The organism is Sphaerisporangium sp. NPDC049457 (assembly GCF_055586705.1).
The window spans coordinates 147,181-203,835 of record NZ_JBVJHR010000009.1; the positions used below are offsets into that span (position 1 = coordinate 147,181).

General features: G+C 71.6%; 51 protein-coding genes (1 of these 51 only partly in view). 20 read left to right on the plus strand and 31 right to left on the minus strand.

The features are described 5' to 3' along the window. Positions 1–318: 318 nt before the first annotated feature. From ACZ6QO_RS16115 to ACZ6QO_RS16130, 4 genes are all read left to right on the plus strand, one after another. Positions 319–1,500, plus strand: coding sequence for a sensor histidine kinase (locus ACZ6QO_RS16115; protein ID WP_465851350.1), 1,182 nt, complete (start codon positions 319–321; stop codon positions 1,498–1,500). Continuing rightward, the gene (locus ACZ6QO_RS16120) at positions 1,497–2,189 is read left to right on the plus strand and encodes a response regulator (protein WP_465851351.1); all 693 of its coding nucleotides are present in this window, start codon (positions 1,497–1,499) and stop codon (positions 2,187–2,189) included. The genes ACZ6QO_RS16115 and ACZ6QO_RS16120 overlap by 4 nt, the downstream gene beginning before the upstream one ends. 215 nt (positions 2,190–2,404) lie before the next feature. Further along, positions 2,405–3,166 (plus strand): ABC transporter ATP-binding protein, encoded by a 762-nt coding sequence (locus tag ACZ6QO_RS16125; RefSeq protein WP_465851353.1) that lies wholly within the window; start codon positions 2,405–2,407, stop codon positions 3,164–3,166. A 1-nt stretch (position 3,167) separates the two neighbouring features. Then, positions 3,168–5,714: an ABC transporter permease gene (locus tag ACZ6QO_RS16130; protein WP_465851355.1), complete on the plus strand. Its 2,547-nt coding sequence runs from the start codon at positions 3,168–3,170 to the stop codon at positions 5,712–5,714. A gap of 107 nt (positions 5,715–5,821) precedes the next feature. Here ACZ6QO_RS16130 and ACZ6QO_RS16135 read toward each other — a convergent pair whose 3' ends face one another. From ACZ6QO_RS16135 to ACZ6QO_RS16170, 8 genes are all read right to left on the minus strand, one after another. Further along, positions 5,822–6,106: a hypothetical protein gene (locus ACZ6QO_RS16135; RefSeq protein WP_465851356.1), complete on the minus strand. Its 285-nt coding sequence runs from the start codon at positions 6,104–6,106 to the stop codon at positions 5,822–5,824. Continuing rightward, positions 6,103–7,584, minus strand: coding sequence for a toxin glutamine deamidase domain-containing protein (locus ACZ6QO_RS16140; protein ID WP_465851358.1), 1,482 nt, complete (start codon positions 7,582–7,584; stop codon positions 6,103–6,105). The genes ACZ6QO_RS16135 and ACZ6QO_RS16140 overlap by 4 nt, the downstream gene beginning before the upstream one ends. A 211-nt stretch (positions 7,585–7,795) precedes the next feature. After that, positions 7,796–9,580 (minus strand): molybdopterin-dependent oxidoreductase, encoded by a 1,785-nt coding sequence (locus tag ACZ6QO_RS16145; protein ID WP_465851360.1) that lies wholly within the window; start codon positions 9,578–9,580, stop codon positions 7,796–7,798. Between the two features lie 47 nt (positions 9,581–9,627). Beyond that, positions 9,628–10,251 (minus strand): RdgB/HAM1 family non-canonical purine NTP pyrophosphatase, encoded by a 624-nt coding sequence (gene rdgB, locus ACZ6QO_RS16150; RefSeq protein WP_465851361.1) that lies wholly within the window; start codon positions 10,249–10,251, stop codon positions 9,628–9,630. An 85-nt stretch (positions 10,252–10,336) separates the two neighbouring features. Beyond that, complete coding sequence (gene rph / locus ACZ6QO_RS16155; RefSeq protein ID WP_465851363.1) at positions 10,337–11,053, minus strand: ribonuclease PH; 717 nt, start codon at positions 11,051–11,053, stop codon at positions 10,337–10,339. 4 nt (positions 11,054–11,057) lie between these two features. Continuing rightward, positions 11,058–11,810 carry an MBL fold metallo-hydrolase gene (locus ACZ6QO_RS16160; protein WP_465851365.1) on the minus strand — a complete coding sequence of 251 codons (753 nt, stop codon included), beginning with the start codon at positions 11,808–11,810 and terminating at the stop codon, positions 11,058–11,060. A 154-nt stretch (positions 11,811–11,964) separates the two neighbouring features. After that, complete coding sequence (gene murI / locus ACZ6QO_RS16165; protein WP_465851612.1) at positions 11,965–12,816, minus strand: glutamate racemase; 852 nt, start codon at positions 12,814–12,816, stop codon at positions 11,965–11,967. A 149-nt stretch (positions 12,817–12,965) separates the two neighbouring features. Beyond that, the gene (locus tag ACZ6QO_RS16170) at positions 12,966–13,757 is read right to left on the minus strand and encodes a thioesterase family protein (protein WP_465851367.1); all 792 of its coding nucleotides are present in this window, start codon (positions 13,755–13,757) and stop codon (positions 12,966–12,968) included. Between the two features lie 223 nt (positions 13,758–13,980). On the opposite strand from ACZ6QO_RS16170, the gene ACZ6QO_RS16175 reads away from it, so the two are divergent. After that, a complete protein-coding gene (locus tag ACZ6QO_RS16175) occupies positions 13,981–15,738 on the plus strand; it encodes a DUF3352 domain-containing protein (protein WP_465851368.1) in 1,758 nt (585 codons plus the stop codon). A 136-nt stretch (positions 15,739–15,874) separates the two neighbouring features. Here ACZ6QO_RS16175 and ACZ6QO_RS16180 read toward each other — a convergent pair whose 3' ends face one another. The 5 genes from ACZ6QO_RS16180 to clpS form a co-directional block, all read right to left on the minus strand. Then, a complete protein-coding gene (locus ACZ6QO_RS16180) occupies positions 15,875–16,822 on the minus strand; it encodes a PLP-dependent cysteine synthase family protein (RefSeq protein ID WP_465851369.1) in 948 nt (315 codons plus the stop codon). Between the two features lie 2 nt (positions 16,823–16,824). Further along, positions 16,825–17,103 (minus strand): MoaD/ThiS family protein, encoded by a 279-nt coding sequence (locus tag ACZ6QO_RS16185; RefSeq protein ID WP_465851371.1) that lies wholly within the window; start codon positions 17,101–17,103, stop codon positions 16,825–16,827. 228 nt (positions 17,104–17,331) lie between these two features. Beyond that, positions 17,332–17,742, minus strand: a complete 411-nt coding sequence (locus ACZ6QO_RS16190) for a M67 family metallopeptidase (RefSeq protein WP_465851372.1) — start codon at positions 17,740–17,742, stop codon at positions 17,332–17,334. A 9-nt stretch (positions 17,743–17,751) separates the two neighbouring features. Next, positions 17,752–18,279, minus strand: a complete 528-nt coding sequence (locus tag ACZ6QO_RS16195; protein WP_465851373.1) for a DUF2017 domain-containing protein — start codon at positions 18,277–18,279, stop codon at positions 17,752–17,754. Further along, on the minus strand, positions 18,276–18,566 hold the full coding sequence (gene clpS / locus ACZ6QO_RS16200; RefSeq protein WP_344949572.1) for an ATP-dependent Clp protease adapter ClpS: 291 nt from the start codon (positions 18,564–18,566) through the stop codon (positions 18,276–18,278). Before clpS ends, ACZ6QO_RS16195 begins: the two co-directional genes overlap by 4 nt. A 45-nt stretch (positions 18,567–18,611) precedes the next feature. Here clpS and ACZ6QO_RS16205 point away from each other — a divergent pair, with 45 nt between their 5' ends. Together ACZ6QO_RS16205 and ACZ6QO_RS16210 are read left to right on the plus strand one after the other, a co-directional pair. Further along, positions 18,612–19,901 carry a nicotinate phosphoribosyltransferase gene (locus tag ACZ6QO_RS16205; protein ID WP_465851614.1) on the plus strand — a complete coding sequence of 430 codons (1,290 nt, stop codon included), beginning with the start codon at positions 18,612–18,614 and terminating at the stop codon, positions 19,899–19,901. A gap of 82 nt (positions 19,902–19,983) precedes the next feature. Continuing rightward, on the plus strand, positions 19,984–20,559 hold the full coding sequence (locus ACZ6QO_RS16210; RefSeq protein ID WP_465851376.1) for an isochorismatase family protein: 576 nt from the start codon (positions 19,984–19,986) through the stop codon (positions 20,557–20,559). 320 nt (positions 20,560–20,879) lie between these two features. Here the strand turns inward: ACZ6QO_RS16210 and ACZ6QO_RS16215 are convergent, their stop codons facing one another. The 5 genes from ACZ6QO_RS16215 to ACZ6QO_RS16235 all read right to left on the minus strand — a co-directional run bounded on the left by ACZ6QO_RS16215 (position 20,880) and on the right by ACZ6QO_RS16235 (position 26,670). Beyond that, entirely contained in the window at positions 20,880–22,637 is a 1,758-nt protein-coding gene (locus ACZ6QO_RS16215) for a DEAD/DEAH box helicase (RefSeq protein WP_465851378.1), read from the minus strand. 226 nt (positions 22,638–22,863) lie between these two features. Beyond that, complete coding sequence (locus tag ACZ6QO_RS16220) at positions 22,864–23,544, minus strand: DcrB/PsbP domain-containing protein (RefSeq protein ID WP_465851380.1); 681 nt, start codon at positions 23,542–23,544, stop codon at positions 22,864–22,866. A 112-nt stretch (positions 23,545–23,656) separates the two neighbouring features. After that, complete coding sequence (locus ACZ6QO_RS16225; protein WP_465851381.1) at positions 23,657–24,538, minus strand: zinc metalloprotease; 882 nt, start codon at positions 24,536–24,538, stop codon at positions 23,657–23,659. A 161-nt stretch (positions 24,539–24,699) separates the two neighbouring features. Beyond that, the gene (locus ACZ6QO_RS16230) at positions 24,700–24,948 is read right to left on the minus strand and encodes a DUF3039 domain-containing protein (RefSeq protein WP_465851382.1); all 249 of its coding nucleotides are present in this window, start codon (positions 24,946–24,948) and stop codon (positions 24,700–24,702) included. A gap of 150 nt (positions 24,949–25,098) precedes the next feature. Further along, positions 25,099–26,670, minus strand: a complete 1,572-nt coding sequence (locus tag ACZ6QO_RS16235; protein ID WP_465851384.1) for an MFS transporter — start codon at positions 26,668–26,670, stop codon at positions 25,099–25,101. A gap of 136 nt (positions 26,671–26,806) precedes the next feature. Here ACZ6QO_RS16235 and ACZ6QO_RS16240 point away from each other — a divergent pair, with 136 nt between their 5' ends. After that, positions 26,807–27,499 carry a TetR/AcrR family transcriptional regulator gene (locus tag ACZ6QO_RS16240; protein ID WP_465851385.1) on the plus strand — a complete coding sequence of 231 codons (693 nt, stop codon included), beginning with the start codon at positions 26,807–26,809 and terminating at the stop codon, positions 27,497–27,499. On the opposite strand, the gene ACZ6QO_RS16245 is transcribed toward ACZ6QO_RS16240, so the two are convergent. Beyond that, on the minus strand, positions 27,442–28,020 hold the full coding sequence (locus tag ACZ6QO_RS16245) for a YqgE/AlgH family protein (RefSeq protein WP_354841945.1): 579 nt from the start codon (positions 28,018–28,020) through the stop codon (positions 27,442–27,444). The two genes, ACZ6QO_RS16240 and ACZ6QO_RS16245, sit on opposite strands and share 58 nt — an antisense overlap. Before the next feature lie 179 nt (positions 28,021–28,199). Here ACZ6QO_RS16245 and ACZ6QO_RS16250 point away from each other — a divergent pair, with 179 nt between their 5' ends. The 4 genes from ACZ6QO_RS16250 (at position 28,200) to ACZ6QO_RS16265 (ending at position 35,200) form a co-directional block, all read left to right on the plus strand. Then, a complete protein-coding gene (locus tag ACZ6QO_RS16250) occupies positions 28,200–28,937 on the plus strand; it encodes a hypothetical protein (RefSeq protein ID WP_465851388.1) in 738 nt (245 codons plus the stop codon). A gap of 155 nt (positions 28,938–29,092) precedes the next feature. Next, complete coding sequence (locus ACZ6QO_RS16255; protein WP_465851389.1) at positions 29,093–29,503, plus strand: toll/interleukin-1 receptor domain-containing protein; 411 nt, start codon at positions 29,093–29,095, stop codon at positions 29,501–29,503. 48 nt (positions 29,504–29,551) lie between these two features. Beyond that, the gene (locus tag ACZ6QO_RS16260) at positions 29,552–29,935 is read left to right on the plus strand and encodes a toll/interleukin-1 receptor domain-containing protein (protein WP_465851391.1); all 384 of its coding nucleotides are present in this window, start codon (positions 29,552–29,554) and stop codon (positions 29,933–29,935) included. Positions 29,936–29,938: 3 nt separating this feature from the next. After that, entirely contained in the window at positions 29,939–35,200 is a 5,262-nt protein-coding gene (locus tag ACZ6QO_RS16265; protein ID WP_465851393.1) for a tetratricopeptide repeat protein, read from the plus strand. A 30-nt stretch (positions 35,201–35,230) separates the two neighbouring features. Here the strand turns inward: ACZ6QO_RS16265 and ACZ6QO_RS16270 are convergent, their stop codons facing one another. Beyond that, positions 35,231–36,640 (minus strand): NAD-dependent malic enzyme, encoded by a 1,410-nt coding sequence (locus ACZ6QO_RS16270; RefSeq protein ID WP_465851395.1) that lies wholly within the window; start codon positions 36,638–36,640, stop codon positions 35,231–35,233. Positions 36,641–36,957: 317 nt separating this feature from the next. After that, positions 36,958–37,917: a tetratricopeptide repeat protein gene (locus tag ACZ6QO_RS16275; protein ID WP_465851396.1), complete on the minus strand. Its 960-nt coding sequence runs from the start codon at positions 37,915–37,917 to the stop codon at positions 36,958–36,960. Positions 37,918–38,087: 170 nt separating this feature from the next. Between ACZ6QO_RS16275 and ACZ6QO_RS16280 the strand changes: the two genes are divergently transcribed. Continuing rightward, on the plus strand, positions 38,088–39,806 hold the full coding sequence (locus ACZ6QO_RS16280) for a S8 family serine peptidase (protein ID WP_465851398.1): 1,719 nt from the start codon (positions 38,088–38,090) through the stop codon (positions 39,804–39,806). A 26-nt stretch (positions 39,807–39,832) separates the two neighbouring features. Here the strand turns inward: ACZ6QO_RS16280 and ACZ6QO_RS16285 are convergent, their stop codons facing one another. Further along, positions 39,833–40,465, minus strand: coding sequence for a MarR family winged helix-turn-helix transcriptional regulator (locus ACZ6QO_RS16285; protein ID WP_465851615.1), 633 nt, complete (start codon positions 40,463–40,465; stop codon positions 39,833–39,835). A gap of 355 nt (positions 40,466–40,820) precedes the next feature. Here ACZ6QO_RS16285 and ACZ6QO_RS16290 point away from each other — a divergent pair, with 355 nt between their 5' ends. Both ACZ6QO_RS16290 and ACZ6QO_RS16295 read left to right on the plus strand, forming a co-directional pair. Further along, the gene (locus ACZ6QO_RS16290; protein ID WP_465851400.1) at positions 40,821–42,317 is read left to right on the plus strand and encodes a hypothetical protein; all 1,497 of its coding nucleotides are present in this window, start codon (positions 40,821–40,823) and stop codon (positions 42,315–42,317) included. 31 nt (positions 42,318–42,348) lie between these two features. After that, positions 42,349–43,035: a DUF4230 domain-containing protein gene (locus ACZ6QO_RS16295; RefSeq protein WP_465851402.1), complete on the plus strand. Its 687-nt coding sequence runs from the start codon at positions 42,349–42,351 to the stop codon at positions 43,033–43,035. A gap of 7 nt (positions 43,036–43,042) precedes the next feature. Here ACZ6QO_RS16295 and ACZ6QO_RS16300 read toward each other — a convergent pair whose 3' ends face one another. Both ACZ6QO_RS16300 and ACZ6QO_RS16305 read right to left on the minus strand, forming a co-directional pair. Continuing rightward, positions 43,043–43,729: a response regulator gene (locus tag ACZ6QO_RS16300; protein ID WP_465851404.1), complete on the minus strand. Its 687-nt coding sequence runs from the start codon at positions 43,727–43,729 to the stop codon at positions 43,043–43,045. Further along, positions 43,726–44,907 carry a sensor histidine kinase gene (locus ACZ6QO_RS16305; RefSeq protein ID WP_465851406.1) on the minus strand — a complete coding sequence of 394 codons (1,182 nt, stop codon included), beginning with the start codon at positions 44,905–44,907 and terminating at the stop codon, positions 43,726–43,728. The genes ACZ6QO_RS16300 and ACZ6QO_RS16305 overlap by 4 nt, the downstream gene beginning before the upstream one ends. Before the next feature lie 179 nt (positions 44,908–45,086). Between ACZ6QO_RS16305 and ACZ6QO_RS16310 the strand changes: the two genes are divergently transcribed. Next, positions 45,087–45,314: a hypothetical protein gene (locus ACZ6QO_RS16310; protein ID WP_465851408.1), complete on the plus strand. Its 228-nt coding sequence runs from the start codon at positions 45,087–45,089 to the stop codon at positions 45,312–45,314. Positions 45,315–45,360: 46 nt separating this feature from the next. Here the strand turns inward: ACZ6QO_RS16310 and ACZ6QO_RS16315 are convergent, their stop codons facing one another. After that, positions 45,361–46,473: a CapA family protein gene (locus tag ACZ6QO_RS16315; RefSeq protein ID WP_465851410.1), complete on the minus strand. Its 1,113-nt coding sequence runs from the start codon at positions 46,471–46,473 to the stop codon at positions 45,361–45,363. Between the two features lie 114 nt (positions 46,474–46,587). Next, positions 46,588–47,421: an alpha/beta fold hydrolase gene (locus ACZ6QO_RS16320; protein ID WP_465851411.1), complete on the minus strand. Its 834-nt coding sequence runs from the start codon at positions 47,419–47,421 to the stop codon at positions 46,588–46,590. 108 nt (positions 47,422–47,529) lie between these two features. Between ACZ6QO_RS16320 and ACZ6QO_RS16325 the strand changes: the two genes are divergently transcribed. Continuing rightward, a complete protein-coding gene (locus ACZ6QO_RS16325) occupies positions 47,530–48,018 on the plus strand; it encodes a MarR family winged helix-turn-helix transcriptional regulator (protein WP_465851413.1) in 489 nt (162 codons plus the stop codon). A 271-nt stretch (positions 48,019–48,289) separates the two neighbouring features. Here the strand turns inward: ACZ6QO_RS16325 and ACZ6QO_RS16330 are convergent, their stop codons facing one another. Beyond that, entirely contained in the window at positions 48,290–49,477 is a 1,188-nt protein-coding gene (locus ACZ6QO_RS16330; protein WP_465851617.1) for an acetyl-CoA C-acetyltransferase, read from the minus strand. Positions 49,478–49,666: 189 nt separating this feature from the next. Between ACZ6QO_RS16330 and mce the strand changes: the two genes are divergently transcribed. The 3 genes from mce to ACZ6QO_RS16345 all read left to right on the plus strand — a co-directional run bounded on the left by mce (position 49,667) and on the right by ACZ6QO_RS16345 (position 53,178). Then, the gene (mce, locus tag ACZ6QO_RS16335) at positions 49,667–50,095 is read left to right on the plus strand and encodes a methylmalonyl-CoA epimerase (RefSeq protein ID WP_465851415.1); all 429 of its coding nucleotides are present in this window, start codon (positions 49,667–49,669) and stop codon (positions 50,093–50,095) included. Between the two features lie 279 nt (positions 50,096–50,374). Continuing rightward, positions 50,375–51,661 (plus strand): DivIVA domain-containing protein, encoded by a 1,287-nt coding sequence (locus tag ACZ6QO_RS16340; RefSeq protein WP_465851417.1) that lies wholly within the window; start codon positions 50,375–50,377, stop codon positions 51,659–51,661. 224 nt (positions 51,662–51,885) lie between these two features. Next, complete coding sequence (locus tag ACZ6QO_RS16345; RefSeq protein WP_465851419.1) at positions 51,886–53,178, plus strand: AI-2E family transporter; 1,293 nt, start codon at positions 51,886–51,888, stop codon at positions 53,176–53,178. Positions 53,179–53,196: 18 nt separating this feature from the next. Here the strand turns inward: ACZ6QO_RS16345 and ACZ6QO_RS16350 are convergent, their stop codons facing one another. From ACZ6QO_RS16350 to ACZ6QO_RS16365, 4 genes are all read right to left on the minus strand, one after another. Further along, positions 53,197–53,955 (minus strand): SDR family NAD(P)-dependent oxidoreductase, encoded by a 759-nt coding sequence (locus ACZ6QO_RS16350; protein WP_465851421.1) that lies wholly within the window; start codon positions 53,953–53,955, stop codon positions 53,197–53,199. Positions 53,956–54,008: 53 nt separating this feature from the next. Continuing rightward, on the minus strand, positions 54,009–54,713 hold the full coding sequence (locus ACZ6QO_RS16355) for an alpha/beta hydrolase (protein ID WP_465851423.1): 705 nt from the start codon (positions 54,711–54,713) through the stop codon (positions 54,009–54,011). Between the two features lie 208 nt (positions 54,714–54,921). After that, positions 54,922–55,152: an ATP/GTP-binding protein gene (locus ACZ6QO_RS16360; RefSeq protein WP_465851425.1), complete on the minus strand. Its 231-nt coding sequence runs from the start codon at positions 55,150–55,152 to the stop codon at positions 54,922–54,924. Between the two features lie 126 nt (positions 55,153–55,278). Then, positions 55,279–56,655 carry the 3' portion of a 3-hydroxyacyl-CoA dehydrogenase family protein gene (locus tag ACZ6QO_RS16365; protein ID WP_465851426.1) on the minus strand. It continues 120 nt past the right edge of the window, so the window shows 1,377 of its 1,497 coding nt (coding positions 121–1,497); its start codon lies off the right edge, out of view; the stop codon is at positions 55,279–55,281.

Genomic DNA, 56,655 nt, shown 5'->3' on the forward strand with positions numbered 1-56,655 from the left:
AAAGGAGGCCCCCCCCAAGTGGGGGGGGGGGCCTCTTCCGGCGGAAACCCGCGGGACAGAGGTGGGCAACTGGGGGAAGGAGAGAAGGTTGAGGGTCCTCGGGGTCGCGTGGCCGTCCCCCCGGCCACGCGACCCGTCGTCTTGGTACCCGACATCACTTCTCCCTTTACTCACCCTCAAGGGGTGCTCCCAATAAGAACTATTCCGTATGCCCCGTAAGACCGGTGTAAGCCATCCGGCCTGTACGACCTGGGTCGTAGGTTCAGATCCCTCTCCAGGCGGAAGGGCGGTGAACTGCGCGAACGTAGGGTTGGACACGTGTTCGGCAGAGTGCGCGCGTGGGGTTCCGGCAACGGCAGGCTGGTCGACGCCCTGTTCCTGGCCCCGCTCCTGTTGCTGTGCCTGACCGCGACCGGCAACATCGCCGAAGGACCCCACCCGCCGGGCTCGCTCGCGATCGGCCCGCCTGGGTACCTCGCGATGTCGGCGGCGCTGATCACGCCGCTGTTCTGGCGCCGCACCCACCCCGTGCACGCGTTCGCGGTCATCGCGCTCATCTGCTTCTTCCAGTGGCTGGCCTCCATCCAGCCGCTGCCGGCCGACGTCGCCGTCCTGGTGGCCCTGTACGGCGTCGCGTCCAGCCGCGCGCTGCCCTGGTCGGTCGCGGCGGGCGCGATCGTCGAACTGGGCATCGTCCTGCTGCTGCTGCGCTACGGCACGGTGACCCCGTTCGTCCTGGCGTCCGGCTCTGTGTTCATGGTCGCCACCTGGATCGCCGGCGTCTATTCCAGCACCCGGCGGCGGTACCTGGAGGGTCTGGAGGAACGGGCCGAGCGCGCCGAGCGCGAACGCGACCAGCAGGCCCGCATCGCCACCGCCGCCGAACGGGCGCGCATCGCCCGCGAGCTGCACGACGTGGTGGCGCACAACGTGAGCGTCATGATCGTTCAGGCGGACGGGGCCGGGTACGCCATCGACGGCGACCTCGAACAGGCCCGGCGGGCCATGCGCACGATCTCCAGCACCGGACGGCAGGCCCTGGCCGAGATGCGCCGCCTGGTCGGCGTGCTCCGGCAGGACGACGCCGGCGAGGAGGAGTACGCGCCGCAGCCCGGCGTCGCCGACCTGGACGGGCTCCTCTCCCACATCCGGCAGTCCGGCCTGCCGGTGGACTACACGGTCGCCGGCCCGGCCCGCGACCTGCCCGAGGGCGTCCAGCTCGCGATCTACCGCATCGTCCAGGAAGCCCTGACCAACACCCTCAAACACGGCGGGCCGGCCGTGCGCGCCCGCGTCGAGATGGAGTACGGCCCGCGAGAGATCCGGTTGCGGGTGACCGATGACGGGCGGGGCGCGGCCGCGCCGTGGAGCATCGACGGGCACGGGCTCATCGGCATGCGCGAGCGGGTCGCGATGTACGACGGCAGCGTGCACGCGTCCCCCTGTCCCGGAGGAGGGTTCCAGGTGACCGTACGACTCCCCGTGGCCCGGGCCGCGTGAACACCCCCGGCGAGCAGATCAGGGTGGTGCTGGTGGACGACCAGCAGCTCGTCCGCGCCGGCTTCCGCATGGTCCTCGGCGCCCAGCCGGACATCGAGATCGTCGGAGAGGCCGCCGACGGCGCCGCCGCGGTCGAGCTGCTGCGCCAGGTGAGCGCCGACGTCGTGCTGATGGACGTGCGCATGCCCCGCGTGGACGGCGTGGAGGCGACCCGGCTCGTCCGCGCCCTGCCCGACGCGCCCAAGGTGCTCATCCTCACCACGTTCGACCTGGACGAATACGCCTTCGCCGCGCTCAAGGCCGGCGCTTCGGGGTTCCTGCTGAAGGACGTGCCGCCGTCCGACCTGCTCAGCGCCATCCACTCGGTGCACGCGGGGGACGCGGTGGTGGCGCCCAGCACGACCAGGAGGCTGCTGGAGCGCTTCACCGCCCACCTGCCCGGCGCGGCGGCGCCCGAGCCCGAGGCGCTGGGGCAGCTCACCGCCCGCGAGCGCGAGGTGCTCGTGCTGGTCGGGCGGGGGCTGTCCAACGCCGAGATCGCGCGGCGGCTCACCCTGGCCGAGGCCACGGTCAAGACCCACCTCGGCCGGGTGCTGGCCAAGCTGGGTGTGCGCGACCGCACGCAGGCGGCGGTGTACGCCTACGAGACCGGCCTGATCACCCCCCTCACCAAGCCCACCGACCGCTGATCCCCCGCGAAGCCGGCGTCCCACCACCCGCGGAGTCGGGTCGGCCGAAAGGGGGAGGGGCGGGTACCTCAGCGGTCGCATCCGCCCGTGGCGCCGCCCCTGCAGACCTACTTGAAGTCCCTTCCCACGGGTCATGAATGGCGACATCGGCGGCCATAGCGTTGATCTCGCGGATCCTTCCGCAGCTCAGACGCCTACCGCTTGAGGAGCCAGATGTGACCGTCACCGGAGAGGAAGCCGCCCTGCGGACCGCGCCCGCCGCGGTCGTCGCCAGCGGCGTGACGAAGGTCTACGGCCACGGGGACGCGGCCGTCCACGCGCTGCGCGGCGTGGACGTCCGCTTCGAGACCGGAGCCTTCACCGCGATCATGGGCCCGTCCGGCTCCGGCAAGTCCACCCTGATGCACTGCCTGGCCGGTCTGGACACCGTGACCGACGGCCGGGTGACCATCGGCGAGGACGACATCACCCGGCTGAGCGACAAGCGGCTCACGCTGTTGCGGCGCGAGAGCGTGGGGTTCATCTTCCAGGCGTTCAACCTGCTGCCGACGCTCACCGCCGAGCAGAACATCCGCCTGCCGCTGGACATCGCCGGCCGCCAGGCCGACCCCGCGCTGTTCGACGCGGTGATCCGCACGGTCGGGCTCGCCGACCGGCTGGGGCACCGGCCGAGCCAACTGTCGGGCGGGCAGCAGCAGCGCGTCGCGGTCGCCCGGGCGCTGATCAGCAGGCCCCACGTCATCTTCGCCGACGAGCCGACCGGCAACCTCGACTCGCGCAGCGGAGCCGAGGTGCTGTCCTTCCTGCGCACCTCCGTACGCGAGCTGGGCCAGACCATCGTCATGGTCACCCACGATCCCGTCGCCGCCTCCTACGCCGACCGGGTGGTCTTCCTGCGCGACGGCGCGCTGGTGACCGAACTGGCGCACCCCTCGCCGCAGAACGTGCTCGACACGCTGATGAAGCTGGAGGGCTGAGGTGTTCCGCACCACCATGGCCGGGTTGCTGTCGCACAAGCTCCGGCTTCTGCTCACCTCGCTCGCGATCACGCTCGGGGTGGGCTTCATCGCCGGGACGTTCGTGCTGACCGACAGCATCCAGTCGGGTCTGTCGCAGCGCATCGCCGCCTCGGCGGACAAGGTGGACGTGGCGGTGCTCCCGCCGGCGAGCCGCACGGAGCCCCCCACGGAGACCCCCACCGAGACACGGCCGCGGCTGACGGCCGGCGACCTGGCCGCCGTCAAGGGCGTGACCGGCGTGGCCGAGACCCAGGGGCTGGTCCAGGGCGACGCCGCGCTGCTCGGCAAGGACGGCAAGGCCGTCGGTGACTTCGCCACCATCGGCGTCTCGGTCGCCACCGGCAGGCTCAACCGCACCGAGATCACCTCCGGCAGCGCGCCGGCCGCCCCCGACCAGGCCGTTCTCGACGAGAACACCGCCAAGACCCGTGAGTTCGCCGTGGGCGACACCGTCAGGGTGCTCGGCGCCGACGGCCGGCCGCACGCCTTCCGCCTGGTCGGGCTGTTCGACGTCGGAGTCGACCAGCGGCTCGCCGTCACGGGCGCGGTGGGCTTCACTCCGGCGACCGCGCACACGATGACCGGCGAGAAGGGCTTCGTCGAGATCGACGCCGTCGCGGCGCCCGGCGTCACCCCCGAACGGCTCAAGGACGAGGTCGCGGCCGCGCTCGCCGGCCGCGGCCTGCGCGTCCACACCGGCCACGAACTGGCCCAGGAGCTCTCCAAGAGCAGCGGCGCCAACCTCGACACGATCGGCGCGGCGCTGCTGATGTTCGGCCTGGTCGCGATGTTCGTGGCCGCCCTGGTCATCTACAACACCTTCAACATCCTGGTCGCTCAGCGCACCAGGGAGATGGCGCTGCTGCGCTGCATCGGGGCGACGCGCCGGCAGGTCTTCGCGTCCATCCTGCTGGAGTCGGCGGTGGTGGGGCTGCTGTCGTCGGCCCTCGGCCTGCTCACCGGGCTCGGGCTCGGCGCGGGCGCGCTCGCCCTGCTCAGGACGCTCGGCCGGGACACGCCCGGAAGCGGGGTCGCGCTCGCCCCCCGCACCATCGTCCTCGCGCTCGCCGTCGGCCTGGTCGTGACGGTCGCGGCGGCGCTGCTGCCCGCGCGGACGGCCACCAAGGTCGCCCCGGTCGCGGCGCTGCGCGCCCAGGCCGAGGAGCACGCCTTCCGGGCCGGCGTCCTGCGCGTGGTGCTCGCCGCGCTCCTCCTGCTGGGCGGCGCCGGGGTCACCGCCATCGGCGTCATCTCCGCCGCCGGGCCGCAGGGCCTGTACATCGTCATGGGCGGCGGCGTGCTGACCTTCCTCGGCGTGCTGGTGCTCGGCCCGGTGATGGTCGGGCCGCTCAGCGCGCTCACGGGCTGGGTGCCCGCCAAGCTGTTCGGCGTCCCCGGCCGGCTCGCCCTGGACAACTCCCACCGCAACCCGAAGCGCTCGGCCACCACGACGGTCGCGCTGACCATCGGCGTGACGCTGATGACGCTCATCTCGGTCATCACCGCGACCACGCGGGCGACGTACACGGCCAAGCTCGACGAGCAGTTCCCCGTCGACTACATGATCACCCCGCAGTTCGCCTCCACCTCGGAGGGGGACGCGGCGCTGCCGCGCGCCATCGCCGCCGCCCTGCGCGAGCGGCCGGAACTGGCCTCCACCGTGGCGTTCCGGCAGGCGCAGGCCCGCGTCGGCGACGACCGCCACGGCGACGTCGGCACGTTCAGCGGCCCGTACCGGGTGGCACTCAGCAAGGGCTCCATGCGGGACTTCGCGCCGGGATCGGCGGTGATCGCCGACGACGTCGCCGAGCGCCTGGGCACGGGTCCGGGCGGCTCGATCAGCGTCACGACGCCCAAGGCCGGCACCGTGCGGCTGAAGGTGCTCGGGGTGTTCGACGGGGAGTCGACGCCGCTGCCGTCCATCACCGTGCCCGACGGCGAGTTCGACCGCTACTTCGGCGCGCTCGGCGACAGCCGGGTGATCGTCAACGCCAAGGACGGCGTGGCCGCCGACGTCTCCCGGCGCGCCGTCGAGGCCGCGACCGCCCCGTACCCGACGGCGAAGGTGCTCAGCGCCACCGAGGCCAGGAGCCAGTTCGACGAGACGCTCGACATGGTCCTCATGGTCATCACAGGGCTGCTTGGCCTGGCGATCATCATCTCGCTGCTGGGCATCGCCAACACCCTCAGCCTGTCGGTGCACGAGCGGACCCGGGAGTCGGCGCTGCTGCGGGCCCTCGGGCTGACCCGGCCGCAACTGCGGCGCATGCTGTCGGTCGAGGCGCTGATCCTCGGCCTCATCGGGGCCGTCGTCGGCGCGGCGCTCGGCGTCGCGTACGGCTGGGCCGCCTCCCGCTCCCTGCTGGGGAGCGTCCTGTTCCGCGTCCCGGTCACCCAGGTGCTGCTGTTCGTCGTCGCCTCGGGCGCGGCGGGAGTGCTCGCGGCGGTCCTGCCGGCCCGCAAAGCCGCCCGCGCCTCCATCGTCGGCTCCCTGGCCACCGACTGACCGAGCAGTCCGGCACGCCGGCCCCCGCCCCGCCGGTCCGTCCGCTGGAAGGACCCCATCGGACGGACGGGAGAAGGCACACCCCGCGGAGGCACACGGTCACGTCACTAGCGGGGACGGCGTGCCGACCATTGTTCGGCGACGGCCTCGGGGGTGAGCAGGGGACGGATGGAGAGCTCGCCGGTGACGCGGTCGACCACCACGCAACCGCCGCCCAGGGTCGCGGGCAGCGCGCTCGGGTCCTCCGGCTCCGGCGGCCTGGCCCAGGCGACGTACCCCTCGTCGAAGGCGAAGAGCCCGACCTCCGTCGCCCGCTCGGCGGGCAGCGGGCCGTTGAAGTACTCCTCAACCAGGACCCGCGCCTGCTCGGCCGTCACCGGCCGCCCGCTCACAGCCGCCGCCCCTGCCGGTCGAGCGCGACGCAGAAGACGCCGGTCACCGGGCCCGGAGGCGGATCCACGGACGTGTGGCCGCGCTGGGCGTCGACCCAGACCACCTCGCCGGCGGCGTTGACGGCGTTCCACGCGTGGTTTCCGCCGGACGGCCAGCGGGTGATGAGCACGGCCGCCGAGCCGTGGCCGCCGGCCTGGAGCCGCTGCCCGACGGTGGTGTAGGCGCGCCGGCCCTGCCCGACGTACTCGAAGCGGTGCCCGAGCCAGCGTTCGGCGCGGGCCACGCCGCCGGGCTCGCCGCTGAGCGAGGGCCGGCCCAGGCGGTCGTACTCGGGCTGCCGCGGCGCGGCCACCACCGGCTCGCCGTGCCAGGTGGAGATCACCGCGAGCGCGCAGTCGAGGGAGTTGGTCGCGCGGAAAGGGTCCTCGGCGGGGCCCTCGCCGTTGATCAGGCGGATCCAGGTGCCGCGCGGGTCAGGGAAACGCGCGCCGTCCGGCAGGGCCTGGCACAGGTCGCGCTGGAGCTGCGGGTCGGGCCACGCCAGCCCGCCCTGCGTGCCGTACGGGCGGGAGACGTCGAGCCGGGGCGGCCGTCCGGGACCGTCGAACCAGTCTCCCGTGATCATCGGCCACGCGGCGGCCGCGTCGTCGCCCGGCTCGCCGGGACCCTCGTACCGCCGCCCCGCCGGGCACCCGTCCGTCTGGCCGGCCGCCACCGGCCACCCTGTTCCGAGCCCGTGCCGGGCGGGCGCCACGGGGTCCGGCTCGACGGACACCGGGACACGCGGGCCCGCCGAGGACTCCTGCCGGCCCGGCACAGACGCGTGCCGGCCGCGTGCCGGACCGTGTGGCGTGGGAGGGACGCCGTCTCGCGGCGAGAGGCCGAAGCCGTCCTGCCAGTGGGTGTCGCCGTTGTCCCGGCCTCGCCCGGTATCGCACGGACGCCATCGGAAGCCGTTCGTGTCCAGAGGGGCGCGGGTGTCCCCCGTCCGGCCGCGGGTCACGCCCGCGATCTGGATCTGCCCCGGCGAGGGAGCCCTGCCGTGCCGCTGGAGCGCCGGCGCCCCGGCCTCCTCACGCGGCCCGGCGGCCTCGAGCCCCAGCGCGGCGCCCCCCAGGCCCAGCAGGCCTCTCTCCAGCCCGAGCGTGGAATCACGGCCGGGCGCGCCGCTCTCCACAGTGAACGTGGAGCCGTCAGGGGTGAGCACGATGCCTTCCGGCCCAAGCGTGGAGGCGTCCGGCTCGGGTGCGCCGTTTCCCGTCCTGCGCGTGGCGCCTCCACGGATGAACGTGGCGCCGTCGCGCCCGAACGTGTCGTCCTGCTGCCTGTCCCGCTGCCTGAGCGACGCGTGCTCCGGCCCCGGCGTGCGGCTTTCCCGCCGGGTGGCGGCCTTCTCTCGCGTCCTGCCGTTGTCCTCCTCGGCGGGGATCTCGGCCGCGAGCTCGTAGTCACGCCACCGCACCCCGTCAGAGGTCACCACAGGGTTGTACCCCACCTCGGGGACGCCCCGCGCGCGGGGCGACCCCTGCCGCGACGCCCCCGCGCGCGACGGATCACCGTAACCGACTCCGGACATTGTGCTCCCCCAGATTTCGCACCGACCCGGTCAGAGGCCGATCGTAGGGGCGCGGCGGCGGCCCGGCGGGCCGATTCCGGCATTCACCTGGAACCACACGCGGCGCGCGGATTCACTTGACGACGACGAGGATGGAGTGCCAGCCGGTCGCGCCGTCGGGGGCGGGCGGGGCGTAGTCGGAGGTCTGGGTCTGCCCGGCGGCGTCCGTGGCGCGCACCGCGATGGTGTGCTCGCCCGGGGTCGCGTCCCAGTCGTCGACGACCCACTGGCGCCAGGTGTCCGGGCCGGGGACCTGCGCCAGCCGCGCCTGCCGCCAGGGGCCCTTGTCGACGCGGACCTCGACCGCGTCCACGCCCCGGTGCTGCGCCCAGGCGACCCCGGCGATGGGCGTGCGGCCGGCGGGGATCGAGGTGCCGCCGCGCGGCAGGTCGATGCGGGACCCGGTCTTGATCGGGCCCTTGGGCGCCCAGCCGCGCGGCGTCCAGTACGCCTCGTCCTGGTCGTAACGGGTCACCTTGATGTCGGTGATCCACTTGGTGGCCGACACGTAGCCGTACAGCCCGGGGACGACCTGGCGGACCGGGAAGCCGTGCGAGACGGGAAGCGCCTCGCCGTTCATCGCGATGGCGAGCAGCGCGTCGCGGCCGTCCATCACGATGTCCACCGGCGTGCCGCTGGTCCAGCCGTCGGAGGAGGTGGACAGCAGCATGTCGGCGCCGGAGCGGATGCCCGCCTCGCGCAGCACGTCGGCCAGGCGGGCGCCGAGCCAGCGCGCGTTGCCCACGTAGTGGTCGCCGATGTCGTTGGAGACGCAGGTCAGCGTGACGTCGGCCTCCATGAGCGGACGTTTGAGCAGGTCGGCGAAGGTGATCTCGACCGGCCGGTCCACCATGCCGTGGATCTTCAGCGTCCAGGTCTTCGGGTCCACCTGCGGGACGACCAGCGCGGTGTCGACGCGGTAGAAGTCGCGGTTGGGGGTCGTGAAGGGGGACAGGTCCGAAAGGCGGAGGTCCACTCCCGCGGGGAGCGGCTTGGCCGGCACCGTCGCCCTGGGCAGCGTGACCTGGGCGCGTTCGGCGGAGACGTCCAGCCGCCCGCCGAGAGCGCGGCCGATCAGCCCGCCGGCCCCGGCGACCACGACGCCGGCGGCGACCCCGCCGAGCAGTGCCCGCCGGTCGAACTCGGACGCCTCCCCGGTCGCCCGCATGACGGCGGGGACGTCACGGACGTCGGCGGAGGCGGGACGCGGGACCTGGCCCCGGTGCAGGTCTTGCGGGTCTCCGGCCGGGTGCGGATCCTGCGGGTCCTCGCCCCGGTGCAGGTCCCGCCGGTCCTCCTCTCGCGACTGAGCGGCGTCCGAGCGAGAGAGCCGGCCGTCCACGCGAGCGGGCACGGCGTCCGAGCGAGCCGGCCGGTCGTCGTAGAAGGCGTAACCCGGTTCGCGGGCCGGCCAGGCGCGGCGGGCCAGAATGCGCAGCGCCCAGACCCCGGCGGCCGCTCCCACCGCGGACGGCAGTACGTCGAGCACGCCACCGTCGGGCCGCGTCACCGCGGCGGCCGCGCCGACGACCCCGAGGGCGAACAGACCGGCCGAAGCGAGGCTCATGCGGCCGCGGGCCAGCAGGCCGATGCCCACGGCGATGAGGGCGAGCACCACGACGATGCCGGAGATGAGCACCAGCTTGTCGTTGGCGCCGAAGGTGCGGATGGCCCACTCTTTCAGCGCGGCCGGCGTGCGGTCGACCGCGGCGTCGCCGACCGCGATCACCGGGGACGCCTTCGGGTCGACCAGCCCGGCGACGAGCTGGCCGATGCCCAGGGCGACCGCGCCCGCGACCAGGCCGATGAGCGCCGCCGCCCACGCGTGCCCGCGCGGGCGCGTCTGGTGTTCGTTCACAGGACGAACGCTACGCCCCTACCGCTCGCCTGGATCTTACGCACCGGTTACGGAGCCTTATCGGCGAGCACCTCGCGCATGACGGGCACCAGGGCGCGGAAGGCGCGGCCCCGGTGGCTGACGGCGTCCTTCTCGGCCGGGGACATCTCGGCGGTCGTGCGGCTCTCGCCCTCGGGCACGAAGATCGGGTCGTACCCGAACCCGTTGGACCCCCGCGGAGCGCGGATCAGCGCCCCGGTGAGCGCGCCCTCGACGATGCGCTCGTCGCCGTCGGGCAGCGCCAGCGCCGCCACACAGGCGAAGTGCGCGCCCCTGCGGCCGTCGGGCACGTCCGACACCTGGGCGAGCAGCAGCCGCAGGTTGGCGGCGTCGTCACCGTGGGAGCCCGACCAGCGGGCGGAGAAGATGCCGGGCATGCCGTTGAGCGCGTCCACGCACAGCCCGGAGTCGTCGGCGATGGCGGGCAGCCCGCTCGCCGAGGCGACGGCGTGCGCCTTGAGCAAGGCGTTCTCGGCGAAGGTGAGGCCGGTCTCCGCGACGTCGCCGATGTGGGGGAAGGCCTCGAGCCCGACCAGCTCGATCTTCTGGTCGGCCTCGGCCAGGATGCGCCGCAGCTCGACGATCTTGCCTTCGTTGCGGGTGGCGAGGACCACTCTGCGCGCCTGGCTCATGCGGCGCCTCCCGTGGCCGGCAGGCCATGCGCCACCGCGCGAACCGGGACGGCGCAGCGGCCGCGCCGGCGCCGGAGCGGGGCGGTCACGACAGGGCCTCGCGCTGGCGGACGGTCAGCTCGGCGCAGCCGGCGGCGGCCAGGTCGAGCAGGGAGTCGAGGGTCGACCGGTCGAACGGGATGCCCTCGGCGGTGCCCTGCACCTCGACGAACTCCCCCGAACCGGTCATGACGACGTTCATGTCGGTCTCGGCGGCGACGTCCTCGGTGTAGCACAGGTCGAGCAGCGGGGTGGCCCCGACGATGCCGACCGAGACGGCGGCGACGGAGTCGACCAGCGGGTCGCCCGGGCACATCTTGCGCTTGCGCATCCAGGCGATGGCGTCGGCCAGGGCGACGTACGCGCCGGTGATGGCGGCCGTGCGCGTGCCGCCGTCGGCCTGCAGCACGTCGCAGTCGAGGACGACGGAGTTCTCGCCCAGGGCCTTGTAGTCGACGCAGGCGCGCAGCGACCGGCCGATCAGCCGGGAGATCTCGTGCGTGCGGCCGCCGATCTTGCCGCGGACCGACTCGCGGTCGCTGCGGGTGTTGGTGGAACGGGGCAGCATGGCGTACTCGGCGGTGATCCAGCCAAGGCCGCTCCCCCTGCGCCACCTGGGGACGCTGTCTTGCACCGAGGCGGCGCAGAGCACTCGGGTGCCGCCGAACTCCACCAGGACCGAACCCTCGGCGTGGGAGAGCCAGTCGCGGGTGATCGTGACCGGCCTGAGCTGGTCGGGACTGCGTCCATCATCACGTGCCATGGGCTCACCTTAGGTCATACACGGCCCCGCTCCGCGCCAGTTCCACCCGGCCCTCGAAGCCTCCGTGGGCGGCGTCCTCCAGCACCCGCTCCTGGTCGTTCCAGGGGACGAGATGAGTGAGCACGAGCGTCCCGGCGCCGGCGCGGGCGGCGTGCTCGGCGGCCTGGCGGCCGCTCATGTGGAGGTCGGCGGGGTTGCCCGGCCGGTCGAGGAAGGACGCCTCGCACAGCAGCACGTCGGCCCCCGCGGCGAGCTTCACCAGTTCGCCGGACTCGCCGGTGTCCGCGGAGTAGGCCACCGAGTGGCCGCCGTGGGAGACGCGGAAGCCGTAGGTCTCGACGGGGTGGTTCATCCGCGCGGCGGTGACCTCGAACGGCCCCACCGAGAACGTCCCTGGGGTGAGCGCCGAGAAGTCGAACGCGGTCTCCAGCCCCGGCTCGTCGTCCATCCCGTAGGCGGCGCCGAGGCGGCGCGGGGCGTCCTTCGGGGCGTGGACGGGGACGCGCGGCAGCCGGCCGCGCGGCGAGTAGGTGCGCACCACGTGGTAGGAGCACAGGTCCAGGCAGTGGTCGGCGTGCAGGTGCGACAGGCAGATGGCGTCGACGTCGTACAGGCCGATGTGCCGTTGCAGGGCTCCCAGAGAGCCGTTGCCGAAGTCCAGGAGAAGGCGGAAACCCTCGGCCTCCAGCAGGTAACAGGACGCGGGACTGTCGGGCCCGGGAAAACTCCCCGAACAGCCCACGATCGTCAGTTTCACGGCGGCCTCCTTTCTCGGCGCGGTCGCGCCCTCTCACTGACTCGACCCGGGGTCAGCGTATTTTCGTCGCGCTCGCGGCAGGCGAGCACGGGGTGAGGGCTTCTCGCCCTCACCCGTTCATACGCGCATCCGCCCCGCGAAGGCGCGCGTTCTTCTAGTTCGGCGCGGTGAGCGCCTCGTCACCTGAGATGCCGCCCATCGGCGCGAGCTCGACGGCGCCGATCTCGGGTCCGAGGAACCGCCGCCCCAGGTGCGCGAACAGGGTGCCGTCGCCCGTCGCGCGGAACCTGTGACGGGGCGTCACGCCCTGCGCGGCGAGACCGCGGTCGTGCAGGACGCGGAAGACGTCCTTGGCCGTCTCGTCGGCGCTGGACACCAGCGTGACGCCGTTGCCGACCACGTAGGAGATCGCCCCGGTCAGCAGCGGGTAGTGGGTGCAGCCGAGGATCAGCGTGTCACAACCCTCGTCGATCACCGGCTGGAGGTACTCGCGGGCGACCTCGATGAGCTCGTCGCTCATCGTCTCCCCCCGCTCGACGAACTCCACGAACCGCGGGGCCGCCACGCCGGTCAGCCGGACGTCGGGCGCCGCCGCGAACGCGTCGTGGTAGGCCATGGACTCGATCGTCGCGCGAGTGGCGATCACGCCGACCCGGCCGTTCTTGGTGGCGCGGACGGCCCGCCGCGCCGCGGGCAGGATGACCTCCACCACCGGGACGTCGTACCGCTCGCGGGCGTCGCGCAGCACGGCGGCGCTGGCGCTGTTGCAGGCGATCACCAGCATCTTGACGTCGTGCTCGACGAGGTGGTCCATGACCTCAAGGGCGTAGGCGCGCACTTCGGCGATGCGCTTGGGCCCGTACGGCTGGCGCGCGGTGTCGGCGACGTACAGGATCGACTCGTTCGGGAGCTGGTCGATGATCGCCCGCGCGACCGTGAGACCGCCCACGCCGCTGTCGAAGATGCCGATCGCCGGGCCGTGCCGCTCTTCCACGGCGTCGATCATGCTGACCCATGGCGCGTGGGCGACGCTCCCGATATCCACCATGATCTCAACATTAAGGGACCATGCACAATCGCTCTTGGTAAGAATGCTCACATCGGAGTAATCCCTGACCGGGCAGTCCGCGGAAGGCCGCGCGGCGCCCGGGCCGCTCAGCCACGGCCCAGCCGGGCGAGCTGACGCGACTGGGCGACCAGGTTGCCCTCGGAGTCCCAGACCTCCACGTCCTCGTCGAACCATCCGTCCCTGATCAGCCGGCCGTGGCCGAAGATCTTCAGCCAGCCGGGGGCGGGCAGCGCCCTGAGGTGCCAGGTCAGCTCGACCGTCGGCGCCCAGCCTCTCGCGCCCGCCGAGAAGACGACGGGCGGCAGCGCGTCCACCGCCATCGCCAGGACGAACGGGTCGGGATCCTGCGGCTCGGCCATGCGGAAGTACGCCCGGGACTCCGGCCGCCCGCTCGGCGAACCGGTGAGCCAGCCGACGGTCGGCGGGTCGAAACGGGTCTCTATCTGGGCGTTGAACGTCATGTTCGACTCGGCCTTGGGGAGCGGCAGCTCGACGCACTCTTCGACGGGCGGCATGGCGACCGCCGGCTCGCCGATCCACTCGCTCGGTCCGTCGCCGAGCGTGGCCGTCGTCACCAGCGTCTCGATGTAGGAGGTGTCGTCCTGGATCAGGGTCGCCCTGGTCATCGCGGCGGTCCTGCCGGTCTTGAGCCGCTCCAGCCGGACGCGGGCCGGCCCGGGGCTCGGCGCGCGCAGGAACTGCGCGGCGGTGGAGACCGGGTGGTCGTAGGGCGAGGCGTCGACGACGGCCCTCAGCACCACGGCCATGAGGTACCCGCCGTTGAGCGGCCCGCTGATCGCGTAGCCGGAGTCGAGGCAGACGTCGTAGGTGTTCTCGTCGACCCTGATCGCCTGCGTCGCCTCGTCGAACTTGGTCATCTGCGCCTTGCCTCGCTCCGCGAAACGAACCGAATTTCGTTCTAGCCCCAACACCATACCTACGCCGGCGCGCCACCGCCCGCCGGAGCGGCATTGCGAACGGGACGGCCTTGCAAGCGGGACGGAAAGCGGCCTGCAAGTGCTTCGCTACCGAGGTGATCTAGCCTCACGGCGGATCCCTTCCCAGCCGGGTCAATCCCCTCTAGCCATCGAAAGCGGAGCCATGGCAGGCCAACCCCTCCCCCCGTATCCGTTCAGCCAGGACCCCGACCGGACCGTGTCCTACCGGCACCCTTCATCCGGCCAGGCCTCCGGGCAGGGCACCCAGCCCTACACGCACGCCGCGCCGCCCTCCGCCGGACAGCCTTACGCCGGACAGCCAGCAGGCGCACAGCCGTACTCCGGCCAGCCCTACGCCGGCCAGCCCTACGCCGGGCAGCCGTACGCCGGACAGCAGTACGCCGAGCAGCAGTACGCCGGACAGCCCTCCTGGCAGCAGCAGGTGCAGATCGGCACGCCCGGTCCGCCGGCCCGCAAGCGGGGGCGGGGCTGGCTGGTGGCGATCGTGGCGGCCGTGGTCGTGGCCCTGGTCGGCGGCGGCGGCGTGTACGCCATGACCCTGCTCAGCGGCGGAGGCGCCCAGCCGGAGGACGTCCTGCCCTCCGGCACCATGGCCTACGTGCGGCTCGACCTCGACCCCGCCGCCAACCAGAAGGTGGCGCTGTTCCAGCTCGCCCGCAAGTTCTCCGCCACGCGCGGCGCGTTCACCGGCGACGACCCCCGCAAGGCGCTGTTCGAACTGCTGCGCCAGGGCGACTCCGGCCTGGCCAAGGTCGACTACGCCCGCGATGTCGCGCCGTGGCTCGGCGACCGCGTCGGGCTCGGCGTCCTGGCGCCCAAGGCCGGGTCGAGCACGCCGCGCGTGGTCGCGGCCGTCCAGGTGACCGACCAGGATCAGGCGCGCGCGGGGGTGCGCAAGCTGGACGCGGACGGCGAGCTGAAGGGCCTGGCGTTCCGTGACGACTACGCGATCCTCGCCGAGACGCAGGCGGAGGCCGACGCCTACGCCAAGGCCGAGCCGCTGTCGTCCGACGCCGGCTTCGCCGCCGACCTCAAGGCTCTGGGGGAACCAGGAGTGCTGTCGTTCTGGGGCGACGCCGGGAAGATCGCCAAGGCGGCGCAGGCCGCCGGCGCGGCCTCGTCCGCCGACGCCGGCACGCTGGACATGGTCAAGGACGCGCGGTTCGCGGGGGCACTGCGCTTCGACGGCGCGTACGCCGAGCTGACCGGCATCTCGCGCGGCGGGGCCGTGCGGGCCGCCTCCGGCGCCGGCGGTGCGGGGCTGTCGCGGCTGCCCGCCACGACCGTGGGCGCGCTGTCGGTGTCGGGCCTGGGCGACCTGCTGGCCGAGCAGTGGCCGCGGATCACCGCGGCGGCCGACGGCACGTCGGGCGGCCGGTCGTTCTCCGACTTCGTCGAGCAGGCGCGGGCGTCCTACGGCGTCTCCCTGCCCGAGGACCTGGTGACCCTGCTGGGGCGGAACATCACCGTGGCGCTCGACGAGCGCGGCCTCGGCGGCGAACTGCCGAACGCCGGCGCGATCCTGTCCACCGACCCCGCCAAGGCGCAGGAGATCGTCGCCAAGATCGAGAAGTTCGTCGCGGACTCCGGGACGGCGGCGCCGCAACTGGACAAAGTGGCGTCCGACGGGCGGCTGACCGTCGCCAGCTCCCAGCAGTACGCGGACGAGCTGGCCAAGGACGGCACGCTCGGCGACAGCGAGACCTTCACCACCGCGATCCCGGACGCGGACTCCGCGACGGCCGCGTTCTACGTCGACCTCGACAAGATCGAGAAGTACTACCTGAGCGGCCTTCAGGGCGAGGAGCGGGCCAACGCCAAGGCGCTGCGCGCGATCGGCCTGAGCGCGAGGCCGTCCGGCGACGTCACCTCCTACAGCCTGCGAGTGCTGTTCAACTGATCGTGCCACCGACGAGGGCCGGGACGGCATAAGGCGAGAACAGCCGACGGGACGGGATACAGGTGCGGGCCTCCTCTCCACGGAGAGGAGGCCCGCATCCGTAACGCATCCGTACGCCGGTGCCGAGCGAGGCGGCTCAGGCCCAGAGCTGGCCTTCCAGGCGGTCCTCCGCCTCGTCGATCGTGCCCTCGTAGGCGCCGGTGGACAGGTATTTCCAGCCGCCGTCGGCCACGACGAAGGCGATGTCGGCGCGCTGCCCGGCCTTGACCGCCTTGGCGGCCATGCCGAGCGCCGCGTGCAGGGCGCAACCGGTGGAGATGCCGGCGAAGATGCCCTCGGCGCCGAGCAGCTCGCGCGTGCGGCGCAGCGCGTCCGCCGACGTCACCGAGAAGCGCGTGGTCAGCACCTCGGCGTCGTAGATCTCGGGGATGAACCCCTCGTCTACGTTGCGCAGGCCGTACACGAGCTCGCCGTACCGCGGCTCGGCGGCCACGATCTGCACGCCGGGCACGTGCTCGCGCAGGTAGCGGCCGACGCCCATCAGCGTGCCCGTGGTGCCGAGGCCCGCGACGAAGTGGGTGATCGAGGGAAGGTCCCGCAGGATCTCGGGGCCCGTCGACTCATAGTGGGACCGCCAGTTGGCCGGGTTGCCGTACTGGTAGAGCATGACCCAGAACGGGTTCTCGGCGGCGAGCCCCTTGGCCACCCGCACCGCCTCGTTGGAGCCGCCCGCCGCCGGCGAGGAGATGATCTCGGCGCCCCACATGCGCAGCAGCTGGCGGCGCTCCTCGGAGGTGTTCTCGGGCATCACGCAGATCAGCTTGTAGCCCTTGAGCCTGGCCGACATCGCCAGCGAGATGCCGGTGTTGCCGGAGGTGGGCTCAAGGATGGTGCAGCCGGGGGTGAGCAGGCCCTCCTTCTCGGCCTGCTCGATCATCCACAGCGCGGGACGGTCCTTGATCGACCCGGTCGGGTTGCGGTCCTCCAGCTTGGCCCAGACGCGCACGTCCGCGGACGGGGACAGGCTCGGCAGCCCCACCAGAGGGGTGTTCCCCACCGAGTCGATCAGCGAGTCGAAGCGCATGACTAGCGCATGCCCCCGGCCACCGCGGGCAGCACGGTCACGGTGTCGCCGTCGGCGACCGGGGTGTCCAGGCCGCCGAGGAAGCGCACGTCCTCGTCGTTGAGGTAGACGTTGACGAACCGGCGCAGGCCGGAGTCGTCGACGATGCGCTCCCTGAGCCCCGGGTGCCGCGACTCGAGGTCGCCGATCAGGTCGGAGAGAGTCGCACCCGCGGCGCTCACCGACTTGGCCCCGTCGGTGTAGGTGCGGAGAATGGTCGGAATGCGAACCTCGATGGCCATCGCGTTTGTCTCCTTGGTCAGTGGTCGTCACGGTCACCCGACGTGTGCGAACACGCGGGGAGGGGCTGGGATTCCTACGTTCAGGAACAGTCGTAGACGACGGTGAAGGGAGTGTGCGCGAAAAGATGGTTCTGCACAGGGGACGAGTGCCCAGGGCGCACACCGGCGCGCGGTGATACCGGGTCAATCGTCAGCATGTTCTCAACTCTACAGCTTTCCCAGCGGCGCTCACGAGGGGACGATTTCTACCTGTTCCTCGGTGACGACTCCGTCGAGCACGCGGAACGAGCGGAACTGCACGTTGTCCGGATCGGCCGTGGAGACCAGCACATAGTGGGCGTTCGGCTCGGAGGCGTAGCTGATGTCCGTGCGCGACGGATACGCCTCGGTTGAGGTGTGCGAGTGGTAGACGACCACCGGCTCCTCGTCCCTGTCGTCCATCTCGCGCCACACCCGGAACTGCTCCATCGAGTCGAAGCGGTAGAACGTCGGCGAGCGCTCGGCGTTCTCCATGGGGATGAAGCGCTCAGGCCGGTCGGAGCCCGCGGGACCGGCGATCACCCCGCAGGCCTCGTCCGGGTGATCGGCCCAGGCGTGGGCGATGATCTTGTCGACCAGTTCCCGTGAGATCGTGAGCATGCCTGGAAGTTACCAAAGGGCGCGGACCAGCGTGTCCTGGAGGTAGGTGAGCCAGTCGTAGGTCACGTACGCCGGGTAGCGCGGATCGTCCTCGGTCATCTCGGCCAGCTCGTCGTGGACCTCCTCGGTGACCTCCAGGCGCACCCCGAGCGCGAGCCGCACGTCGTTGAGCGCGCGCAGCCACGCCTGCGCCTGCTCGGCGGTCAGCTGGACCCTGCCCTGCTCGGCGGTCTCGAGCAGCACCTCGGCGTCGGCCCGCTTGCCCTCGCGCAAGGTGGCCTCGGTGTAACGGCGGAACTCGGCCGCCGCCTCGTCGTCGTCGGCGTAGGCCGAGGGGAACAGCCGGGCCAGCACCGGGTCGGAGGGGGCCTTGGCCGAGCCGATGCCGAGCGCGCGTTCGAGCGGGTCGTCCCCGGTCGCCCCAGGCTCCACCAGGCCGAGCACCTGCGACACCAGCGAGCGCAGGATCGAGGCCTCCCCCGCGTCCAGCAGGATCGTCACCCCGCCGTCGCGCGTGGCGCTGAAACCGGTGCTCACGCCGAGTCTCTCTGGACGGTGGCCCACAAGCCGTAGGAGTGCAGAATCTGCACGTCGCGTTCCATCTCCTCACGGGTGCCGCTGGCCACGACGGCCTTGCCCTTGTGGTGCACGTCGAGCATGAGCTTCTCGGCCTTGGCCTTTGGGTAACCAAAGACCGTTTGCAGGACATATGTCACGTAAGACATGAGGTTGACCGGGTCGTTCCACACGATCGTCAGCCACGGAAGATCGGGGCGGACGTCCGTCGACGGACGCTCGACCTCGGCTGGAGCGGTGCTACCCACGTTCCCATCCTGCCCTACCCCGGTCGTAGTCTTCGACTTGTGAAGATGGCCATGAGCAGCGCGTTGCTCACCGATCACTATGAGCTGACAATGCTCCAGGCGGCGTTGGACGGCGGGGCGGCGCACCACCGGGCCGTGTTCGAGGTCTTCGCCCGTCACCTGCCGCACGGCCGCAGGTACGGGGTGGTCGCGGGCACCGGGCGGGTGCTGGACGCCCTCGCGGAGTTCCGGTTCGGCGACGCCGAGCTGGCGTTCCTGCGCGAGCACCGCGTGGTCAACGACCGCACGCTGGACTTCCTCGCCTCCTACCGCTTCTCCGGCGACGTGTACGGCTACCGGGAGGGCGAGTGCTACTTCCCCGGCTCGCCGATCATGGTGGTGGACGGCACGTTCGCCGAGGCGGTCCTGCTGGAGACCCTGGTCCTGTCGATACTGAACCACGACTCCGCCGTCGCGTCCGCGGCGTCCCGCATGGTGCACGCGGCCGGGACGCGCCCGATCATCGAGATGGGCTCGCGCCGCACGCACGAGCTGGCGGCGGTCGCCGCGGCGCGAGCCGCCTACGTCGCGGGCTTCTCCTCCACCTCCAACCTGATGGCCGGCAGCGTGTACGGCGTGCCGACGGCCGGCACCAGCGCGCACGCCTTCACGCTGCTGCACGACAGCGAGTACGACGCCTTCCAGGCCCAGATCGAGTCCCTGGGGCGCGGCACCACGCTGCTGGTCGACACCTACGACGTCGCCAAGGCCGTGCGCACGGCGGTGGAGGTGGCCGGCCCCGAGCTCGGCGCGGTGCGCATCGACTCCGGCGACCTCGCTGTGGCCGCCCGCGAGGTGCGCCAGTCGCTCGACGCGCTCGGCGCCACCAAGACCCGCATCGTCGTCACCAGCGACCTTGACGAGTACGCCATCGCCGCGCTCGCCGCCGCCCCCGTCGACGGGTACGGCGTCGGCACCTCGGTCGTCACCGGGTCCGGCGCGCCCACGGCGGCCATGGTCTACAAGCTCGTCGCCCGCGAGGACGGCGAAGGCGTCCTGCGGCCGGTGGCCAAGAAGTCGGTCGGCAAGCCGAGCAGGGGCGGCCGCAAGGAGGCATACCGCGCCGTGGAGGACGGCGTGGCGGCCGCCGAGCTGGTCACCACCGCCACCGACGGCGACCCCGCCCCGCCGGGAGCGCGCCCGTTGCTGCACACGCTGGTGCGCGGCGGCGAGATCGTCGGCCGCGAGCCGCTCGCCGCCGCCCGCGACCGTCACCGCGCCTCCGTCGCCGAGCTGCCCGTCCCGGCCCACCAGCTCTCCCAGGGCGACCCCGTCATCCCCACCGTCTTCTCCTGACCCCGACGCCCTTCCCCCGATCCGCTCCCGGCCCGGCCCGGCCGGTGACGATCAGACCTCCGCACAGCAAGGGAGACCGGCCATGAAGACCGCGCTCGTCATCGTCGATGTGCAGAACGACTTCTGCGAGGGCGGCAGCCTCGCGGTGGGCGGCGGCGCCGAGGTCGCCGCGGCCATCGGACCGCACGCCGCCGCGGGCGGCTACGACCACGTCGTGGCGACCCGCGACTACCACGTCGACCCCGGCGACCACTTCGCCGACCATCCCGACTACGTGCGCACCTGGCCCGCCCACTGCGTCGTGGGCACGGCCGGCGCCGACTTCCACCCCGCACTGGACACCTCCGCCGTCGAAGAGGTGTTCAGCAAGGGCAGGCACAGCGCGGCCTACAGCGGCTTCGAGGGGGCGAGCGGCGAGGGCACGAGCCTGGGCGAGTGGCTGGCGGCGCGCGGGGTCGAGCGGGTGGACGTGGTCGGCATCGCCACCGACCACTGCGTGCGCGCCACCGCCCTCGACGCCGCCAGGAACGACTTCACCGTGCGCGTGCTACTCGACCTGACCGCCGGCGTGGCCCCGGCCACCACCGAGGCCGCCCTGACCGAACTCGCCTCCACCGGCATCGAACTCACCGGCACCCCCATCATCAAGCCCACCTGACCCCTGACGCGGCGACCACAAGCCTTCACCGGACGCCGCTCCCCCACCCGATGGCCGCCGGACCTGACCGGCGAGCACCTCGACCTCTACGGCGATGACCACCGACCTCCACCAAGGCACGGTCCACCACCCGGTGGGCGCCGGAAGGGGACGGCGAGCACCTCGACCTCTACGGCGGTGACCACTCCTCCGCCGGGGCGCGCGCCGTTCTCCATCCGGTGGGTGCTGGATGTGACCGGCGCCGGGTCGGCGAGTCGTAGGGCGGCGAATTCGGCGCCGCCGTACGGGGGCCGGCCCGGCGTACGTGCGTGGACGGCGTGCTAGCGGGAGCGCTGGGTGGCCCACTTGCGGATGGTGTCGATGCGCGCGCGGATCTGATCGGCGGACGCCTGGGCGATGGCCGGGCCGCCGCAGGCCCTGCGCAGCTCGGCGTGGATGACGCCGTGCGGCTGGCCGGTGCGGTGGTTCCACGCGCCCACCAGGCCGTTGAGCTCTTTGCGCAGGGCCGCGATCTCTTCGTGCGGGGCGAGCGACACCGGGGCCGGGGCCGGGGTGGCCTTGCGCCGCCGGGCCGCCTGCTGGTCGGCCTGGTGCTTGCGCAGCAGCACCGCCACCTGGTCGGGCTCCAGCAGCCCCGGCAGGCCCAGGAAGTCCTCCTCCTCGGGAGAGCCGGTCTCGGCCGGGGTGCCGAACTCGCCGCCGTCGAACAGCACGCGGTCGAAGGTCGCCGACGCCTCGACGGTCTCGAACGGCAGCTCGTCGCCGACGACGTCCGGACTGTCCTTCTTCTGGCGGGCTTCGTCGACCAGGAAGTCGTCCAGCCCCTCCTCGGGGAGCTTGCGGTCGAGGACGTGGTCGCGCTCGGTCTCCATCTCGCCCGCCAGGCCCATGAGAGTGGGCACCGAGGGCAGGAACACCGAGGCGGTCTCGCCGCGCCTGCGCGCGCGCACGAAGCGCCCCACCGCCTGGGCGAAGAACAGCGGCGTCGAGACGCTGGTGGCGTACACCCCGACGGCCAGGCGCGGGATGTCGACGCCCTCGGAGACCATGCGGACGGCGACCAGCCAGCGCTCTTCTGAGGCGCTGAACTGCTTGATCTTGTCTGAGGCGCCGGGGTCGTCCGACAGCACGACCGTCGCGCCCTGGCCGGTGATCGCGCGCAGGTGCCGAGCGTAGGCGCGGGCCGTCTCGTGGTCGGTGGCGATCACCATGGCGCCGGCGTCGGCCACGTGCCTGCGGACCTCGGTGAGCCGCTTGTCGGCGGCGCGCAGGACCTGGCGGATCCAGTCGCCCTTGGGGTCGAGGGCGGCCCGCCACGCCTGGCCGAGCTGGTCTTTGGTGAGCGGTGTGCCGAGCGTGGCGGTGATCTCGTCGCCGGCGCGGGTGCGCCAGCGCATCTCACCGGCGTACGCCAAGAAGATCACCGGGCGGACGACGCCGTCGGCGAGCGCCGGGCCGTAGCCATAGGAGTAGTCGGAGACGCTGCGCCGCACCCCGTCGCCGTCCTCGGCGTAGGTGACGAACGGGATGGGGTTGGTGTCGGACCGGAACGGGGTGCCGGTGAGGGCGAGCCGCCGCGCGGCCGGCTCGAACGCCTCACGGACGCCGTCGCCCCAGGACTTGGCGTCGCCCGCGTGGTGGATCTCGTCGAAGATCACCAGCGTCCTGCGGGCCTCGGTGCGGGCCCGGTGGAGCGCGGGATGCATCGACACCTGGGCGTAGGTGATCGCGACGCCGGTGTAGTCGCGGGAGGTGGCGCCCTGGCTGTTCTTGAACTCGGGGTCGATGGCGATGCCGACGCGGCCCGCGGCGTCCGCCCACTGGCGCTTGAGGTGCTCGGTGGGGCAGACGATGGTCACCGCCCGGACGACGCCCCGGCTCAGCAGCTCACCGGCGATGCGCAGCGCGTACGTCGTCTTGCCCGCGCCGGGGGTGGCGACGGTCAGGAAGTCGCGCGGCTCGCGCCGGAAGTAGAGGTCGAACGCCTCCTGCTGCCAGGCGCGCAGCTTGGGCGCGGTGCCCCACGCCGCACGGTCGGGATAGGAAGGTGACAGATGAGACGCGGAGAACGAGCTCACGCCGACCTCCTTGTCAGACGGCCTTCGCGGACCTCAGGACCCTGGCCACCACTGATGATCTTGTCGTCGCGCTCGTTTCGCTCCCTCACAGTGAAGCCACGATAGCGGGGGACACCGACAGGACGTGCCGTCCGCCGAGGATGTCCGCCATCACGCCGCCGCCGTACCGGCACCATGCCTGCGCCCCGCCGCACGGCCGCCTGCCAGGTGACGCCGCGGATTCCCGCTAGGTGACGCCGCGGAATATGGCGTCGATCTCGGCGCGCCGCGCGGGCGTGTCGGGCTGGGCGAGAGCGAGCAGGACGACGCCCTCGCCGCCCTTGGTGAGAAGCGTCACACGCAGGTAGGCCGGCTGGTTCACCACGTCGCTGTAGGTGGCGCGAAGGGCCCGGGAGTGGCCGGTGAACCCGCTGACCGTGACCGAGCGGTCGTCGACCACCTGGACGGTGTCGCCGTGCAGCAGCAGCCGCCCGTACAGGTCGGCCAGGTCGAGCGTGGCGGCCCTCGGCCCTCCGGCGGTGACGGGGTCGGCGGGCCGGGCCATCACCAGCGCGGAGCCGTCCACGCTGGCGACCGAGGTGAACCCGGTGACCGGCGGGACCGTTCCCGTCCGCCACCCCGGCGGCAGCGTGAAGCTCACGCCGGCGACGCCGTCCTCCGCGACGACGGGGCCGGGGCTCGCGTTCAGACGGCCCACGGCGAAGGCGACCACCCCGGCCACCAGGGCCGTGCCCGCGGCCACGGCCACCGCGAACAGGACAACCCTCCTGGCCCAGGAAGGCACCCTGACCCGCGAGGGGGCGGCGGGCTCGCCGTACAGCCGCGCCGACGGCGGCAGCCTTTCCTCCTCCGGCGGCGGCCACACGGGGTCACCGTACGGCCGCCTCCCGGTGCGGTGCTCGTCCACGCCACCTCCTCCGTGCACCGAGTATCCGCGCCGGAACGGCCCCCGCGTCAACGAAATGCCGATGAATAGTGGCCAGGGGCCGCCCGCCAGAGCCCGGGACACGGCGGCCCGCTCAGGGCGCGGGGGCGCGGTAGGCGGCCCACATGTCGCGCATGCGGGCGGCCTGACCGGCGGTGAACTCCGACATGCAGCGGTCGTGGGCGTAGTCCATGTAGTTGTGCACGGGGTCGTCGCCGAGGTCGGGGCAGGTGTCCTTGCGGTCGGGGCAGCCCTGCGTCGGGGTCGCCTCGGCGGGGGTGTCGTCGACCGAGTCGCCCGGCGAGCCGCAGCCGTTCTCGAAGGTGTGCAGCAGCCCGAGCCAGTGGCCGATCTCGTGCACGGCGGTGTACCCCTTGGCGAAGTCGCGCAGGGCGCCGCCCGGCAGGCTGCGCCAGTCGACCACGACCCCGTCCAGGGTGGGGTGGTTCTGGTACCAGTGCGGATAGGTGGCGTAGCCCAGCACCAGCTCGCCGAACTGCGCGACGTAGAGGTTCAGCGTCTCTGCGCCGCCCTTGCGCAGCCGCTGCTTCATCGCCGCCTCGTTGGCGAGCGGCTGGTGGAACCACAACTGGTTGTCGGTGCGCGTGACGCCGCGCAGGGCGAAGCGGACTCCGGTGTCGGCGCCGCCCAGCCGCCCGCCGTAGGCGGCGTTCAGCGTCTCGACCTGGGCGGTGACCGCGGCCTCCGGCGCGCCGGCCTGCCCGTCGGTGATCACGTGGACCCACAGGGGCACGGTGACCGTGTGGGCGCGGGGCCCCGGACGCAGGGCGCCGAGCCGCCGCCCCATCTCGGACAGCATGCGTGCGGCCTCGCGGCGGTCCGGCGCGTACGGCTCGGGACCGCGGGTGTCCACGCGCAGCGGCCCGGCGTGGCCGCACGGGCGCGCGGCGGCGGCACGGACCGGCACGCCGGGCACGCCCGCGATCGTGAACAGGCATGCCAGAGACACGGCCATCGCGCGCCGCACCATGCACTCCCCCGGTTGTGTCAGGTCAGAGTGCTGACGCTAGCCGCTACCGCGCTGATCGGCCGGGAGCAACACACGGACGCCTGCCAGGAGTTCGCAGGCCAGGGGGTCGCACCGCGCCCTGCGCGGACGGGGCGACCCCGGCGGCGTCACTCGCCGGACTCGCCCTTCGGCAGCCCTTCGTAGATCTCTTTGCACTCGGGGCACACCGGGTACTTCTTGGGATCGCGGCTCGGGACCCACACCTTGCCGCACAGGGCGCGGATCGGAGTGCCGGTCACCATGCTCTCGGTGATCTTGTTCTTGTCCGCGTAGTGCGAGAAGCGCTCGTGGTCCCCCTCGTCGCCGTGCGAGAGGTTCGGCCGTACTTCGCTCTCGGGAAGGATCTTCGTGCTCACGACATCCGAGTCTACGTGCGCCGGGGGGCGCTCAGGAGGGCGAACCCGGACCGCGGTGGCGGCACGGCACCTCGTCGCGCGGCGGGACTCGGGCTCTCACCTCTCACCGTCCCCTCGGCGCGGGTCGTGCCGCCTGACCGCGGGCCCGCCTCAGCCCACGTGGACGGGGGTGTCGTAGGTCTTGCGGCCCGCCCGGACGAACAGGGCGAGGATCGCGGCCAGGACGGCGACCGTGACGCTGACGGTGAACCCGAAGTGCATGCCGTCCAGGAACGACGAGTGCGCCGCCCGCGTCAGCGCGTCGGCGATCGGCTTGGGCGTGCCCGGCTGCACGGGCGCGACCCCGATGGCGACGAGGTTCTTCATCGCCTCGACCTGAGCGGGGGTCGCCGGGATGTGCGCGGCGGCGAGGTTGCCCGGCAGGACGTCGCCCACCCGGGCGGTGATCAGCGCGCCGAGCACCGCGGTGCCGAGCGAGCCGCCGACCTGCATGGCCGACTGCTGCATGCCGCCGGCGACGCCGCTGTGCTCCTCGGGCGAGTTGCCGACGATGACCTCGGTCGCTCCCACCATCACCGGCGACAGGCCGAACGCCAGCAGCGCGAACGGGATCGCGGTGTCGAGGTAGCCCGCCTCCAGCCCCAGGCGGGACAGCAGGAACATCGAGGTCGCGGTGATGAGCATGCCGACGGCGATCGGCACCCTGGGGCCGAACCTGCTCAGCGCCGCGCCGGCCAGCGGCGAGGCGACGATCATGCCGGCGCTCATCGGGAGCATGCGCATGCCCGACTCCAGCGGGGACAGCCCGTGCACGCCCTGGAAGTAGAAGGTCAGAAAGAACATCGCGCCGAACATGGAGAAGGCCATGAGCACCATCAGGACGGTGCCGATGGAGACCGACGCGTTGCGGAACAGGGTGAGCGGCAGCAGCGGCTCGGCCGCGCGCGCCTGCCACAGGACGAACGCCACGCCCAGCACCACGGCCCCGGCGAAGAACCCGATCGTCCTGGCGTCGCCCCAGCCGTACCCAGGGGCCTTGATGATGGCCCACACCAGGCAGAACATCGCGCCGGACAGCAGCACCACGCCAGGGATGTCCACCTTGGACAGCGACTCGGACCTGCTCTCCTTGATGACCCACAGGCCGACGAGCAGGGCCACCACGCCGACCGGGACGTTGATGAAGAAGACCGACTGCCAGCTCACGTTCTCCACCAGCAGGCCGCCGATGATCGGGCCGGCGGCGCTGGAGACGCCGATCGCCGCGCCCCAGATGCCGATCGCCATGTTGAGCCGCTCGGCGGGGAAGGCCGCGCGCAGCAGAGCGAGGGCGGCGGGCTGCAGCAGCGCCCCGAACAGGCCTTGCAGCACCCGGAAGGCGATCAGGGCTCCGATGGAGGAGGACAGGCCGATGGCGAGCGAGGTGAGGGCGAAGCCGGCGATGCCGATCAGGAAGATCCTCTTGTGGCCGAACAGGTCGCCCAGCTTGCCCGCGGTGATGAGGAACACGGCAAGGGCGAGCAGGTAGCCGCTGGTGATCCACTGGAGGTCCGAGAGGGACGCGCCCAGGTCCTTGCCGATCACCGGGTTGGCGATGGACACCACCGTGCCGTCAAGCATCACCATGATCACGCCCAGCGCGACCGCGAGCAGGGTGAGCCACGGATGCCCGTGACCTCGCCGGGCCGGCGCGTCCGCCGGCGCGGCCAGCGCTTGTGTCATGGAAAGCCCCCCGTATCGAAAGATTGGCCTACTTTCGGTAATTTATGGCAGACGCTGACAGATGACAAACGGTTTTATACGACAGATCATGACTTGTGGCATAATGTGAAGTGAAGGTTTCCAGGAGGTGACCGGCATGGGTCTGCGAGAGCGCAAGAAGCACCGCACCCGCCAGGCGCTGATCGACGCAGGCTTCAAGCTGTTCCTGGCACAGGGGTACGAGGCCACGACCGTCGACCAGATCGCCGCCGCCGTGGAGGTCTCACCGCGCACCTTCTTCCGCTACTTCGGCAGCAAGGAAGAACTCGCCCTCGACTTCACCGTCGACTACGACGAGCGCATCACCGCCGCGCTGGCGGCCCGCCCGCGGGACGAGCCGCCGTTCACCGCCCTCGCGTGCGCCTACCGCGAGTTCATCCACGCGCTGGAGGCCGACGCCGCCGAGGACGCCGAGCGCTTCCTGCGGCACCGCCGCGTCATCGACGCCACCCCCGCCCTGCTGTGCACCAGCTTCGCCCGCATGGCCGACATCGAACAGAAGCTCACCACCGAGATCGCCGGACGCCAGGGCACCGACCCCGACACCGACCCTCGCCCGAGGCTGCTCGTCGCCTTCGTCATCTCGGCGGTGCGCATCGGGATGGAGTGCTCGGTGGACGGCGACAGCTACCTCGACAGCCTGGTCGCCAACGTGGAGAACGCCCTCGACCTCGCCGAGGAGGCGCTGCGCCCCGGCTGGGACCGGCCGGGCACGCCCTCACCCGGACGCGATCAGTTGAGCTTGGGGTCGTCCGGGCAGGTCGCCACGAACGCCAGCTCCCCCGGCTGACGCCGCAGCACCGACCGCCACAGGTTCGCCGGCCGCGAGTCGAACGTGTCGCCTGGCTCGGCCTCCACGACGTACCACGAGCCCTCGCGGATCTCGCTTTCGAGCTGGCCCGCCGTCCAGCCGGCGTACCCGGCGAAGATGCGCATCTGCGTGATCTCGCCGGCGAGGATCTCCGGAGGCGCGTCCAGGTCCACCGTGCCGAGCTTGGAGACCGCCGAGGAGCCCGCGTGCAGCCTGCGCCAGCCCAGCGGCTCCTGACCGCTCGGAACCGAGGCCAAGGCCAGCGCGCTGTCGGTCTGGACGGGCCCGCCCTCGAACAGCACCGGGGGGCCGGACACCAAAGAGTCCCAAGAAGGGAGCACCTGCGTCACGGTCACCTCGCTCGGCCGGTTGAGCATGACACCGAGGGTGCCGCCGTCCTCATCGTGCTCCAGGATCAACACGACGCCGCGCCGGAAGTTCGGGTCGTCCAGCAGTGGCGTCGCCACGAGCAGCCCGCCGACGTAGATCGCCTCCGCCATGCCTCCATCATGACGTGTCATACGGCGAACGCGCGCCCGCCCCCGGCCACACAGGGCCTTCACCTCGCCATATGTTACTCAACGCGTTCAACCGGGCACTGTCGGTATGTAGGATCGATGACTGGAGGATGTGACGACCGCTTCGCGGCGCCGCGCCGCGAAGGAAAGGAAGAGGCCTGATGAACCGCCTGGTGATGGTGGCTCTCGTGACGGCGGGCGTGGCCGCCGGGGTCCCGGCCGCAGGAGCCTCCTACGCCGCCGGCGTGACCGGGCGCGAGGCCCGCCTCCCCCGCGACGGGCGCGTCGAGGTGACCGTCTCCAAGGTCGAATGCCCGGCCGGCCGGGCCGATGTCGTCATGACCGCGCCCCGCGACCGCGACATCGTCGAATACTCCGTCTACCGGGGCAACTCGCTCGTGCGCAACGGCGTGCTGTGGCCGGGCGTCCAGCGCAGCGTCCCCGTCTACCTTGAGCCGCGCACGAGCGAACGCGTCACCATCAGCATCCAGGGTCAGGGCACCACCACCTACCGGGTCTACTCCGGGTGCGAGGGCGACGACTCATCGCCCTCGCGAGACTCGCAGGAGTCCTACGGCGAATACCGCGAGAGCGTCTACAGCGAGAGCTCCAGCGATGACGAGAGCCGCTCCAGCGGCGGGCACGGCGCGCGGCACGTCAACAACCTGCGGGCGCACCGCTACAACCCGCTGCTGCGCAGGCAGGGCATCGACCGCCTGCCCTACACCGGGCCGCCCGCCGACCTGTACGGCAAGATGGCCACCGCCGTCGCCATGGTGGTCTTCGGCGGCATGCTCTGGTGGATCGCCATGATCTGGCCCCGCCGCACCCCCGCCGGCCCCCTGATGCGCCCCCGCCCCGCCTACGCCTCCGGCCGCCGCCACTCGGCCACCCTCTGAACCGCCCGGCTTCTGCCATCCTCCAGCCCGATATGAACCACTTACGACTACTGACCGCCACTGAACGCCTACGCCCATTAGTCTGAGTGTCAAGGGCGTGGTCGTCTCTGCGGCGATCGCTGCCCCGGAAGGCATGATGGAGTCCGGGAGGTCCGGTGGCGGACGAGTACGACGTCTTCATCTCGTACTGTCACGACGACGTGGACTGGGTTGAATCCTTCGCGCGGCGGCTGACCAGAGAGGGGGTCAAAGTCGCCTATGACCAACTTCTGAAACCGGGCGATCTAATCGTGGCCGGCATCGAGCGGGCGATCTCAGGCTCGCAGACCGGACTGCTGATCTACAGTCCGGCCGCGCAAGCCAGCGAGTGGGTAAGCCATGAATACCAGGCACTGATGCTGCGCTCGATAGCCGGCGGACGGCGGTTCATCCCCATCCTGATCAAGGAGACCGACCTGCCTGTGTTCGCGCAGGGCTACCGTCACGTCGACTTCCGCGATGTCAGCGATACCGACCCCCGGTACGACCGGCTCGTCGGCGAGCTGGTCAACGTCCTGCGGAGCTGACATGTCACTCACCTCTCCCCGCTCGGGTGGCCTCCGGCCGGAGATCCGATGGCCGTAGTGTTCATCAACCATCACGCACAGGACGAAGAGCCTGCCTACCGCCTGAAAGCGGCCATCGAGAGCAGAGGCCACTCGGTCTGGATGGACAGCGACAACATCGCGCCAGGCGACCTGATCATCGCGCGGATCGAAGAAGGGCTGGCCTCGGCTGACTACCTTGTGCTGTGCCTGTCTGGCGCGGCCCCATGCCCGTGGTACTCCCACAAGTGGATGGTCACCCTGTCACGCCAGCTCATGGGAGCCGGAGTGAAGATACTGCCGGCGCTACTGTCGGGCGGCCACCTTCCCGCGATCCTGATGGGCATGCGCCATGCGGACCTGACCGCGAACTGGGAGGCTGGCGTGGTCGATTTGTGTGCGGCGATCCGGTGATCGATGGAGAAGCGCATATATCTCCTCGCCGACCCGACGGAGACCGACAAGGCAGAGGAACTCGCCGATCTTTTGCGCCCAGGCGGGTTCGTGGTACGCCACAACGGGAGCACGCCCGTCGGCCGCTTCATCCTGAACGACGCGCTCGACCATCTGCACAGCGGGCTGCCCCTGGTCGTGCTCGGGACCTTCCGGGCGACGGGTGGTCTGTGGGTGGGGCCGCTGGCCAGCGCCGCCAACTCCAGACCCGACTGCCGCGTCTTCGTCGTCGAGATGGAGGAGGGCATCAATTCCGCCCAGCTCTCCATGGGCAGAGTCACGGTGAAGTACTGGGAGGACCCCTCCGGGGCGATCGCGGCCCTCACCGCGGAGTTGGACGCATGTTTCCCTCAGGACAGGCCCGTCTCCACACAGCGACCTGGAGCCGACGACCAGGTCAGGGCATTCCTCGATGAGTTGACGGACGAATCCACCTTCCACGTCGAGGCACTCGCCCGCTTCCGCGAGCAGCTCAACGACGCCATTCGGGAAGCGTATCCGGACGCGTTATCGGCCTGGGAGTTCCTCAAGCGGCTCGGATTGATGCGGGAGAACCGGCTCACCCGCGCGGGCGTCCTGCTGTTCGGCGACAATCCGCTCGCCGTGATGCCGTCCGCGATCGTCGAGTGCGTCCGGGTTCATGGCATCGACATCGCCACCGCCTCGCTCGACGCGAAGCCCCAGGTAGCCCGCGTCCAGGAGCAGATCACCGGCGCATACAGATTCGTGGCGGATCTCGCCCAACGCGGTAAGAAGCCGAGTGAAGGCGACGCTCACGCCCGGCCGGTCTACGACTTTCCCATGGTCGCCGTCCGGGAGGTCATCGCCAACGCCGTCGCGCACCGCGACTACGAAGGCACCGACCCCGTGCAGGTCAGGTACTTCGACGACCGATTAGAGGTGATCAGCCCTGGCCCCTGGCGCGCCCGGTCGATCGTGGAGGGAAAGGACACCGATTTCAGCGATCTGCGCAGCGGATCGCACCGTCGCAACGGACGCCTGGCGATGCTGCTCACTTGGACCGATCTACTCGAAGGCGTGGGGCGGGGCATTCCCGCCGCCGTCGAGGACTGTCTCGCCAGCGGTGCCCGCACCCCGGTGGTGACCCTGGTGAACAACACGATCAAAGTGACCGTCTATCCGTGCGCCAAGCCCGACCGGAGGCACCCGCATGACAATGCGCGTGCGGTATCGGGGGCCGATACAGCGCCCGCTCATCAGCCGCTCATCCTGCGTGCCGAACGCGACGATGTCGCCTTGGTCTCCGGGACCTCTGACGGGCGTGTCATCACCACGTCGCGACGGGAGCCTTTTGAGCCGTCGCTCCAGGACTGGCTGTGGGAGCTGGCGCGCCTCCAGAGCCGGCCACGCCCCGTCTCGGCATCGATCGGCGGCGTACGTGACGGGACGCCGGAAGCCACCGCCCTCCTATTGAGGATCGGCCGGGAACTCGGCCGAGTCCTCGCCACCGGGCCCGTCGGCGAGGCGGTCGTCGCGGCCATCGAAGACGCGCGGAAGCGGCACGGAACCCTGCGGCTGGGGATCCAGACGGACGATGATCTAGCGCACCTGCCGTGGGAGACTCTCGTCTTGTCGGGACAGGATCAACCGCTGGTCCTGCACCCGAACGTCGATCTCTACCGCCATGTGCCGGCAGGCGCGGCGTCGACACACCAGCTGCGAGCCCCGCTGCGCATCCTCGCCGTGGTGGCCGCCCCGGACGGCGGGCCGGTGCTGGATCTAGAGGCCGAGCTGCGTCACATCTTGGACGCGGTGGACATCGCCCGACGCGACGCCGCACACGTACGAATTCTCAATGTAGGCACGCTGCCTGCCATCAGGGAAGCATTGCTCCAAGAGCCCTGTCACATCCTGCACATCTCCTGCCACGCTGCACCGGGGGTGCTCTTCCTGGAAGATGAGCAGGGAAACGTCGACAAGGTCACTGCCGCCCGCCTGGTCGAGGCGATCCCCCGCGAACGCGGTGTGCCCCTGGTCGTACTGTCAGGTTGCTCCACCGCCGTCGACCCGATGGTGACCGCTGATCACGGCATACCCCCACACGTGCTGTCAGATCGCCACATCCCCAACGAGCCACTGGGCGCCACTGATGGCACATTCCCTCCGCAGGCCCAGGCGCCGGACGACGAGGAGACGGTCCTGCCGGAGAGTGAAGCAGCATACGCTGGGCTGGCGCGCGCGCTGTCCGTCGCCGGAGTCCCCGCTGTCCTGGCGATGACCGCCCCGGTGACCGACCGCTATGCCAGAGGGCTGGCAGGCGCGCTGTACCGCGAACTGGCCACCAGGCACGCACCCGATGTGCTGACAGCGCTGTCGGAAGCGCGTCGCCACCTCCAGACCGATCTGCGGGCAGCCCACGAGGACGGCGGGAGCGGCGGGGAAGGCGGCGACGACGCTTCGCCTGAGTGGGCCACCGCCGCACTGTTCCTGCGGGGCCCGTCGCTGCCGCTGTACGACACGAGCGAGGGCATCGACCCTGGCGTCCGGCCGCCACGTACCGTCACCTTGGCCCCCGACGTACCCGTGCGTGTGGTCGGCGACTTCGTCGGGCGGCGCGCTGAACTGCGAGTCTTGCGAGCCGCGCTTCGCGAGCACGCCGGGGTGCTGCTGCATGGCATCGGCGGGGTGGGCAAGAGCAGTCTGGCCGCCGAACTCCTCGGGCGGCTCGGCGACGACGCGGGGCTTGTCGTGTCCCTGGTCGGCCGCACCAGCCCCGACCAGATCTTCGGCGCCGTCGCCGACAAGTTGCTGGTCGCCACCGCCACGGCCGGCGCCCAGGCCGAACCGCTGCGCGAACTGGCACAGTTCCTGCGCCGGCTCGACTTCCCGTGGCCAGTGCGCCTCGACGCGCTCGACCGGGCCCTCGCCGAAGTGCCCGCCGAGCTGAGCGCCAAGGTGGCCGCTCCGCCGCTCACCCTCCTGCTCGACAACTTCGAGGACAACCTCGACCTCAACCGGCACTTCGCCTTCCTGGACCAGGAACTGGCCGCATTCCTCGCCGCCTGGACCACCACATCGAGACGGATGAAGCTGCTGGTCACCAGCCGCTACCCGTTCACACTCCCCGAAGGCGCCGAACGCCGACTGACAGTCCACCATCTTGGCCCGTTGTCGTGGGCCGAGGCACGCAAGCTGATGTGGCGCCTGCCGGGGTTGAACGCACTGGAGGTGGCCGACCAGCAACGTGCATGGGCGATGGTGGGCGGTCATCCCCGGACAATGGAGTACGTGGACGCGCTGCTGCGTGGCGGTCAGGCGCGCTTCGCCGACGTACGTGAACGCTTGGAAGGCCTGCTGAGGCGGCGGGGCATCGCCGACCCGGCCGGATGGCTGAGCCGGGAGGCCTGGCGGCTGGACGGCACGCCTGCTCCGAGCGATGACCAGGCGGGTTCGTGGACGGAAACCTCGGCCGGTGACACGGGGGTGGATGGAGCCCGGGTTCCGGTGGACGACGCGCGGTTGGACGGAGTGCTGGCCGAGGCGGTCACGTTGGCGGTGGACGACGCGCTGGTGGGTGACCTGCTGGGTGTGCTGGACGACTTCACCCGCCAGGTGTTGGTGGGGGTGTCGGTGTACCGCCGCCCGGTGGACCGAGCAGGACTCGCCTGGCCGGTCAGCTCCCCTCTCCCCCATGACCCGGATCAAGAGGAGAGGCTAGCCCGCTTGTACGAGTTGGCGCACCGGGTGCGGCGGGAAGATCCGCAGGCAGGGTTAGACGATCTCGGTCTGTCACCTGAGGAGTTAAGGCGCGCGCATCAGGACCTCACAGCGCTGGCAGCAGCGCCGATCGTGGAGCCTCCCGGACTGGACATGGCCGCCGAACGACTCACCGCGCTGGGGTTGCTCGTTCCTGGGACGGAAGGGGAGGCGGACGGAACCTTCGTGGTCCACCGATGGACGGCGGCCACGCTGGCCGGCACTGAGCTGACCTCCTCCGACGCCATGAAATCCGCGCACCAGGTGGCCTCGCGGTATTGGCGCTGGCGGGTCCGGGCACGGCCGCAGAACCCCTATGAAGATCTGGACGACATGGTGGAGGTCCGCTATCACCATCACGCGGCCGGAGATCTGGAAGCAGCGGCGGCGGCCACCGACTGGGTGTGCAGGCGCCTGCACACCTGGGGTGCGTGGAGTTGGGAGGAACAGCTTCTCAGAGAGACGCTGCCATGGTTCCCCGAGGGGAGCCGCTACCAGGCCGCGGCTTTCCACCAGCTCGGCATCATCGCCCAGGAGCGGGGAGAGTACGACGCGGCGCTCGAGTGGTATCGACGCTCTCTCGTCATCGACGAGGAACTCGGCGACCGGCCCGGCATGGCCACATCCTATGGGCAGCTCGGCAGAGTCGCCCAAGATCGAGGAGAGTACGACCAGGCGGTGGAGTGGTACCACAGGTCACTCGCCATCACCGAGGAATTACAGGACCGTGCCGGCATGGCCAATGGCTACCACCAGCTCGGTAACATGGCCTACCTACGTGGACAGTACGACGAGGCGCTGGAGTGGTACCGCCGCTCCCTGACGATTAAAGAGCACCTTGACGACCGCGCAGGCATGGCCTCCAGCTACCACCAGCTCGGCATGGTCGCCCAGGAGCGGGCAGAGTACGACCAGGCGCTGGAGTGGTACCGCCGCTCTCTAATGATCAAAGAGCACCTTGACGACCGCGCAGGCATGGCCTCCAGCTACCACCAGCTCGGCACAATCGCCCAGAGGCGAGGGGAATACGAACAGGCACTGGAGTGGTACCGCCGCTCCCTCACCATCGCCGAAGAACTCGGCAATCGCGCAGGCATGGCCTCCAGCTACCACCAGCTCGGCACGATCGCCGCGCTGCGAGGGGAATACGAACAGGCACTGGAGTGGTACCGCCGCTCCCTCACCATCGCCGAAGAACTCGGCAACAGCGCAGGCATGGCCTCGGTGATCAGCCGGATCGGCGCACTGTACACCGAGACGGGCCGGGCCGCGGAAGCGGTGCCCTACAACATCCGCAGCCTGGCCGTCCGAGCGGAGCTTCAAGCCCCTGAGGCGGCCGCAGACCTGTTCTGGCTCGGGCAGCAGCGCCAGATCTTGGGCGACGAAGAATTCCGGCGTGCCCTTGCCGAGCAACTCGACGACAAGTCCGCCGATACCGTTTTCGACCTTCTGAATGCATCGGGCCTACCATCCGGCTTCGGAACGAGCGAGCACACACGGGAGACATAGCCAGGGCCCTTCCGTGCGGGGAGCGAGCTGTCACGCCTCGGTGAAGCCGCGCGCGCGGCCGCCGGCCGACTCGCGCACCGCGGCCGCGACCGCGGTGGCGACGTCCGGGTGGAACACGCTGGGGATGATGTAGTTCGGGCCGAGCTCCTCGACCGCGACGACGTTCGCCAGAGCATTGGCCGCCGCCAGCAGCATGCCCTCGGTGACCATGCGCGACTGAGCGTCCAGCAGGCCGCGGAACACGCCAGGGAAGGCCAGCACGTTGTTGATCTGGTTCGGGTAGTCGGAGCGGCCGGTGGCCACGACCGCCGCGTGCTCGCGGGCGTCGTCGGGCGAGACCTCGGGCTCGGGATTGGCCAGGGCGAAGACCACGGCACGGTCGGCCATGGCGGCGATGTCGTCACCGTTCAGGATGCCGGGGGCCGAGACGCCGATGAAGACGTCGGCGCCCTTGACCGCGCCGCGCAGATCGCCGCTGTAGCCGTCGGAGTTGGTGTTCTCGGCGATCCACCTCAGCGATTCGTCCAGGTCGTCACGGCCGCCGTGCACGGCGCCGAGATAGTCACAGACGACGACATTGCGCGCCCCGGCCGCGAGCAGCAGGCGCAGCACCGCGGTGCCCGCCGCCCCTGCGCCGGCCATCGCGATCTTCACCTCGGGCAGCGACTTGCCGACGACGCGCAGCGCGTTGGTGAGCGCGGCGAGCACGCAGATGGCGGTGCCGTGCTGGTCGTCGTGGAAGACCGGGATGTCCAGCAGGTCGCGCAGCCGCCGCTCGATCTCGAAGCAGCGCGGCGCGGAGATGTCCTCCAGGTTGATGCCGCCGAAGCCGGGCGCGATGGCCCGGACGACCTCGACGATCGTGTCGACGTCCTGGGTGTCCAGGCAGATCGGCCAGGCGTCGATGCCCGCGAACCGCTTGAACAGGGCCGCCTTGCCCTCCATGACGGGAAGCGCCGCCGCGGGACCGATGTTGCCCAGGCCGAGCACCGCCGACCCGTCGGTGACCACCGCGACCGTGTTGCGCTTGATGGTCAGGCGGCGGGCGTCCTCGGGATTGCGCGCGATGGCCAGCGACACCCGGGCGACGCCGGGCGTGTAGGCCATCGACAGCTCGTCGCGGTTGCGCAGCGGGACCTTCGACTGCATCTCGATCTTGCCGCCGAGGTGCATGAGGAACGTGCGGTCGCTGACCTTGTGGATGACGACACCCTCGACGGCGTCCAGGCTGTCGACGATGGCCTGCGCGTGGTCGGTGTCCTTGGCGGCACAGGTGACGTCGATGCGCAGCTTCTCGTGACCGGCGTTGGTCACGTCCAGGGCGGTGACCACGCCCCCCGCGGTCTCCACGGCGTGGGTGAGCTGGCTGACGGCCTTGCCGCCCGCGGGTACCTCAAGACGGACGGTGATCGAGTACGACACGCTCGGCACGGTGGCCACGTCGATCCGCTCCTTTGCGGGTGTGGTGGTCGCGCTCACTCGGGTGCGTCGTCTCGCTGTCGCGCATCCCGGCTCGCTTGCTCCCCTTCCGGGACATCCATCGTGCCAGACCCGGCACCCTGCTTCGGCCTCGCGTATTGCGCTGTGTTGCCTTTGCCTCGCTGCGCTCGGCGGGCCCGGAGCGCCCTTGAGGCGGCGCCCTTCGTCGTCGTTCGCGAGCGCTCGTTCCTCGCACTCGCTCCCTCCTCCTCAGGACACCGCCGCGCCCCGAGCCGTGCTCGGGGCGGAGAAAGTGCTGGTAGAGGGATCGGGAGGGGTCAGAAGAGGGCGCTGGCTAGGCTGCGGCGGGCTTTGGCGACTGAGGGGTCGCTGGTGGGGAGGGCGTCGAAGAGACTGAGCAGGTGGCGGCGGACGCGGTCGCGGTCGTCGCCGGAGGTGCGGCGGACGGTCTGGACGAGCCGCTCGAACGCCTCGTCCACCCGCCCGCTGAGCATCTCGATGTCGGCGGCCTGGGTCTGGACCTCGGCGTCGCCCGGGTTCTCGGCGGCACGGCTCAGGACGGCGCCGGCGTCCAGGTGCTGCGTGCGGCGCACCAGACCCACCCCCGCCAGGCCGATCTTGGCGTCCGCGTCGGCCGGGGATCGGGCGAGCAGCCGCTCGTAGGCCGCGGCCGCGGCGTCGAGATCGCCGTCCTCGATGGCCTGCTCGGCCGCGAGCAGATCGGGGTCGGTCTGCGGCTGCGGCGCGGCGCCCTGCTCCTCCTGCGGCCCCTCGGGCGCGGGCGGGAGGTACTGGGCGAGCGCCTGCATGAGCTGGTCGAGCCACTGGCGCACCTGAGCCTCGGGCAGCGCGCCCTGGAACCCGGTCACCGCCTGCCCCTGGAAGACGGCCAGCACGGTCGGGATGCTCTGCACCTGTAGTGCGCCGCTGACCTGGGGGCTTGAGTCGACGTCGACCTTGGCGAGCACCCATCGGCCGGCGGCCTCGGCCGCCAGCTTCTCCAGGATGGGGCTGAGTTGCTTGCACGGCTCGCACCAGGTGGCCCACAGGTCGAGGATGACCGGGGTGCGCATGGAGCGCTCGATCACCTCGGTGGCGAAGGTCTCGTCGGTGACGTCGATGACCACGCCGGCCGCGGGCGCCGCGGGGGCGCCTCCCGCGGCGGTCTGTTGCGCCGCCGCCTCGCGACGGGCCTGGGCTTCGAGCGCCTGCTTGCGCGCACCGAGATCCACGGCCCCCTGCAACGATGCCGGTCGAGTGAAGTCCGCTGGGCTCATACGTCCAATCCTGCCGCATCCGGCGCGTGCTCATGGTCGCCGGGCGGGTCCGTGGAAACCCGCGCCCCCCTTATGTCACGCCTTTATCGCAAATTCGCATGGATCTGTCATATAGCGCGGATTTCACGAACGATGGCTCTCGGCATGAATCCGCTGACTTGGAGGTGGGTGTGAGACGCGTCATCGTCGTTTCCGCCGCAGCCGCCGTGATCGCCGCGACCGTGGCGCTCCCGGCACAGGCCGTCCGAACGACGGCCGAACCTGCGACGGAGACCCAATACGTCGTCCTTTACAAGGAAGGCGTCGCGCCGGCGGACGCCCAGAAGGCCATTGAGGCCGCGGGCGGCAGCGTGGTGAAGGTGAACGCGGCCGTCGGACTGGCCACGGTCACGACCGCCAACGCCGGTTTCGTCTCCGCCGTCGCGGGATCCGCCGCCATCGAGGGCGTGGCCCGCGACCGGGTGATCGGCAGCGTGCCGAAGACCGCGGCGCGGACGGCTCTGACCAGCCTGTCGGCCAAGACCGCCAAGGCCGTCGAGAAGGAGGGCCGCGAGCGCGGCGCCGTCAGGCACGGCCGCCCGGTGAAGGCCGAGCCGCTCTCGGACCTCCAGTGGGACATGAAGCAGATCCACGCCGAAGAGGCGCACAGGTACGAGCAGGGCGACCCCAAGGTGCTGGTCGGCGTGATCGACACCGGGATCGACGGCTCGCACCCCGACATCGCCCCGAACTTCGACAAGGCCCTCAGCCGTAACTTCACCGTCGACATCCCCTCCGACGCCAACGGCGAGCCGATCGACGGCCCCTGCGAGGAAGAGGCCGACCAGTCCTGTAACGACCCCAGCGACGTGGACGAGGACGGGCACGGCACGCACGTGGCCTCGTCGATCGCCTCGCCGATCAACAAGCTCGGCGTCGCGGGCGTGGCGCCCAAGGTCACGTTGGTGAACCTGCGCGCCGGCCAGGACTCCGGCTACTTCTTCCTGCAGCCGAGCGTGGACGCACTGACCTACGCCGGGGACATCGGCGTCGACGTGGTCAACATGAGCTACTACATCGACCCGTGGCTGTTCAACTGCGTCGACAACCCGGCCGACTCCCCCGAGGACCGGATGGAGCAGGCGACGGTCATCAAGGCGACCCAGCGGGCCCTGAACTACGCCCACCGCCACGGCGTCACGCTCATCTCCGCCGCCGGCAACGGGGCGAGCGACTACACCAAGGTGGTCACCGACGCGAGCAGCCCCGACTTCGCCGACGTGCCCGGTGAGGCGCCCCGCACCCGCACCATCCCGCCGAGCTGCGTCTCGATGCCGAGCGAGGGCGAGCACGTGATCTCGGTGTCCTCCACCGGCGTCAGCAAGCGCAAGGCGTACTACTCCGACTACGGCAACGGGTACATCGACGTGGCCTCCCCCGGCGGCGACGTCTACGACACCCCCGACAACACCCGGGACATCACCAAGGCGACGCTGTCGGCCTATCCCAAGTCGCTGGCGATCGCCAACGGCGAGATCGACGCCAACGGCGACCCGACGGTGAACTACGTCGTCAAGGACTGCTCCGGCGCGACCTGCGCGTACTACCAGTATCTGCAGGGCACCTCGATGGCCTCGCCCCGCGCGACCGGCGTCGCGGCGCTGATCGTCAGCAAGTACGGCCACCACACACGGGGCGGGGGCAAGACGCTCTCTCCGGACGTGGTCGAGAAGATCCTGAAGGGCACCGCCACCAAGACGCCCTGCCCGAACCCGCCCGCCTACACCTACACCCGTCTGCTGCCGAACGGCACCACCGCCACGGCCACCCACGTGTGCGAGGGGACCACGGCGTCCAACGGCTTCTACGGCAAGGGCATCGTCGACGCCCTGCGGGCCGTCGGCCGATAGATCTCGGCGGTCACGCCGGCCCGGCGTCAGCCGGCCCCAGGGGGTCCGTCCTTCGGGACGGGCCCCTTCGGGTTCTCGCCCGGCCTCCCATTGCGCCGCGCCGGCCCCGCGCCCCGCCGCCCCGCCGCCGGCGGCTCGTCCTCCTCCAGGGAGGCGAAGTCGCCGGCGGCCACCCGCATGGTGCGCAGCAGCCCGAAGATCTCGGCCAGGTCGCCCTCGCCGTACATCGTCATGCAGAAGTCGGCGCCCATCAGGTCGGCGGTGGCCCGCCCGACCACCTCGCGCCCCTTGTCGGTGATCTCGGCCAGCACCCCCCGCCCGTCCCTGGGGTTGCGCATGCGCCGGACCAGCCCCGCGCGCTCAAGGCGGTCGATGGTGTTGGTCACGCTCGTCGGATGGACCATGAGCCGCTCGCCGATGCGCGACAGCGACAGGGAGCCGGTCCTGCTGAAGGTCAGCAGCACGAGCGCCTCGTAGCGCGCGAACGTCAAGTCATGCGGCCTGAGCAGCGTGTCCAGTTGCCCGAGGAGGATCTGGTGCGCTCTCATGATCGATGTGACGGCGGCCATGGCGGAGGACGGCCCGAAGCGGACGCGCCACGTCTCAGCGGCGCGCTCGATGGGGTCGAACGGCAGGTTAAGCGGCTTCGGTACACCGATGGACACAACGCTACGCTAGCGCCTGCCGCCGACACTGACGCAGGGTCACTGAGTTCCATGGGTTACCCAAGAACCGGGACGCCAAACATCACGCTCCGTTATGGTGTGCATGTCAAGAGGTGAGGCGCGGCAAAGCCCGACCCAAAGTATGGGGAAGGCCGCGCCGTACGACGCGGGTCGCGGCCATGCGATCCACACGGGCGTACGGCGCGGCGAGCCTGGGTCGGGCGCCGGGTGCCAAGGGGCCGGCACCGGTGCCGAGACGCGCCGCTCATCCAGGCACGGGGGTTCTAAATGAAGAGCATGTGTGCGACCGCACGGGTGGCGTGGCCGGTTCTCCGGCGCACGCGGAGCCGTGCTTGAGCAAAGGGGCGTTTCGCGCGAAGAGCTGAAGCACAGTGCGCTGGTGGCGATGGGGATGCTGCTGGCGCTCGGCCTGCTCGCCGCGTGGAGCGTCCTGGTTCCAGGCATTTCCGCATGGGAGAACATCGTCGTCGCGGTCATCGGCTCGCTCCGGCTGACCGGACCGGTCGCCGCGGCGTTCGCCGCGTGGGTGGCCGTGCGCAAGCGCCGCGCCGCGCCCGACCGGCTGCCGGGCGCCTGGCAGGTGCTGAGGGCGCCGCTGGCCGTCCTGGTGGTCGTCGTCGGCGCGTTCGGCGCCACCGTGACCATGCTGGCGATGAAGGCCGTCCTGACCGAGCAGGCCGGTCACCTGTCGCCCACCGGCCTCGCCGTGGGCGCCGCCGGGCTGTCGCTGTACGCGGTGATCGGCTGGGTCGCGGGCTGGGCGGCGCCCTGGACGCTCACCCCGTTCGCGGCGGGCGTCGGCAGCTACGGGCTGTTCGCATCGCTGGCCGCGGGCTCGGGCTGGGCGGTCAAGCTCGCGCCCGCCACGCCAGAGCCGTACGACCCGTTCGAGGGGCTGAGCATGGCGGCGTTCGCCAACCAGTCGCTGTGGCTGCTCGGGCTGACCACCGCGCTGCTGCTCACCTGGACGGCCGTCGTCACCCGGCGCGCGCTCGCCCTGGCCTCGGCGTTGCTGGCGGTGCTCGCGGCCGGCACGGGCATGGCCCGCGTGCTCGGCGAGCCGCAGGCCGTCGCCGCCACCGAGCCCATGGTCTACAGCTGCCAGGAGTGGCCGATCACGGTGTGCGTCCACCCGGGCATGCGCAGCGGCCTCACCGAGCTCGGAGCCACGTTCACCACGATCGCCGCCCGCCTCACCGGCACGCCCGCCGCCTTCTCGCGCGTCGAGCAGCGCCCGCGCGACGATGTCCGCCCGGCCGCCGCCGGCGCGGTGACCATCCACGTGGACGACCTCACCCCCGGGTACGCCCTCAGGGCCGCGGCGGAGTTCGTCGAACACCTGGCCGCGCCGTGCGGCGAGGCCCGCGCCGACGGCTACCGGGCCGTCGTGACCGCCTGGCTGCGCGGCGAACCGCTGCCGAGCGGGCCGCTGCCGGGGCATCAGGCCGCCGCCACGTGGTTCTCGGCGCTGACCGAGAGCCAGCGCCGCGACTGGCTGCGCATGTTCTACACCGACTTCGCCACCTGCCGGCTGAAGGGGTCGCACTTCGGCGGCGGCGGGGTGGCCGTCCCGGGCGGCGCGACGACCGGTCCCGGCTGGGCCGCCCCCGCCGCGGGCACGACCACGGGCACGGCCACGGGCACGACCACGGGCACGGCCGCCGCGCGGCCGATGTCGCGCGACTCCGGGCGCGCCGCTCCGGCGCCGTCCAGATCGACCGCGGCCACCCGCTATCCGGCCCAGTCCCCCGTTCCCGGTTCGCCGTACCCGACCATGCCGGGCCCTTCCTCTCCCGGGCGGGCGCCCCTGACCTCGGAAAGGTGAGAAACCACGCATCGCGGGAAGGAGAACGGCCGTGAACCGCCAGACGTCGCCCCCCCAGACATCGGCGGCCGCGGAACCGGCGCCACGCCGGTCCCGCCGCTGGCGCTACTTGGCGGGCGTTCTCACCGTGCTCGTGCTTCTCGTCGTGGGCGCGAAGCTGACCTGGTCGTACCTCAACCCGTTTCAGGAGAACACCATCGACCGCAGCCAGCCGGTGCTGCTGCAGTCGATCCAGAACATGAGCCGGTTCCAGGCCGCCACCGGCAACTTCCAGGTCATCGTCGACCTGGAGAAGGACGCGCCCTTCCTGCCGGACGCCGTCAAGGGCTCGCGCACGCTGTTCGTCGGGGCCGGCTCCGTGGACGCCTACGTCGACTTCTCGCGGCTGCCCAAGGACGCGATCACCGTCTCGGCCGACCGCACCGAGGTCACCGTGCGGCTGCCCCGCGCGCAGCTGGAGAAGCCGAACCTGGACAACAAGAAGTCCTACGTCTACGCCCAGCAGCGCGGGCTCCTCGACCGCGTGCAGGAGATGCTCTCGTCCTCGCCGCAGAACCAGCAGGAGCTGTACGTGCTGGCCGAGAAGAAGATCGCCGAGGCCGCCCAGAGCAGCGATCTGCGCAACCGTGCCGATCAGAACACCAAGCTCATGCTGGAGGGCATGCTGAAGTCGCTGGGCTTCACCAAGGTCTCCGTCAAGTACACCGACGAGCCCTGAGCCCGGCTCACTCCTCGTCGTCGTCCAGCAGACCGGCGTCGTGGACGAGCAGCGCTATCTGGACACGGTTGTTCAGGCCCAGCTTGGTGAGAACGCCGGAGACATGGGTCTTGACCGTCGGGACGCCCAGATGGAGCACGGCGGCGATCTCGGCGTTGGACCTGCCCTGGCCGACCGCGAGGGCGACCTGGCGTTCGCGGTCGTTCAGCGACGTCAGGCGCTCTCTGGCGTGGGCGCGCCGCCGGTCGTGGCCGGAGTCGGCCACCCTGGCCATGAGGCGCCGGGTCACCTCGGGCGACAGCACCGGAAGCCCTCGTGCCACCTGCCGCACGGCGGCCACGATCTCGCCGGGCGGGGTGTCCTTGAGCAGGAAGCCCGCGGCTCCGGCGCGCAGCGCGCCAAGGACGTGCTCGTCGGCGTCGAAGGTGGTCAGCACGATGACCTCCGGCGCCACGGGGCGCGCGCGCAGGATCCGGGTGGCGGCCAGTCCGTCCATCACCGGCATGCGGATGTCCATCAGCACCACCTCGGGGGCGTGCCGGTCGACCAGCGGCATCACCTGCGCCCCGTCGCCGGCCTGGCCGACCACGGTGATGTCGGGGGCGCCGCCCAGCATCATCACCAGGCCGGCGCGCACGAGGGGGTCGTCGTCGGCGATGAGCACGCGGACCGCCAGGGAATCCGTCGAAGTCATGCCGGCCACGGTAGCCAGGCCCACAGCCGCCAGTCGCCTTCGGGAGTGGGTCCGTGCTCCAGCCGCCCGTCGGCCAGCGATACCCGCTCCGCCAGCCCGACCAGCCCCTGTCCCGCTCCCGGGGCGACGGGCGCGGACGCCGCCGAGGCGGGCGGGAGCGGCGCGGGGACGGCGTTGCGGATCTCCACCTCCAGGCCGCGGCCGGGAGCGCCGGCCACGCGGACGCGCACCTCCGCGTCCACGGCGTGCTTGCGCGCGTTGGTCAGGCCCTCCTGCACGATGCGGTAGGCGGTGCGACCGGCCCGGTCGGGAGCCGGCCCGGCGAGCTCCTCGGCGAGCTTCACCCGCATGCCCGCCAGGCGCGACTCGGCGACGAGGTGCCGCACGTCGGCGAGGCCGAGCCGGGGCAGCTCGCCCACCGGGGCCCGCAGCACGCCGATGACCTCGCGCAGGTCCTGCAACGCCTGGTGGGCGCTCTCGCGGATCACCTTGACCGCCCGTGCGATGTCCTCGGGTGACGCGCCCGGGTGGTACTCCAGCGCTCCGGCGTGCACGCTCAGCAGCGACAGCCGGTGGCCGAGCACGTCGTGGATCTCGCGGGCGATCGCCTCGCGCGCCTGGTGCTGGGCCTGCAGCGCGCGCAGGTGGGCCTCGGTCTCGGCCCGGACGGCGCGGTCGCGCAGCGACAGCACCAGACGGCGCCGCTGGTGGACGAACAGCCCCCACCCCATCACCGCGCCCTGGATGCTGAAGCCGAACAGGAACAACAGCGGGAAGGGCATCTCGGGTTCGGGGCGCAGGAAGGTGTAGACGAGCGCGGACACCAGGCTGACCGCGAACACGGCTCCCGAGACGCGCGGAGGCCGGTGGACGGCGACGGTGAACAGCGCCACCAGCATCGCGCCCGCCACCATCTCCGACCACGCCGACAGGGCGATCAGCACGAGCGCGAGCCCCACCGGCCACCGGCGGCGCAGCCACAGCGACGCGCAGCCCAGCGCGCCGATGACCTGGTCGAGGCCGAACAGCCACTCCGGCGAGGGCATGACGGAGTCGAGGCGCTCGGTCGCGGTGAGAACGCCGAAGGCCGCCGCCAGCAGGAAGGCGGCGATGTCCGCGAGCGCGTCGCGCAATGGCCGCCGGTCGAGGGAGGCGGTGGCGGTGGCGGGTCCGTTCATCTGCCGCGAGCCTACGGCGGGACGCGGGTGCCTCGCCTGCCGGAGATGCCTGGACGATACGTAAGTCGGGGTAGGAGAGACTTTCGTCGTGGACGGCCGCGGGCCGGCGCGACGAGCGTCGGACACCGCGATCCGCATGGCCGATGCCGGACGGCCGGGCGGGCGCCTAGCGTTCGGCCATGCGGAGAAACATGCAGATCCTCGGCCTGATCCTGGTTGCCGAGGGCGTCAGCGGGGCCATCGACCGCATCGCCGTGCAGCCCTTCTTCGGGATCTTCCTCAACTTCTTCAACCGCGTCATCGTCCCTCGGCTGAGCTTCCTGACCGGCTACGAGCTGTACGCCAACCTGGTGCTGGCCGCGTTCGGCGGCATCGTCATCCTGGCCGCCGCTCCCCGTCCACGCTGAGCGGCGCCCCGCGTCCTGTCCGGCGTGGCGGACGGGCGGGACGGGGTCATCGGCGGCGCAGGACGAGCGCGCCGTCCGGGGCGCGGTCCACGCCGGCGCCGAAGCCGTGCCCCTCTTGGTCGAGGACGGCCCTGAGCCACTCGGCGTCCTCGTCGCAGGCGCGGCCGAGGCGCATGCGGCGGGCCCGCATGGGGATCATGGTGAGGCCGAGCAGGCTTCCGGTGGCCGGGTCCAGCGACGCCAGGTACAGCAGTCTCAGGTCGTCCCGGTAGCGCTCGTAGCCGCTGATGCCCTCGTAGTCGTCGATGAGGTCGCCGCAGCCGTACAGCACGAGCCGGTCCCGGTACACCTCCACCGGACGCGGGTGGTGCGAGGAGTGCCCGTGCACGACGTCCACGCCCGCGTCGACCAGCGCGTGCGCGAAGCGCCGCTGCGCGGGAGGAACGTAGTAGCCCCAGTTGGAGCCCCAATGCAGCGACACGACCACCAGGTCGCCGGGGCCCTTGACCCGGCGCACCCGGGCGGCGATCTCGGCCGCGCCGGCGCGCGCCGGCTCGGGTACCAGGTCGACGCCCGGCCGGTCGGCGGTCGCCCCCCAGTCCTCGGGGATGCCGCTGGACTCCATGCCGCACGAGAAGACCAGCACCCGGCCGCCGCCGTCCGGGGTGAGGACCACGGGCCGCCGGGCCTCGCCCGCCTCCCGCCCGGCCCCGGCGGTGCGGAACCCCGCGCCGCTCAGGACGTCCAGCGTCTCTTCCAGGCCCCGGCGGCCGAAGTCCATCACGTGGTTGTTGGCCAGCGCGCAGACGTCGGGGCGGGCGGCGGCGAGGCACGGCAGGTTGGCGGGGTTCATCCGGTAGTGGACGGCCTTGCCGGGCCAGAAGTCGCCGGCGCGCGTGACGCTGGTCTCCAGGTTCACGACGCGGACGTCGGGCGCGGACTCCTCAAGGACCGCCAGGGCGTCCCCCCACGGCCAGCGATCGCCCGCGGGGCGGGGCACCGGGCCGTTGACCGCCTCGGCCAGCCGGACGTAGTCGCGCGCGTCCCGGACGCACGCCTCCCGCAGCTCGGGGTCACCGGGGTGGTCGAGGATCTGGTCGACGCCCCGGCCGAGCATCACGTCACCGCAGAGGAACAACGTCAGAGATCGACGTCGCATGTCTTCATGCTAGCCGCGCCACATAAAGGCGCTTCGCGCACCGGGCGGACGGACGCGCCGGGGAGACGGACGCGTGGCGGGGCGAGACGGACCGTCTTGTGCGAAGCGGCCCGGTCAGCTCTTGAGGAAGGCCAGCAGGGCCTCGGTCACCTCGTCGGCGTGCGTCCACAGCAGGCCGTGCGGGGCGCCCTCGATCTCCACGTAGGTGGCCTGCGGGAGCAGCCGGTGGAAGGGCCGGGCGGTGGCGTCGATGGGCAGGATGCGGTCGGCGGTGCCGTGCAGGATCAGGGCCGGCACGTCCACGGCGGGGATGTCGGCGCGGAAGTCGGTGAGCCAGGTGGGCACGCAGGCTGCCGAGGCGTACGCCGACGCGCCGGCGGCGACGTTCCAGCTCGCCTTCAGCGCGGCCTCGCTGAGCCGGGAGCCGAGGTTCTCGTCGGTGTTGTAGAAGTCCGCGTAGAAGGCGTCGAAGTAGGCGTACCGGTCGGCGGTCACGGCGGCGAGGATGCCGTCGAAGACCGACTGGTCGACGCCGGTCGGGTTGTCGTCGGTCTTGAGCAGGAACGGCTCCAGCGAGGCGAGGAAGGCGGCCTTGCTCACCCGTGACGACCCGTACTTGCCCAGGTAGCGGCCGACCTCGCCGGTGCCCATCGAGAACCCGACGAGCACCACATCGCGCAGGTCCAGCACCCGCAGCAGGGTGTCGAGGTCGGTGGCGAAGGTGTCGTAGTCGTAGCCGGTGGTCGGCTGGCTGGACCGGCCGAAGCCCCGGCGGTCGTAGGTGATGACGCGGTAGCCGGCCTTGAGCAGCGCGGCGGTCTGCTTCTCCCAGGAGTGTCCGTCGAGCGGGTAGCCGTGGATCAGCACGACCGGCTGCCCGGAGCCATGGTCCTCGTAGTAGAGCTCGATCGGGGTGGAGTTCTCGGTGCCCACGGTGACGTACGACATGATCTTCCTTCCAGAAAGCGGCGCTTCGTCCGGCTTGCGATCGAACCGTACACGATTACATCGCGCACGAGCCAATCGGGGACGTTGGACTTGCCGTAAGCTCGGTTCATGACACCAGGCACACCGAGCACAGCGGGCTCCGCCCCGCCGGCCACCGCCTCCGGCCCCTTGGCTGAACTGCTGTGCTTCGACCTGTACGCCGCCTCGCGCAGCCTCACGGCCGTCTACCGCCCGCTGCTCGACCCCCTCGGCCTCACCTACCCGCAATATCTGGTCATGGTGGTGCTGTGGCAGCGGGACGGCAGCACCATCCGCGACGTGGTCGAGCATCTGCAGCTCGACTACAACACCGTCTCGCCGCTGCTCAAGCGCCTGGAGGCCCGCGGCCTGCTGACCAGGCGGCGCAGGGCCGACGACGAGCGCGCGGTCGAGCTGGCGCTCACCGACGACGGCCGCGCCCTGCGCGCCGAGGCGCGCCACATCCCCGGCGCCATCCAGGAGGCCGTGGGCATCGACGGCGCCACCGTCGGCGCCCTTCAGCGCATCCTGCGCGAGGTCGCGGCGTCCGCGAACGCGTACGCCGCCAAGAAGGCGTAGCCACCGGCCACCGGCGCCGCGAAGCAGGCGCGTCCGCCGGCCCACGGGATGCCGCCAGGAAGGCGCGGCCGCCCGGCCCGCGCCAATGCGCGCCCCTGCCCGCCGGACTTGACTGCGTTATTCACAAACCCTGCGGAACGCCATAAAGACCATCGCGGCCGGGCGGCCCGGGAACCATTGAGAACCGCCGAAACTTTCGACGCCTGCCCGCAAACAATCACGGCCGGGCGATCGGAGAATCACCGGAGGCCCGTGAAGCCTCCAGCCGCGATCACGAGGCGGGAACGGTGATGATCAGGGCGTCGCCCTGGCCCCCTCCGCCGCACAGACCGGCCGCTCCCGTACCGCCGCCCCGGCGCCGCAGCTCATGGGCCAGGGACAGGACGATGCGCGCGCCCGAGGCCCCGATCGGGTGGCCGAGCGCGATGCCGCCGCCGTTGACGTTGACCTTCTCCTCCGGCACACCGAGCTCCTTGGCCGACTGGAGCACGACCGCCGCGAACGCCTCGTTGATCTCGATCAGGTCGAGGTCCTCCACGGCCAGCCCTTGCTTGCCGAGCGCGTGGCGAATGGCGTTGGCCGGCTGCGACTGCAAGGAGTTGTCAGGGCCCGCGACGTTGCCGTGGGCGCCGATCTCGGCGAGCCAGGTCAGGCCGAGCTCCTCGGCCTTGGCCCTGGACATGACCACGACCGCGCAGGCGCCGTCGGAGATCTGGGACGCCGAACCGGCCGTGATCGTGCCGTCCTTCGTGAACGCCGGACGCAGCCGGGCCAGCGTCTCCACGGTGGTGTCGCCCCGCACGCCCTCGTCCGCGGAGACGACCAGGGGGTCGCCCTTGCGCTGGGGCAGGCTCACCGGGACGATCTCGTCGTCGAAGGTGCCGTCCTTGGCGGCGGCCGCCGCGAGCTGGTGGGACCGGGCCGAGAAGGCGTCCTGCTCCTCCCGCCCGATGCCGAGCCGGGTGTTGTGCCGTTCGGTGGACTCCCCCATCGACACCTGGTCGAACACGTCCGTGAGCCCGTCGAACGCCATCGAGTCGAGGATGCCGGCGCCGCCGTACTTGACGCCCTTGCGCAGCCCGGGAAGCAGGTGCGGGGCGTTGGTCATCGACTCCATGCCGCCGGCGACCACGATGTCGAACTCGCCGGCCCGGATGAGCTGGTCGGCCAGCGCGATGGCGTCCATGCCGGACAGGCACACCTTGTTGATCGTCAGCGAGGGCACGCTCATCGGGATGCCCGCCTTCACGGCCGCCTGCCGCGACGGGATCTGGCCGGCGCCGGCCTGCAGCACCTGACCCATGATCACGTACTCGACCTGCTCAGGCGCCACCCCGGAGCGTTCCAGAGCCGCCTTGATCGCCAGGCCGCCCAGCTCCACGGCGGACAGGCCGGACAGCGCGCCGAGCAGGCGGCCGATGGGCGTGCGCGCCCCGGCCACGATGACCGATCGCGACATGCCGGACGGGGTGGCGGAAGAACTGGACACCAGGGCCTCCATGATGGGGTCTTCGGCGACTTTGCCACCATACCTACGACGCACCGCACGACCCCAACGAGGTCCGGCCCCGAGCGCGCCCGCGCGGCCCGGGGACGGCTCGCGGGGACGTTCCGGCCCTCGCCGCCGGTCACCGATGGAGGACACGCAATGCTGCTGAGAATCGACCACGTGGGCATAGCCTGCGAGAATCTCGACGAGAAGATCGCGTTCTACGAGTCGACCTTCGGGGTGACGGTCGTCAGCCGGGAGGTCAACGAAGAGCAGGGGGTGAAAGAGGCCATGTTGCACGTGGCGGACGGCGAGGGCGGCGGCTCCTACATCCAGCTGCTCGAGCCGCTGCACGCCGACACGCCGGTCGGCAAGTTCCTGGCCAAGCGGGGTGAGGGCGTCCACCACGTCGCCTACGGTGTGAGCGATGTCACCAGAGCCCTGGAGGCGATCGGCGGCGCGGGGGTGCGTTTGATCGATCTGCACCCGCGGCACGGCGCAATGGGCACCTCAATCGCGTTTCTTCATCCGAAAGATGTGGGAGGAGTCTTGACAGAGCTGGTCGAGTCCCCTCCTCGTCCGTCCTAGCTGACGAAACTTAACAATGGCTTATTCGTAACAAGTCGCGCAGAAAGTCGGACGGGACCTCCAATTCGGCAACACCGGAGTACGCTGGCCTACCATCCGGTACGTGGACCCGCCATGGACGGGCGAGCCGGGGCACGAGGACACTAGGGGCGCGAGCGACAGCGCGCCCCTGCGAGCGAGTGCCCGGGCGCGCACGCCTGCAGGCACCGGCCCCCGGCATCGGATGTCCGCCCCCCGTCCGGCCCGTGTAGCCGTCTCGACAACCCAGGATCGAGCCTCATGCAGTCCGACATCGACGCCCAGCTGAACAATTTCTTTGAAGACGCACCCACGCGGGAATTCGACGTGGTTCTCCGTGGCTACGACCGGCACCAGGTGCACGACCACCTCAAGCAGCTCGACACCGACCTGCGGCAGACCCGTGAGCAGCTCTCCGCGTTGCAGCGTGAGCTGTCCGACTCACAGCGGCAGCTGCAGGAGCAGGAGCGCCCGACCTACTCCGGTCTCGGCGCCCGCATCGAGCAGTTGCTGCGTCTCGCGGAGGAGCAGGCCACCGAGCTCGTCCAGGCCGCGAGGGCCGAGGCCAACGAGATCAAGGCCGCGGCGAAGGTCGACGCGGCGGACGTCCGGGCGGCCGCCGAGCACGAGGCGGCCGAGAAGCGCGCGCTGGCCACCCGCGAGACCGACGAGATGCGCACCATGGCCGAGCGGGAGGCCGAGGAGATCCGCTCGACCGCCAAGCGCGAGGCCGACGAGCTGACCTCGACCACCGAGCGCGAGGTCTCCAAGCTCCGCGCGACGGCCGACCACGAGGTCGCCGAGAAGCGCGCCGACGCCGAGCGCGAGATCGCCAAGCTTCGCACCACCACCGAGCGCGAGGTGGCGCAGCTTCGCGCCTCCACCAAGCGCGAGCGTGACGAGGTCCTCACCACCGCCAAGCGCCAGGCCGACGAGATGCGCGCCCAGGCTCAGCGCGTCCTTGAGGAGTCCGAGGCCAAGCGCGCCCAGGACGAGGCCGAGTTCGAGATCCAGCTCGCCGCCCGCCGCGAGGAGGCCGAGCGCCTGGAGGCCGAGCGCCACGCCACCGCCCAGGCCAACACCCAGAAGATGGTCGCCGAAGCCGAGCAGCGGGCCGCCACCGCCGAGCAGCGCGCCAGCAAGGCCACCCAGCAGGCCGAGCAGACCCGCCGCGAGGCCGACACCCACGCCAAGCAGCTGCTCGCCAACGCCCGCAAGAACGCCGACCAGATGGTCGCCGAGGCCAAGGCCAGCGCCGACTCCATCGTGTCGGAGGCCAAGTCCGAGGCCGAGCGCAACAGGACTCTCGCCCAGCGCCAGGTCGACGAGCTGACCCGCCAGCGCGACAGCATCACCAGCCACCTCGCCCAGCTCCGCCAGCTCCTCGGCGGCGCCGCCCTGCCGGGCATGGACGAGGCCCCGGCGGTCGCCGCGCCCGCGCCGAAGCCGGCACTGGCCGCGACGCCCAGCGTGAGCGAGAAGCCCGCCCCCGCTCCGCAGCGCGCCGCCGCCCCCGCCGAGGACGACTCCGAGTGGTGGCAGGAGTAAGCCTCACCCCCTGAGATCCGCCGAGCGCAGCGAGGCCCACGGGGCGCGGCTCGGGGCACGGGGTGGTCTGAGAGGCACCCCGAGCCCGCCGAGCGCAGCGAGGCCGAATTACACAGCACGGGACGGTACGCGGGAGAGCCTGGCGATCTAGGTCGCTAGGCTCTCCTTTGTTGTCCGCCCCTTTCAGCGGGGGCCCGACCTCCCCCGATGCCGAGGAGCAGACCGTGCGCGACCTTCCTCCGGACGCGATGCCCGCGTCCGCTGTGCCAAGGAGGGCCCAGGGCGCGCGTGGCGCCCGTGCCGAAGCGGCGGAGGCGACCGACGTCCTCCCCGCGGCGACGGGCACGCCCCCGGAGGCCCGCGTCCGGCGGTCCGCGCGGACCGCCGGCCCTCCTGCCCGCGGGGCCCGGTCCGTTCCGGCCGCGGCCTCCGCCGGCGCTCCGGCAGGTGCGGACGCGGCGGGCGAGCTGCCGTACGGCGTTCCGGGCAAGCCGCTGGCCCGGGGGCCGTTCCTGTGGGGTCTGACGGCGGCGCTCGGCGTGCTGACCGCCTGGGGCCTGGCGCAGGCCCTGGTCAGCTCGCGCAGTGTGATCGTGCTGATCGTGGTGGCGGCCTTCCTCGCGGTGGGCCTCAACCCGGTCGTGGAGATCCTGCAGCGGCGCGGCATGAACCGGCGCTGGGCGATCTCGGTGGTGTTCCTCGGCGTGATCATGCTGTTCGCGCTGTTCGGCCTGGCGATCATCCCGCCGGTCAGCCAGGAGGCCAGCGACTTCGTGGGCGCGGTGCCGGAGTACGTGCAGAACCTGCTGGCCAACCCGACCATCAAGCAGCTCGACGAGGACTACAAGATCCTCGCCAACCTGCAGACGTACATCACCAGCGGAGGGCTGGGCGCGACCGTGGCCGGGGGCATCCTGGGCGCGGGCGCGGTGGTGCTCGACGCGTTCTTCTCCGGGTTCACCCTGCTGGTGCTGACGCTCTACTTCCTCGGGTCGCTGCCGACGATCAAGGAGTACCTGCTGCTGCTGGTGCCCGCGAGCCGCCGCCCGCGCACGCGCGCCATCGGCGACGAGATCCTGGACGGCATCGGCGGGTACGTGGCGGGCAACGTGCTCATCTCGGTGATCGCGGGCGGGCTGTCGTGGCTGTTCCTCACGGTCGCCGGAGCGAAGTACGCCCTGGCGCTCGCGCTGGTCGTCGCCGTGATGGACCTGATCCCGCTGGTGGGCGCGACGGTCGGCGCGGTGCTGGTGTCCGCGGTCGGGTTCCTGCAGTCCACGCCGCTCGGCATCGCCTGCGTGATCTTCTTCGTGGTCTACCAGCAGGTCGAGAACTACGTCATCTACCCGCGCGTGATGAGCCGGTCGGTGGACGTGGCGCCGGCGGTGTCGGTGATCGCGGCGCTGTTCGGCGGTGCGCTGCTGGGCGCGGTCGGCGCGCTGCTGGCGATCCCCGTGGCGGCCGCGGTCGCGCTGATCGTGCGGGAGGTCGTCCTCCCCCGTCAGGCCCGGCTCTAGCGGCCGCCCGAGGACTGATCAGGCGGTGGTGAGCCCGCCGTCGATGAAGAGCACCTGCCCGGTCATGTAGGAGGAGGCGGGCGCGGCGAGGAAGACGGCCGGCCCGGCCATCTCCTCGGGGGTGCCCCAGCGGGCCATCGGGACGTTCGCCACCATGGCGCGGCCGGCGTTCTCGTCCTCGCGCAGGCTGCGGTTGAGGTCGGTGGCGGTCCAGCCGGGGCACAGCGCGTTGACGCGCACGCCGCTGCCGGCCCACTCCAACGCCAGGGTCTTGGTCAGGCCGACCAGGCCGGCCTTGGCGGCGGCGTAGGGGGCCATGAACGGCGCCCCCTGGGCCGCCACCGACGCCACGTTGATCACCGAGCCGCCGCCGCGCTCGATCAGGTGCGGCGCCACGGCGTGGCACACCGCCATCGCGGAGTCCAGGTTCAGCTTCATGATCTTGTCCCAGCCGGACAGCCGCAGGTCCTTGAACGGGACGATGAAGTTGGACCCGCCGGCGTTGTTGACGACGATGTCGAGGTGCCCGAAGGCTTCCAGCGCCTGCCGCACGGCCGCCGCGGCCGCGTCGCGGTCGGACAGGTCGCACGGGATGACGTGGGCCATGCGCCCGAGCGCCTCGACCTCCTTGGCGACCTCGGCGAGCGTCTCGGGCGAGCGCGCCACCAGCACCACGTCGGCGCCCGCTTCGGCGTAGGCGAGGGCGATCGCCCGGCCGATGCCTCGCGAAGCCCCGGTGACGAACGCTTTCCGCCCTGATAGATCGAACGCCTGCACGGCAGCCTCCTCGCTAGAACCGAACAAGATTCTATGGGCTGCCGTGCCGCTCGTCACACCTCGGTCGGCAACGGGCAGGCCGCCGGGTTGACCCGTTGGACGATCTCGTTGAGGACGATGCGCACGTACGGCTCGCCCACCCACAGGTGCTTGGCGCCGTCCACGCCGACCACCTCGGCCTGCGGGACGGCCGCGAAGCGCCGCCGCGCCTCCTCAGGCCGCAGGTAGTCGTCGAACTCGGGCACCAGCGCCACCAGGGGCCGCCCGAACTCCGCCCACGCCGCGAGGTCGGCGTCCCCCGCCCGCTTGAGCGGCGGGGACAGCAGGATCGCGCCGTGCACCAGCGGGTCGTGCCCCCACTTGAGCGCCAGCTCGGTGCCGAACGACCAGCCGAGCAGCCACGGGTTGGGCAGGTCATGGAACTCGGCGTACTCCAGGGCCGCGGCCACGTCGAACCGCTCGCCCTCGCCGTCGTCGAACGCGCCCTCCGACTTGCCGCGCGCGGAGGCGGTCCCCCGGGTGTTGAAGCGCAGCACCGCGACGTCGGCCAGCGCGGGCAGCCGGTAGGCGGCCTTGCGCAGGACATGGCTGTCCATCATGCCCTCGGCCGTGGGGAGCGGGTGCAGGCAGATGAGCGTGGCCACCGGCCGTCCCTCAGGGGGGAGCGCCAGCTCGCCGACCAGCGTCAGGTCGTCGGCCGTGTGCAGCTCGATGTCCTGCCGCACGGCGGGCAGCACCGTCGACGAGCGGATCTCCAATGCGGACTCCTCGGGTAGTGGTCACAGGGCCGTCCCGGCGCTCCGGGGCGGACGAACGAGTGGAGCGGCGGACAGATCGGGCGGGGCGGGTGGTGGAAGTGGCCGGGGCGGCGGGCCGGTCGAGCGGCGGACGGGTGGCTGTGAGTGGCTGATGGCGGGCTGAGACGGTCGGCCGGGAAGGGCGGGCGCGGGCGGCGCTCGGAGGGGCTCAGTAGCGGGAGCGGCCGGGGCCGCGGTCCACCCGCTTGCGCCAGCAGGCGGTGTGCCAGTGGCGGCGCTCCCCCTCTCCGCCGGCCCAGTTGGGCCAGCTCACCACGTGCGGCAGCCCGGGGCGGATCTCCTGGTCACATCCCGGGCAGCGGTACAGCTTGTCCGTACCGGCCCCGGAGACGTGGCGGACCTTCCACTCGCCGTCCGGACCCTCCTCTACCCGTTCCATACCGCGCAGAACGCCGTCGAGCGGGCGCAGCGGGTCGGGTCCGCGCCCCTTGTCTCGGGGGTCGGAACGGCGGGCGCGGCGGGGGCTCATATCGGCACAAACGTCGACGTCGCGGGTGTTCTTCCGTCACCGGTCCCGGATGCTCGTCACGCCTGCGGTCACCAGGCGATCGAGCAGCGGGGCAGGCGCGAAGAACGGCTCGCGGTACTCGGCGTACAGCGCCCGCAGGCCGTCGCGCACCACCTGGAGGCCGATGGCGTCGAGGGTCTCGAACGGCCCCGCGGGGTAGCCGCAGCCGAGCCGCATCGCGGTGTCGATGTCGGCCATGGAGGCGTAGCCGGAGTCGTACATGCGGACCGCGTCGTTGAGGTAGGGGAACAGCAGCGCGTCCACCACGAACCCGGCGCGATCGGCGCAGGCCACCGGGGTGAGCCCGAGCACCTTGACCAGGTCGGCGACGGCGCGCGCCGTCTCGGGGGCGGTGACCACCGTCGAGACCACCTCGGCCACCCGCTCGCCTACCAGGTGAAGCCCGGCCAAGCGCTCCGGACGCGGCAGCCGCGCGGCGTACTCGACGACCGGGGTGCCGGACAGCGCGATCACCACGTCGGCGTCCTCGGCCTCGCCGTGCTTGAACCCGGCGGCCGAGAGCCTGGCGGTGAGGTCCCCGGCGCCGTCGCCGAGCACGTGGACCGACGCCACGCCCGGTTCGCCGCCCGTGCCGGCGGCCGGAGTGGGCTGAGCGGCGGCGGGGCGGGCCGCCGCGCCGTCGTAGTCGTGGAAGCCCCGGCCGCTCTTGCGCCCGAGCAGCCCGGCGGTCACCAGTTCGCGCAGGAGGGGGGCCGGCGCGTGCACGCGGTCGCGGCTCTCCTGGAACAGCACCTCGCACACCTCGTGCGAGACGTCCAGTCCGATCAGGTCGAGCAGCGTGAACGGACCCATCGGCAGGCCGGCGCCCGCCTTCATGGCGGTGTCGATGTCCTCCTTGCCCGCCACCCCGTGCTCCAGCAGCGTCACGGCGTGGTTGAGGTAGCCGAGGAGCAGCCGGTTGACCACGAACCCGGCCCGGTCGCCCACGGTCACCGGCGTCTTGCCGATGCGCCGCGCGAGCGCCGCGACGTCGTCGGCCGTGCCGTCCTCGGTGACCACCGTGCGGACGACCTCGACGAGCCCCATGACGGGGGCCGGGTTGAAGAAGTGCATGCCGACGACCTGGCCGGGCCGGGCAGTGGTCGCCGCGATGGCGGTGACCGGCAGCGACGAGGTGTTGGTCGCGAGGACGGCGTCCGGCCGGCAGATGCGGTCGAGGTCGGCGAACAGCGCCCGCTTGTAGTCCATCACCTCGGGGATGGCCTCGATCACCAGGTCGGCGTCGCGGAGGTCCTCCAGCGCGCCGGTGAAGTCGATCTTGGCGAGGATGGCGTCGCGCTCGTCCTGGCCGAGCCTGCCACGGCTCATGGCCCGGTCGGTGGACCTGTGGACGTTGCCCCTGCCGCGTTCGAG

What these genes read in the sequence shown, in the direction of transcription:
- rdgB (WP_465851361.1), bottom strand. Translation starts at nt 10,251, where the DNA reads ATGAGCCAGGCGCGCAGAGTGGTCCTCGCCACCCGCAACGAAGGCAAG.
- rph (WP_465851363.1), bottom strand. Translation starts at nt 11,053, where the DNA reads ATGGCACGTGATGATGGACGCAGTCCCGACCAGCTCAGGCCGGTCACG.
- murI (WP_465851612.1), bottom strand. Translation starts at nt 12,816, where the DNA reads ATGATCGACGCCGTGGAAGAGCGGCACGGCCCGGCGATCGGCATCTTC.
- ACZ6QO_RS16170 (WP_465851367.1), bottom strand. Translation starts at nt 13,757, where the DNA reads ATGACCAAGTTCGACGAGGCGACGCAGGCGATCAGGGTCGACGAGAAC.
- ACZ6QO_RS16175 (WP_465851368.1), top strand. Translation starts at nt 13,981, where the DNA reads ATGGCAGGCCAACCCCTCCCCCCGTATCCGTTCAGCCAGGACCCCGAC.
- ACZ6QO_RS16180 (WP_465851369.1), bottom strand. Translation starts at nt 16,822, where the DNA reads ATGCGCTTCGACTCGCTGATCGACTCGGTGGGGAACACCCCTCTGGTG.
- ACZ6QO_RS16185 (WP_465851371.1), bottom strand. Translation starts at nt 17,103, where the DNA reads ATGGCCATCGAGGTTCGCATTCCGACCATTCTCCGCACCTACACCGAC.
- ACZ6QO_RS16190 (WP_465851372.1), bottom strand. Translation starts at nt 17,742, where the DNA reads ATGCTCACGATCTCACGGGAACTGGTCGACAAGATCATCGCCCACGCC.
- ACZ6QO_RS16205 (WP_465851614.1), top strand. Translation starts at nt 18,612, where the DNA reads ATGGCCATGAGCAGCGCGTTGCTCACCGATCACTATGAGCTGACAATG.
- ACZ6QO_RS16210 (WP_465851376.1), top strand. Translation starts at nt 19,984, where the DNA reads ATGAAGACCGCGCTCGTCATCGTCGATGTGCAGAACGACTTCTGCGAG.
- ACZ6QO_RS16225 (WP_465851381.1), bottom strand. Translation starts at nt 24,538, where the DNA reads ATGGCCGTGTCTCTGGCATGCCTGTTCACGATCGCGGGCGTGCCCGGC.
- ACZ6QO_RS16235 (WP_465851384.1), bottom strand. Translation starts at nt 26,670, where the DNA reads ATGACACAAGCGCTGGCCGCGCCGGCGGACGCGCCGGCCCGGCGAGGT.
- ACZ6QO_RS16240 (WP_465851385.1), top strand. Translation starts at nt 26,807, where the DNA reads ATGGGTCTGCGAGAGCGCAAGAAGCACCGCACCCGCCAGGCGCTGATC.
- ACZ6QO_RS16245 (WP_354841945.1), bottom strand. Translation starts at nt 28,020, where the DNA reads ATGGCGGAGGCGATCTACGTCGGCGGGCTGCTCGTGGCGACGCCACTG.
- ACZ6QO_RS16250 (WP_465851388.1), top strand. Translation starts at nt 28,200, where the DNA reads ATGAACCGCCTGGTGATGGTGGCTCTCGTGACGGCGGGCGTGGCCGCC.
- ACZ6QO_RS16260 (WP_465851391.1), top strand. Translation starts at nt 29,552, where the DNA reads ATGGCCGTAGTGTTCATCAACCATCACGCACAGGACGAAGAGCCTGCC.
- ACZ6QO_RS16265 (WP_465851393.1), top strand. Translation starts at nt 29,939, where the DNA reads ATGGAGAAGCGCATATATCTCCTCGCCGACCCGACGGAGACCGACAAG.
- ACZ6QO_RS16275 (WP_465851396.1), bottom strand. Translation starts at nt 37,917, where the DNA reads ATGAGCCCAGCGGACTTCACTCGACCGGCATCGTTGCAGGGGGCCGTG.
- ACZ6QO_RS16300 (WP_465851404.1), bottom strand. Translation starts at nt 43,729, where the DNA reads ATGACTTCGACGGATTCCCTGGCGGTCCGCGTGCTCATCGCCGACGAC.
- ACZ6QO_RS16305 (WP_465851406.1), bottom strand. Translation starts at nt 44,907, where the DNA reads ATGAACGGACCCGCCACCGCCACCGCCTCCCTCGACCGGCGGCCATTG.
- ACZ6QO_RS16310 (WP_465851408.1), top strand. Translation starts at nt 45,087, where the DNA reads ATGCGGAGAAACATGCAGATCCTCGGCCTGATCCTGGTTGCCGAGGGC.
- ACZ6QO_RS16315 (WP_465851410.1), bottom strand. Translation starts at nt 46,473, where the DNA reads ATGCGACGTCGATCTCTGACGTTGTTCCTCTGCGGTGACGTGATGCTC.
- ACZ6QO_RS16320 (WP_465851411.1), bottom strand. Translation starts at nt 47,421, where the DNA reads ATGTCGTACGTCACCGTGGGCACCGAGAACTCCACCCCGATCGAGCTC.
- ACZ6QO_RS16325 (WP_465851413.1), top strand. Translation starts at nt 47,530, where the DNA reads ATGACACCAGGCACACCGAGCACAGCGGGCTCCGCCCCGCCGGCCACC.
- ACZ6QO_RS16330 (WP_465851617.1), bottom strand. Translation starts at nt 49,477, where the DNA reads ATGTCGCGATCGGTCATCGTGGCCGGGGCGCGCACGCCCATCGGCCGC.
- mce (WP_465851415.1), top strand. Translation starts at nt 49,667, where the DNA reads ATGCTGCTGAGAATCGACCACGTGGGCATAGCCTGCGAGAATCTCGAC.
- ACZ6QO_RS16340 (WP_465851417.1), top strand. Translation starts at nt 50,375, where the DNA reads ATGCAGTCCGACATCGACGCCCAGCTGAACAATTTCTTTGAAGACGCA.
- ACZ6QO_RS16360 (WP_465851425.1), bottom strand. Translation starts at nt 55,152, where the DNA reads ATGGAACGGGTAGAGGAGGGTCCGGACGGCGAGTGGAAGGTCCGCCAC.